Annotated in this window: 50 protein-coding genes and 1 riboswitch (2 of these 51 running past the window's edge); of the genes, 28 read left to right on the forward strand and 22 right to left on the reverse strand. The window is 70.4% G+C overall.

Annotation, left to right across the window (positions count from 1 at the left end; genetic code table 11):
* Together G4D85_RS40970 and G4D85_RS40975 are read right to left on the reverse strand one after the other, a co-directional pair.
* On the reverse strand, window positions 1–110 hold the 5' portion of the coding sequence (locus G4D85_RS40970) for an SLC13 family permease (protein ID WP_164019702.1). It extends 1,306 nt beyond the left edge of the window; 110 of the gene's 1,416 nt are visible here — the first part of the coding sequence; the start codon lies at window positions 108–110; its stop codon lies beyond the left edge, outside the window.
* 47 nt (window positions 111–157) lie between these two features.
* Window positions 158–589: a CBS domain-containing protein gene (locus tag G4D85_RS40975; protein WP_164019703.1), complete on the reverse strand. Its 432-nt coding sequence runs from the start codon at window positions 587–589 to the stop codon at window positions 158–160.
* Window positions 590–815: 226 nt separating this feature from the next.
* Window positions 816–925: riboswitch (TPP riboswitch) on the forward strand.
* 40 nt (window positions 926–965) lie between these two features.
* On the opposite strand from G4D85_RS40975, the gene thiC reads away from it, so the two are divergent.
* Window positions 966–2,840, forward strand: coding sequence for a phosphomethylpyrimidine synthase ThiC (thiC, locus tag G4D85_RS40980; RefSeq protein WP_164019704.1), 1,875 nt, complete (start codon window positions 966–968; stop codon window positions 2,838–2,840).
* A 139-nt stretch (window positions 2,841–2,979) separates the two neighbouring features.
* Window positions 2,980–3,369: a DUF4870 domain-containing protein gene (locus G4D85_RS40985; RefSeq protein WP_164019705.1), complete on the forward strand. Its 390-nt coding sequence runs from the start codon at window positions 2,980–2,982 to the stop codon at window positions 3,367–3,369.
* Window positions 3,370–3,465: 96 nt separating this feature from the next.
* Here G4D85_RS40985 and moaA read toward each other — a convergent pair whose 3' ends face one another.
* The 3 genes from moaA to thiO form a co-directional block, all read right to left on the reverse strand.
* Window positions 3,466–4,485: a GTP 3',8-cyclase MoaA gene (gene moaA / locus G4D85_RS40990; RefSeq protein WP_164019706.1), complete on the reverse strand. Its 1,020-nt coding sequence runs from the start codon at window positions 4,483–4,485 to the stop codon at window positions 3,466–3,468.
* Window positions 4,486–4,564: 79 nt separating this feature from the next.
* Window positions 4,565–5,806 carry an HD domain-containing phosphohydrolase gene (locus tag G4D85_RS40995; RefSeq protein ID WP_164019707.1) on the reverse strand — a complete coding sequence of 414 codons (1,242 nt, stop codon included), beginning with the start codon at window positions 5,804–5,806 and terminating at the stop codon, window positions 4,565–4,567.
* Window positions 5,807–6,103: 297 nt separating this feature from the next.
* Entirely contained in the window at window positions 6,104–7,222 is a 1,119-nt protein-coding gene (thiO, locus tag G4D85_RS41000) for a glycine oxidase ThiO (RefSeq protein ID WP_164019708.1), read from the reverse strand.
* A 331-nt stretch (window positions 7,223–7,553) separates the two neighbouring features.
* On the opposite strand from thiO, the gene hisG reads away from it, so the two are divergent.
* The 10 genes from hisG (at window position 7,554) to G4D85_RS41050 (ending at window position 15,478) form a co-directional block, all read left to right on the forward strand.
* Window positions 7,554–8,414 carry an ATP phosphoribosyltransferase gene (gene hisG / locus G4D85_RS41005; protein ID WP_164019709.1) on the forward strand — a complete coding sequence of 287 codons (861 nt, stop codon included), beginning with the start codon at window positions 7,554–7,556 and terminating at the stop codon, window positions 8,412–8,414.
* Window positions 8,411–9,718 carry a histidinol dehydrogenase gene (gene hisD, locus G4D85_RS41010; protein ID WP_164019710.1) on the forward strand — a complete coding sequence of 436 codons (1,308 nt, stop codon included), beginning with the start codon at window positions 8,411–8,413 and terminating at the stop codon, window positions 9,716–9,718. The genes hisG and hisD overlap by 4 nt, the downstream gene beginning before the upstream one ends.
* Window positions 9,715–10,755, forward strand: coding sequence for a pyridoxal phosphate-dependent aminotransferase (locus tag G4D85_RS41015; RefSeq protein ID WP_164019711.1), 1,041 nt, complete (start codon window positions 9,715–9,717; stop codon window positions 10,753–10,755). The genes hisD and G4D85_RS41015 overlap by 4 nt, the downstream gene beginning before the upstream one ends.
* Window positions 10,752–11,345 carry an imidazole glycerol phosphate synthase subunit HisH gene (gene hisH / locus G4D85_RS41020; RefSeq protein WP_164019712.1) on the forward strand — a complete coding sequence of 198 codons (594 nt, stop codon included), beginning with the start codon at window positions 10,752–10,754 and terminating at the stop codon, window positions 11,343–11,345. Before G4D85_RS41015 ends, hisH begins: the two co-directional genes overlap by 4 nt.
* On the forward strand, window positions 11,342–12,058 hold the full coding sequence (locus G4D85_RS41025) for a 1-(5-phosphoribosyl)-5-[(5-phosphoribosylamino)methylideneamino]imidazole-4-carboxamide isomerase (RefSeq protein WP_164019713.1): 717 nt from the start codon (window positions 11,342–11,344) through the stop codon (window positions 12,056–12,058). The genes hisH and G4D85_RS41025 overlap by 4 nt, the downstream gene beginning before the upstream one ends.
* Entirely contained in the window at window positions 12,055–12,591 is a 537-nt protein-coding gene (locus G4D85_RS41030; protein WP_164019714.1) for an imidazoleglycerol-phosphate dehydratase, read from the forward strand. Before G4D85_RS41025 ends, G4D85_RS41030 begins: the two co-directional genes overlap by 4 nt.
* The gene (gene hisF / locus G4D85_RS41035; RefSeq protein WP_164019715.1) at window positions 12,591–13,352 is read left to right on the forward strand and encodes an imidazole glycerol phosphate synthase subunit HisF; all 762 of its coding nucleotides are present in this window, start codon (window positions 12,591–12,593) and stop codon (window positions 13,350–13,352) included. Before G4D85_RS41030 ends, hisF begins: the two co-directional genes overlap by 1 nt.
* Window positions 13,349–14,131 (forward strand): histidinol-phosphatase, encoded by a 783-nt coding sequence (hisN, locus tag G4D85_RS41040; RefSeq protein WP_164019716.1) that lies wholly within the window; start codon window positions 13,349–13,351, stop codon window positions 14,129–14,131. Before hisF ends, hisN begins: the two co-directional genes overlap by 4 nt.
* The gene (gene hisIE / locus G4D85_RS41045; protein WP_205525923.1) at window positions 14,128–14,745 is read left to right on the forward strand and encodes a bifunctional phosphoribosyl-AMP cyclohydrolase/phosphoribosyl-ATP diphosphatase HisIE; all 618 of its coding nucleotides are present in this window, start codon (window positions 14,128–14,130) and stop codon (window positions 14,743–14,745) included. The genes hisN and hisIE overlap by 4 nt, the downstream gene beginning before the upstream one ends.
* A 283-nt stretch (window positions 14,746–15,028) precedes the next feature.
* A complete protein-coding gene (locus tag G4D85_RS41050) occupies window positions 15,029–15,478 on the forward strand; it encodes a DofB protein (RefSeq protein WP_164019717.1) in 450 nt (149 codons plus the stop codon).
* Between the two features lie 12 nt (window positions 15,479–15,490).
* Here the strand turns inward: G4D85_RS41050 and G4D85_RS41055 are convergent, their stop codons facing one another.
* The gene (locus tag G4D85_RS41055) at window positions 15,491–16,654 is read right to left on the reverse strand and encodes a hypothetical protein (RefSeq protein WP_240359802.1); all 1,164 of its coding nucleotides are present in this window, start codon (window positions 16,652–16,654) and stop codon (window positions 15,491–15,493) included.
* Between the two features lie 80 nt (window positions 16,655–16,734).
* Here G4D85_RS41055 and lpdA point away from each other — a divergent pair, with 80 nt between their 5' ends.
* Window positions 16,735–18,132, forward strand: a complete 1,398-nt coding sequence (gene lpdA, locus G4D85_RS41060) for a dihydrolipoyl dehydrogenase (RefSeq protein ID WP_164019719.1) — start codon at window positions 16,735–16,737, stop codon at window positions 18,130–18,132.
* 38 nt (window positions 18,133–18,170) lie between these two features.
* On the opposite strand, the gene G4D85_RS50025 is transcribed toward lpdA, so the two are convergent.
* A complete protein-coding gene (locus tag G4D85_RS50025; RefSeq protein ID WP_240359803.1) occupies window positions 18,171–18,356 on the reverse strand; it encodes a hypothetical protein in 186 nt (61 codons plus the stop codon).
* Window positions 18,357–18,532: 176 nt separating this feature from the next.
* Between G4D85_RS50025 and lipA the strand changes: the two genes are divergently transcribed.
* From lipA to lipB, 5 genes are read left to right on the forward strand one after another with little or no spacing between them, the layout of a single operon-like run.
* Window positions 18,533–19,462, forward strand: a complete 930-nt coding sequence (gene lipA / locus G4D85_RS41070; RefSeq protein ID WP_164019720.1) for a lipoyl synthase — start codon at window positions 18,533–18,535, stop codon at window positions 19,460–19,462.
* A gap of 47 nt (window positions 19,463–19,509) precedes the next feature.
* A complete protein-coding gene (locus tag G4D85_RS41075; RefSeq protein ID WP_164019721.1) occupies window positions 19,510–20,805 on the forward strand; it encodes a dihydrolipoamide acetyltransferase family protein in 1,296 nt (431 codons plus the stop codon).
* A 33-nt stretch (window positions 20,806–20,838) separates the two neighbouring features.
* Window positions 20,839–21,060, forward strand: coding sequence for a hypothetical protein (locus G4D85_RS41080; protein ID WP_164019722.1), 222 nt, complete (start codon window positions 20,839–20,841; stop codon window positions 21,058–21,060).
* Window positions 21,061–21,071: 11 nt separating this feature from the next.
* Complete coding sequence (locus G4D85_RS41085; protein ID WP_164019723.1) at window positions 21,072–22,736, forward strand: ClpX C4-type zinc finger protein; 1,665 nt, start codon at window positions 21,072–21,074, stop codon at window positions 22,734–22,736.
* Entirely contained in the window at window positions 22,733–23,830 is a 1,098-nt protein-coding gene (lipB, locus tag G4D85_RS41090; RefSeq protein ID WP_164019724.1) for a lipoyl(octanoyl) transferase LipB, read from the forward strand. Before G4D85_RS41085 ends, lipB begins: the two co-directional genes overlap by 4 nt.
* Here the strand turns inward: lipB and G4D85_RS41095 are convergent.
* From G4D85_RS41095 to G4D85_RS41105, 3 genes are all read right to left on the reverse strand, one after another.
* Complete coding sequence (locus G4D85_RS41095) at window positions 23,820–24,731, reverse strand: MBL fold metallo-hydrolase (RefSeq protein WP_205525924.1); 912 nt, start codon at window positions 24,729–24,731, stop codon at window positions 23,820–23,822. The two genes, lipB and G4D85_RS41095, sit on opposite strands and share 11 nt — an antisense overlap.
* Complete coding sequence (gene ribA / locus G4D85_RS41100; RefSeq protein WP_164019725.1) at window positions 24,703–25,377, reverse strand: GTP cyclohydrolase II; 675 nt, start codon at window positions 25,375–25,377, stop codon at window positions 24,703–24,705. The genes G4D85_RS41095 and ribA overlap by 29 nt, the downstream gene beginning before the upstream one ends.
* A gap of 119 nt (window positions 25,378–25,496) precedes the next feature.
* Window positions 25,497–26,729: a molybdopterin molybdotransferase MoeA gene (locus G4D85_RS41105; protein WP_164019726.1), complete on the reverse strand. Its 1,233-nt coding sequence runs from the start codon at window positions 26,727–26,729 to the stop codon at window positions 25,497–25,499.
* A 197-nt stretch (window positions 26,730–26,926) separates the two neighbouring features.
* Between G4D85_RS41105 and G4D85_RS41110 the strand changes: the two genes are divergently transcribed.
* From G4D85_RS41110 to G4D85_RS41120, 3 genes are all read left to right on the forward strand, one after another.
* Complete coding sequence (locus tag G4D85_RS41110; protein ID WP_164019727.1) at window positions 26,927–28,336, forward strand: protease inhibitor I42 family protein; 1,410 nt, start codon at window positions 26,927–26,929, stop codon at window positions 28,334–28,336.
* Window positions 28,337–28,443: 107 nt separating this feature from the next.
* Window positions 28,444–32,157, forward strand: a complete 3,714-nt coding sequence (rnr, locus tag G4D85_RS41115; RefSeq protein ID WP_164019728.1) for a ribonuclease R — start codon at window positions 28,444–28,446, stop codon at window positions 32,155–32,157.
* A 217-nt stretch (window positions 32,158–32,374) separates the two neighbouring features.
* Window positions 32,375–32,593: a DUF3185 family protein gene (locus G4D85_RS41120; RefSeq protein ID WP_205525925.1), complete on the forward strand. Its 219-nt coding sequence runs from the start codon at window positions 32,375–32,377 to the stop codon at window positions 32,591–32,593.
* Between the two features lie 30 nt (window positions 32,594–32,623).
* On the opposite strand, the gene G4D85_RS41125 is transcribed toward G4D85_RS41120, so the two are convergent.
* From G4D85_RS41125 to G4D85_RS41140, 4 genes are all read right to left on the reverse strand, one after another.
* Complete coding sequence (locus G4D85_RS41125) at window positions 32,624–33,367, reverse strand: head GIN domain-containing protein (RefSeq protein WP_164019729.1); 744 nt, start codon at window positions 33,365–33,367, stop codon at window positions 32,624–32,626.
* An 88-nt stretch (window positions 33,368–33,455) separates the two neighbouring features.
* On the reverse strand, window positions 33,456–34,307 hold the full coding sequence (gene fghA / locus G4D85_RS41130; RefSeq protein WP_164019730.1) for an S-formylglutathione hydrolase: 852 nt from the start codon (window positions 34,305–34,307) through the stop codon (window positions 33,456–33,458).
* Complete coding sequence (locus G4D85_RS41135) at window positions 34,304–35,416, reverse strand: S-(hydroxymethyl)glutathione dehydrogenase/class III alcohol dehydrogenase (RefSeq protein WP_164019731.1); 1,113 nt, start codon at window positions 35,414–35,416, stop codon at window positions 34,304–34,306. Before G4D85_RS41135 ends, fghA begins: the two co-directional genes overlap by 4 nt.
* Window positions 35,417–35,583: 167 nt before the next feature.
* On the reverse strand, window positions 35,584–36,378 hold the full coding sequence (locus G4D85_RS41140; RefSeq protein WP_164019732.1) for a tetratricopeptide repeat protein: 795 nt from the start codon (window positions 36,376–36,378) through the stop codon (window positions 35,584–35,586).
* Between the two features lie 294 nt (window positions 36,379–36,672).
* Between G4D85_RS41140 and G4D85_RS41145 the strand changes: the two genes are divergently transcribed.
* A complete protein-coding gene (locus G4D85_RS41145) occupies window positions 36,673–38,238 on the forward strand; it encodes an alkaline phosphatase D family protein (protein ID WP_164019733.1) in 1,566 nt (521 codons plus the stop codon).
* Between the two features lie 150 nt (window positions 38,239–38,388).
* The gene (locus G4D85_RS41150) at window positions 38,389–38,574 is read left to right on the forward strand and encodes a hypothetical protein (protein WP_164019734.1); all 186 of its coding nucleotides are present in this window, start codon (window positions 38,389–38,391) and stop codon (window positions 38,572–38,574) included.
* Window positions 38,575–38,595: 21 nt separating this feature from the next.
* On the opposite strand, the gene G4D85_RS41155 is transcribed toward G4D85_RS41150, so the two are convergent.
* Window positions 38,596–39,819 carry a metallophosphoesterase gene (locus G4D85_RS41155; RefSeq protein ID WP_164019735.1) on the reverse strand — a complete coding sequence of 408 codons (1,224 nt, stop codon included), beginning with the start codon at window positions 39,817–39,819 and terminating at the stop codon, window positions 38,596–38,598.
* Between the two features lie 210 nt (window positions 39,820–40,029).
* Here G4D85_RS41155 and G4D85_RS41160 point away from each other — a divergent pair, with 210 nt between their 5' ends.
* On the forward strand, window positions 40,030–40,800 hold the full coding sequence (locus tag G4D85_RS41160; protein WP_164019736.1) for an SDR family oxidoreductase: 771 nt from the start codon (window positions 40,030–40,032) through the stop codon (window positions 40,798–40,800).
* Between the two features lie 61 nt (window positions 40,801–40,861).
* Here the strand turns inward: G4D85_RS41160 and hflX are convergent, their stop codons facing one another.
* The gene (gene hflX, locus G4D85_RS41165; RefSeq protein ID WP_164019737.1) at window positions 40,862–42,295 is read right to left on the reverse strand and encodes a GTPase HflX; all 1,434 of its coding nucleotides are present in this window, start codon (window positions 42,293–42,295) and stop codon (window positions 40,862–40,864) included.
* 193 nt (window positions 42,296–42,488) lie between these two features.
* On the opposite strand from hflX, the gene G4D85_RS41170 reads away from it, so the two are divergent.
* Entirely contained in the window at window positions 42,489–43,751 is a 1,263-nt protein-coding gene (locus G4D85_RS41170) for a DEAD/DEAH box helicase (RefSeq protein ID WP_164019738.1), read from the forward strand.
* Here the strand turns inward: G4D85_RS41170 and G4D85_RS41175 are convergent, their stop codons facing one another.
* The gene (locus tag G4D85_RS41175; RefSeq protein ID WP_164019739.1) at window positions 43,752–43,958 is read right to left on the reverse strand and encodes a hypothetical protein; all 207 of its coding nucleotides are present in this window, start codon (window positions 43,956–43,958) and stop codon (window positions 43,752–43,754) included.
* Window positions 43,959–44,298: 340 nt separating this feature from the next.
* Between G4D85_RS41175 and G4D85_RS41180 the strand changes: the two genes are divergently transcribed.
* Window positions 44,299–45,630: a peptidoglycan recognition protein family protein gene (locus G4D85_RS41180; RefSeq protein ID WP_164019740.1), complete on the forward strand. Its 1,332-nt coding sequence runs from the start codon at window positions 44,299–44,301 to the stop codon at window positions 45,628–45,630.
* 160 nt (window positions 45,631–45,790) lie between these two features.
* Window positions 45,791–46,450: a VOC family protein gene (locus G4D85_RS41185; protein ID WP_164019741.1), complete on the forward strand. Its 660-nt coding sequence runs from the start codon at window positions 45,791–45,793 to the stop codon at window positions 46,448–46,450.
* 103 nt (window positions 46,451–46,553) lie between these two features.
* Here G4D85_RS41185 and G4D85_RS41190 read toward each other — a convergent pair whose 3' ends face one another.
* The 5 genes from G4D85_RS41190 to G4D85_RS41210 all read right to left on the reverse strand — a co-directional run bounded on the left by G4D85_RS41190 (window position 46,554) and on the right by G4D85_RS41210 (window position 54,511).
* Entirely contained in the window at window positions 46,554–47,954 is a 1,401-nt protein-coding gene (locus tag G4D85_RS41190; protein ID WP_164019742.1) for a family 2B encapsulin nanocompartment shell protein, read from the reverse strand.
* Window positions 47,955–47,987: 33 nt separating this feature from the next.
* The gene (locus tag G4D85_RS41195; RefSeq protein ID WP_164019743.1) at window positions 47,988–49,385 is read right to left on the reverse strand and encodes a family 2B encapsulin nanocompartment shell protein; all 1,398 of its coding nucleotides are present in this window, start codon (window positions 49,383–49,385) and stop codon (window positions 47,988–47,990) included.
* A gap of 52 nt (window positions 49,386–49,437) precedes the next feature.
* Window positions 49,438–51,702, reverse strand: coding sequence for a family 2 encapsulin nanocompartment cargo protein terpene cyclase (locus G4D85_RS41200; RefSeq protein ID WP_164019744.1), 2,265 nt, complete (start codon window positions 51,700–51,702; stop codon window positions 49,438–49,440).
* 181 nt (window positions 51,703–51,883) lie between these two features.
* Window positions 51,884–52,771 (reverse strand): acyl-CoA desaturase, encoded by an 888-nt coding sequence (locus tag G4D85_RS41205; RefSeq protein WP_164019745.1) that lies wholly within the window; start codon window positions 52,769–52,771, stop codon window positions 51,884–51,886.
* 123 nt (window positions 52,772–52,894) lie between these two features.
* Entirely contained in the window at window positions 52,895–54,511 is a 1,617-nt protein-coding gene (locus G4D85_RS41210; RefSeq protein ID WP_164019746.1) for a sensor histidine kinase, read from the reverse strand.
* 154 nt (window positions 54,512–54,665) lie between these two features.
* On the opposite strand from G4D85_RS41210, the gene G4D85_RS41215 reads away from it, so the two are divergent.
* Window positions 54,666–55,505, forward strand: the 5' portion of a protein-coding gene (locus tag G4D85_RS41215) for a cupin domain-containing protein (RefSeq protein ID WP_240359804.1). It continues 138 nt past the right edge of the window; the window shows 840 of its 978 coding nt (coding positions 1–840); its start codon is at window positions 54,666–54,668; its stop codon lies off the right edge, out of view.

Here is a 55,505-nt window from a genome sequence, read left to right on the forward strand (position 1 = left end):
GCGGGGCGCAGCCAGTCACGGCGCGGCGCACTCGCGAGGGCGTCCCCGACGAGCAGCGGAGCGGGAGGCGCCTCGGAGGCCGCGCCCGGCGGGGTGAAGGAGGAGGTCATGGGGCTTCACGCGGGACGCGGACGACGGGGGCGCAGCGGGTCGGGCTTCAGGCGCCGAACTCGGCGGACATCTCGTGCCGGTCGCGCTCCTCGATGAGGTACTGCGCGTACCGCACCAGGTCCGCCTCCGTGACGATGCCCAGCAGGTGGTGGTTGGCGTCCACCACCGGCAGGCAGCCGTACTTGTGCTTGAGCATCAGCGCCACGGCGTCCTTCAGCGGCGTGTCCGCGCGCACCGTGTCCACGTCGCGCGTCATGATGTCCGCGGCCCACAGCGGCTGCGACGCCGGGTCGGTGCTGTGGACGGAGGCCGCCCGGAGCAGGTCCCGGTGGGTGACGAGGCCAACCAGCTTGCCCTGCCGCAGCACGGGCAGGTGCCGGATGCGGTGGAGGCGGAGCAGCTCATCCGCCTTGGCCAGGTTCTGTGTCTCCTTGAGGGTGACCACCTCGCGGGTCATCAGCTCTCCAACAATCTGCATGTGCGGCGCTCCGGGGTTGGGATGTCCTCTGACGGGCCTCTTCCATTGCAGGTCCGGGGCCAGCTCAGGGTCCTCCTCGGAACACGGTGTTGCCCGCTCCCCGCGCGCGCAAGGTTTGCGCGAGCACCCGTGCCCCCGCAGGCTTTTCGCCCCCGCTGTCCGGTGGAGGGCTTTGGGCGGCACTGGCGCCGGGTTGAAGGCCGCCTTGCTGTGCGCTAAGTGCTCACCCTGTCGCTAGGGGTGCCCCTGGAAGGGGCTGAGACGGCCGTGCTGTGCGGCCAACCCTTGGAACCTGAACCGGGTCATTCCGGCGGAGGGAAGCGGCCCGGGGCTCCGCCCCTCGCCCGTCGCCCATCCGCCGCCGAGGAGATGCGAGATGAGCGGAGCGTCCAAGAGCCTGAAGGTCGATGGGAAGGTGTTGGAGGGGATCAGCCGGGGCCCGCTGCCGGCCTCGCGCAAGGTGTACGTGTCCGGCGCGCTGCACCCGGACCTCCGCGTGCCGGTGCGGGAAATCAGCCAGACGCCCACGCGCCATGGCCCCGGGCCGGACGCGAAGGTGACGGAGAACCCGCCCGTCCATGTCTATGACTCCAGCGGGCCCTATACGGACCCCTCGGCCACCATCGACCTGCGCCAGGGCCTGTCCCCGGTGCGCGAGTCCTGGATTCTCGGCCGGGGCGACACGGAGGAGCTGTCCGGCATCTCCTCGGAGTACGGCCGCGCGCGAGAGGCGGACCCGCGGCTGAACGGCCTGCGCTTCGGCCACCGCCGCAAGCCCCGCGTGGCGAAGCAGGGCGCCAACGTCAGCCAATTGCACTACGCCCGGCGCGGCATCATCACCCCGGAGATGGAGTACGTGGCCCTGAGGGAGAACCTCAAGGCCGAGGCCTCGCTCGCGGCCCAGCACCCGGGCCACTCCTGGGGCGCCTCCATTCCGCGCACGATTACGCCCGAGTTCGTGCGGGACGAAATCGCCCGGGGTCGCGCCATCATCCCCGCCAACATCAACCACCCGGAGCTGGAGCCGATGATCATCGGCCGCAACTTCCTGGTGAAGATCAACGCCAACATCGGCAACTCGGCCGTCACCTCCTCCATCGAAGAGGAGGTGGAGAAGATGGTCTGGTCCATCCGCTGGGGCGCGGACACGGTGATGGACCTGTCCACCGGCCGCAACATCCACGAGACGCGCGAGTGGATCCTCCGCAACGCGCCGGTGCCCATCGGCACCGTGCCCATCTACCAGGCCCTGGAGAAGGTGGGCGGCAAGGCGGAGGACCTCACCTGGGAGCTGTTCCGCGACACGCTCATCGAGCAGGCGGAGCAGGGCGTGGACTACTTCACCATCCACGCCGGCGTGCTGCTGCGCTACGTCCCGTGGACCGCGAAGCGCCTCACCGGCATCGTCAGCCGCGGCGGCTCCATCATGGCCAAGTGGTGCCTCACCCACCACCGGGAGAATTTCCTCTACACGCACTTCGAGGAGATCTGCGAAATCATGAAGGCGTACGACGTCAGCTTCAGCCTCGGTGACGGGCTGCGGCCGGGCTCCATCGCCGACGCCAACGACGCGGCCCAGTTCGGCGAGCTGGAGACGCTGGGCGAGCTGACCAAGGTCGCCTGGAAGCACGACGTGCAGACGATGATCGAGGGCCCGGGCCACGTGCCCATGCACCTCATCCAGGAGAACATGACGAAGCAGCTCGCGGTGTGCGGCGAGGCGCCCTTCTACACGCTGGGGCCCCTCACCACGGACATCGCGCCGGGGTACGACCACTTCACCAGCGGCATCGGCGCCGCGATGATCGGCTGGTTCGGCACGGCGATGCTCTGCTACGTGACGCCCAAGGAGCACCTGGGCCTGCCCAACCGCGACGACGTGAAGGAGGGCGTGATTACGTACAAGATCGCCGCCCACGCCGCCGACCTGGCCAAGGGGCATCCGGGCGCCCAGGCGCGGGACAACGCCCTGTCCAAGGCCCGCTTCGAGTTCCGCTGGGAGGACCAGTTCAACCTCTCGCTGGACCCCGAGCGCGCCCGCGCCTTCCACGACGAGACGCTGCCCGCCGAGGGCGCCAAGGTGGCCCACTTCTGCTCCATGTGCGGCCCCCAGTTCTGCTCCATGAAAATCACCCAGGACGTGCGCGACTACGCGGAGAAGCAGGGCGTCTCCGAGGATGTCGCGCTCAAGGCTGGCCTGGAGGAGAAGAGCGAGGAATTCAAGAAGGCCGGCGGCGAGTTGTATCGCTGAGGTGTGCGCCCGAGGACGGAAGGCCGGGACGACCCGTCAGATCACCTGTCCGAGACGTGACAATCGGAGCAGGTGCGTGTCATGGTAGGTGCGCAAGGGCGCGCTTTTCGCGCCCCAAGATATCTGGAGGGGACGTTCAATGGAGACTCCGCCGCGGGAGCAGATGGGCTCGTTCATCAGTGGCACGCCGATGCCGACCCAGGACGAGAAGACGATGGCGCTGCTGGCCCACATGGGCACCATCCTGGCCAACTTCGTAGGTCTGGGCTTCGCCGTGCCCCTGGTGCTGATGCTGACCAAGGGCAAGGAGTCCTCCTTCGTTCGCGCCCACGCCGTGGAGTCGCTGAACTTCCAGATCACCGTGTTCATCGTCGCGGTCATCTGCGCCATCACCATCTGCATCGGCATTGGCGCCATCCTGCTGCCCGTCGTCGGCATCGCCGCGCTGGTCTTCTCCATCATCGCCGGCCTGAAGGCGAACGAGGGCCAGCTCTACAAGTACCCGGTCAACATCCGGCTGGTGAAGTAGGTCGCACGGCACCGGCCCTCCTCACGAGGGCCCGGGCTCACGGGCGGGCACTGCGCGAAGGCGCGGGCCCGCCCGTCGTGTTTCCAGGGAACGGCTTCAGCCGCCGATGCCCATCATGGGCAGCAGCGTGGCGCCGTTGCCGGGCTCGGTGAAGCGGTGCCCGTCGGGCTTGTCGCCCAGGGCGCGGCGGACGGCCACGGCCAGCTCCATGTCGGTGGCACCTCCCCGGATGAGCTGATGCAGCGGCGCCTGTGCGCGCCCTCCCAGGCAGCTGCGCAGGTCGCCATTCGACGCCACGCGCACCCGGTTGCACCCGCCACAGAAGTTCTGCGTGAGCGGGGAGATGAAGCCCACGCGCCCGGCGGACGTGCGCCAGTAGCGCGCGGGGCCGGAGGTGGCGGAGGACGCGGCGTCGCCGGTCTCCTCGGGCTCGGGCTCCAGCGGCAGGCCCGCGGCCTGGAGGCGCTCGACGAGCTCCGCGGTGGGCACCGGCTTGCCCTGACCGAAGGGCATCAGCTCGATGAAGCGCGGGGTGATGCCGCGCGCGTGCGCGTACGCCACCAGCGCCGCGGCCTCGCCGTCATTCACGTCGCGCATCACCACGACATTGAGCTTCAGCGAGGCGTAGCCCGCCGCCGCCGCCGCGTCGATGCCGCGCAGCACCGCGTCGAAGTCACCCTGCTTGGAGATGCGTCGGAACGTCTCCGGGGAGAGCGTGTCCAGGCTCAGGTTGAGCTGGCTGACGCCGGCCTCTCGCAGCGGCACGGCCAGGGTGGCCAGGTGGCTCGCGTTGGTGGTGATGGCCAGGTGCTGGATGCCGGGCAGCGCGGAGATGCGCCGGGCAATCTCCAGGATGTCCGGGCGGATGAGCGGCTCGCCCCCGGTGAGGCGCACGCGGCGGATGCCCATGCTCGCGAAGACGGAGGTGATGCGCTCCAGCTCCTGGGCGGTGAGCAGGTCCTTCTTCCCCCCCCAGGAGGCGGGCGAGCAGTAGGCGCAGCGGAAGTTGCACCGGTCCGTCACGCTCAGCCGCAGGTACGTCATGCGCCGCCCCTGCGCGTCCAGCAGGGGCGGGGCGAGCGGATCCGGCGCGGGCAGTGGGAGGGCGGTCGTCACGGCAGGCCTGTCCTCATAACAGCCACTCCGGGGCCGGTCATCACTCTCCCAAGCCCCCCCGCGCGGAGACTTCCTCGACTCAACCTTCGGTGCCGGTGGCCGAGCGCTTGACGGGGTCCTTCACCTCGGGGCTCTCAGGCGCGGCGGAGGCGCGGCTGGGCGTCGGGGCGTCGGAGTCATCGTCCAGGTCGGTGAGCCGGGCCAGCTCGGCCTCGGCCTCGGTGGCCTCCAATTCCGCCTGGGGGAGCTGGAGCTTCTTCAGCTTCATCTCCTCCTTGATGCGGATGAGGCCCTCTTCACCGATGTCCAGGAACGCGCGCACCACTTCCGGGTCGAACTGCGTGTTGGCGCAGCGGCGGATCTCCTGGATGGCGTTGGCGAACGAGGTGCCCTTGCGGTACGGCCGGTCGCTCGTCATCGCGTCCAGCGTGTCCGCCACGGCGAAGATGCGCGCGCCGATGTGGATCTCGTGCCGCTGGAGGTTGCGCGGGTAGCCGGCGCCGTCCCAGCGCTCCTGGTGCGAGAGGACGATGGAGGCGGGCGTGTCCAGGAAGGGGATGGCCTGGATCATCTGGAAGCCGATCTCCGGATGCTTCCGCATCTCCATCCACTCGTCCGGCGTCAGCTTGCCGGGCTTGAGGAGCACCGCGTCCGGCACGCCAATCTTGCCGATGTCGTGCAGGAGCGCGCCGCGGCCAATCTCCTCCAGCTCCTTGCTCTGGATGCCCATGCGTGTGGCGATGGCGGACGTGTAGCTGACCACTCGCTGCGAGTGGTCGCTCGTCTCGTGCTCGCGCGCGTCCAGGGCAGCCACCAGCGCCAGCAGCGTGTTCTGGTAGGTGTTGGCGATGTCGCGCAGGGCGAGGCGCAGCTCCGCCGTCCTGTCGCGCACCTTGCGCTCCAGCTTCTTCTGGTAGCGCTTGCGGGCCATCTCGATGCGGCGCTTGGCCAGCGCGCGCTCGATGGCACGGATGAGGTCCGTCAGCTTGGGTGGCTTGAGGAGGTAGTCCACCGCGCCACGGCGCAGGCAGTCCACGGCGGACTCGGTGTCGCCGTAGCCGGTGAGCATGATGACGGAGGTGTCCGGGAGCCGCTCGCGCAGGTTCTCCAGGAGCCACAGGCCGTCCTTGCCCGGCATCTTCATGTCGCTGATGACGAGCGGAGTGTCCTCCTCGCCGGCGATATCCAGCGCCATCTCGGCACCACTCGCGACGACGCAGTTGTAGCCCTCCTCCCGAAGGAGGACGGAGATGACGTCTCGTACGGAGTCGTCATCATCGACGATGAGGATTCTGGGTGGGGCAGGGGGGATGGCTTCCACGGCGGTCGATTCTAGAGGTTTCCGGGTTTCAATGGCGAACGAGTACTGGAAATTACCACCCTTCCCGGGTTGACGGTTGATCCGCCAGTGGACAGGGAGGGCAGCCGACCGCTGCCGGAGGGTGGGGCAGCCAGGCACGCCCCACGCCTTGTTTCCCTCGGAAAACCACCTGGAGCGGCTGCCCGGCTGCCTGGGGTGGGGGCGATCCAGCCAGCCCTGGGAGGGTGTGTCCGCCCTCCGACCTCGGGGGTTGCCCTTACGGCCCCCGGGCCCTGTTGACCGGGGCGGTTTTTCGGGTCAGCCGTGGGCCCGGGCCTGGGGCCGGTCATACCGGAAGGGGGTGAGGTCCATGGTGGGCTTCTCGCCGAGCACCGCCTGCGCGACGAGCTTCGCGGTGATGGGGGCCAGGAGGATGCCGTTGCGGAAGTGACCGGTGGCGAGGAACAGGCCGGGCACGGGGCCCTCTCCGATGAAGGGGTTGCTGTCCTCCGTCCAGGGCCGGAAGCCCGCCCACGAGTCCGTCACCGGCGCGGACGCCAGCTCCGGGCACAGCTCCAGCGCCATGTCGAGGATGCGGGCCAGCCCCGCCGCCGTCACCTGCTTGTCGAAGCCGACCAGCTCCATGGTGCTGCCGGCGATGATGCGCCCGTCCGCGCGCGGCACGAGGTAGCCCTTCTCCGAGGTGACGACGCGCTCCAGCACCGGCAGCCGCGTCTGCAGCTGCACCATCTGCCCGCGCGCCGGCCGCACCGCCTTCGGCTCCACACCGGCGCCCTGCACCAGCGCGGACCATGAGCCCGCGGCCAGCACCACCGCGTCCGCGCGCAGCACCTCGCCGTCCAGGTCCACGCCCACCGCGCGGCCCTGCTCGTGCACCACGCCGCGCACGTAGCCGCTGCGGAACTCCGCGCCCACGCGGGCCGCGGCCATGGACAGCGCGCGCACCAGCAGCCGGTTGTCCACCTGGTGGTCGTCCGGGAAGTGCGCGGCGCCGAGCGCCTTCGGCGACAGTCGGGGCTCCAGCACCCGGGCCGCCGCGCCGTCCAGCAACTCCGCGCGCAGGCCCATGCCGCGCTGCCACAGCACGGTGGCTTCCAGGTGGTGCACGTCGTCTTCGTTGAAGGCCACGCGGAGCAGGCCGCACGGCCGGTAGGCCACGTCCACGCCGGTCAGCTCGCGCAGCTCGGAGGCGAAGGCGGGGTAGAGGCCCCGGCTGCGCAGGCACAGCTCCAGGAAGGGGCCCGGTCCGTCCGACTCCCACTGGGGGGCGAGGATGCCCGCGGCGGCGCTGGAGGCCTCCGCCCCGGGAATGGAGCGCTCGAGCACGGTGACGCGCACGCCCGCCTGCCGCAGCCGCAGGGCGATGCCGCACCCCATGATGCCCCCGCCCACGATGATGACGTCCGACAGTCGCATAGCGCCTGCTTCCTGCTCGCCCACACCGGGGTTTGCAAGCGTCCATTGAACCCCTGCCCCGCGGGCCCGGTTGACGGCGGGGGGCGTTCTGGTTACTGATGGAGCCGTGCTCCCTGCGTTCGTTCATCACCACCATGCGCATCATCGGCTCGGCCCGGACGGGTTCGATCGCCATGCGCATGCCTGGGTGAACCGCTAGAGCGCACCCACCCGGCACCTGCCGCGCAGCGACGAAGGCCCGTCCTCCCCAGGACGGGCCTTTTTTCGTTTCCGCGCACCCCTTTTCCCGCAGCCCTCCGCAGTTCCCCCGCAGCTCTCTAAAGGCCCACCCATGCTGCTGAAGATTGCCCTTCCCAACAAAGGTCGTCTCTCCGAAGAGGTGCGCGAGCTGTTCAACGACGCGGGGCTGGAAGTGAAGGCCCGGGGCGAGCGGGCCCTCACCGCGTCACTGGGCGGCGAGTTCGAGGCCATCTTCGTCCGCGCGCAGGACATCCCCGAGTTCGTCGCCGACGGCGCGGCGCACGCGGGCGTCACCGGGTGGGATTTGGTGAACGAGGCCGGGCGCGAGCTGGACCTCCTGATGGACCTCGAGTTCGGGAAGTGTCGGCTGGTGGTGGCCGCCCGCGAGGAGAGCGGCCTCGCCTCGGTGGACGACGTGAGGGACGGGAGCCGCGTGGCTTCATGCTTCCCGAAGCTCACGAAGGGGTACTTCGAGAAGCGCGGGCAGCGGGTGACGGTGGTGCCGGTGTCGGGCGCGGCGGAGATTGCCCCGCACCTGGGCATCGCGGACATCGTCGTGGACCTGACCTCCACCGGCTCCACGCTGAAGATGAACGGCCTGCGGGAAGTCGCCACGGTGCTGGAGTCCAGCGCGCGGCTGGTGTCCTGCAAGGGCAACGCCCCGGAGGCGCAGCGGAAGCTGGAGGAATTGAAGCTGGCGCTGGGCTCGGTGCTGGCGGCCCGGGGCAAGCGCTACCTCATGGCCAACGTGCCGAGGACGGCGCTCCAGCAGGTGCGCGAGGTGCTGCCGGGCCTTAACGGGCCCACCGTGGTGGACGTGCTGAATGGCGGCAACTTCGTGGCGGTGCACGCGGTGGTGCCCTCGAAGACCATCTACCGCACCGTCAACGCGCTCAAGGCCCTGGGCTGCGAGGGCATCCTCGTCACCCGCATCGAGAGGTTGATGGCATGATTGCCTCCTCTTCCATCCTCAGGTACCGCGGCCCGCTGTCCGCCCTGTCCTCGGAGGACCGCCGCCGGTTGTTGAATCGGGTGGGCGGCTCGGATGCGCGCGTGGCCTCCCGCGTGAGTGAGCTCATTGCCCGGGTGCGCGACGACGGCGACCGGGCGCTGTTCGACCTGGCGCGCCAGTTTGACCGTGTGGAGTTGACGGCGCTGGAGGTGCCGCGCGAGCGCTGCGAGGCGGCGCTGGCCTCGCTGGACTCGACGGTGCGCGAGGCCCTGGCGCGCGCGGCGCGCAACATCGCCCGGGCGCACGCGGCGCAGAAGCCGAGCACGGTGGAGGTGGAGACGGAGCCCGGCGTGCTGGTGGGGCGACGGCCGGATCCGCTGGGGCGCGTGGGGGTGTACGCACCGGGAGGCCGGGCGGTGTACCCCAGCAGCGTGCTGATGGGCGTGGTGCCGGCGAAGGTGGCGGGCGTGGGCGAGGTCATCGTCTGCTCTCCACCGGGCCCGGACGGGCTGCCCCACGCCAGTGTCATGGCCGCGGCGGCGCTGGCGGGCGCGGACCGCGTCTTCTCGCTGGGCGGCGCGGGCGCGGTGGCGGCCATGGCGTACGGCACGGAGACGGTGCCCCGCGTGGACCGCATCGTCGGGCCGGGCAACGCGTACGTGGCCGAGGCGAAGCTCCAGGTGGTGGGCACGGTGGCGATTGAAGCGCCCGCCGGCCCCAGCGAAATCCTGGTGATTGCCGACGGCACGGCGAGCCCGGACGCGGTGGCGCGGGAGATGCTGGCCCAGGCCGAGCATGACCCGGAGGCCGCGTGCGTGACGCTCGCGGTGGGCGAGGTGCTGGCGGACGCCATCGCCCGCTCGGTGGAGCGGCTGGCGCAGGGGGCGAAGCGGTGGGAAATCGTCACCTCGGCGCTGGGCTCTCGCGGCGCGGTGCTGAGCGTGGCGTCGCTGGACGAGGCGTGGCCCTTCGCGGCGGACTTCGCGCCGGAGCACCTGCTGCTCGCCACCACCTCGCCTCGCGAGGACCTGGCGCGGGTGCGCAACGCGGGCACCGTGTTCCTGGGTGAGCGCTCCTCGGTGGCCTACGGCGACTACATGACGGGCTCCAACCACGTCCTGCCCACGGCGGGCCTGGCGCGGGCGTACTCGGGGCTCAACCTGTTGGACTTCTACCGGTGGACCACCTACCAGCGGGTGGAGGGACAGGCGGCAGCGAACCTGGCCGAGGACGTGGGCGTCCTCGCGGACAACGAGGGCCTCTTCGCTCACGCCGACGCGGCCCGGGCCTGGAGGCGCGTGTGATTCCCACCCGGACCTCCTACCGCGACATCCCTCTCTACTCGCCGGCGAAGAAGCCGTGCCGGGTGGACCTGAGCGACAACACCAACCTCTTCGGCACCCCGCCCGCCGCGCAGCGCGTGCTGCGCGAGGCGGGCCTCCGCGCCGTGACGGGCTATCCCGCGGGCTACTCGCCGGAACTACGCCGCGCGGTGGCCGCGTACGTCGGCGTGGGGCCGGAGGCGGTGACGACGGGCTGCGGCTCGGACGGCATCATCGACAGCGCCATCCGCGCCTTCCTGGAGCCGGGCGAGGTGCTCGCCTTCCAGGACCCCACCTTCGTCATGGTGCCGCTGTACTCGAAGATGAACGCGGTGAAGCCCGCGCCGGTGCCGCTGCGGCCGGACTTCGACGTCGACGCGGACGCGCTGCTGGCCACGGGGGCGAAGGTCATCTACCTGTGCTCGCCCAACAACCCCACCGGCACGGCGCTGTCTCGCGCGGCGGTGGAGCGCGTGGTGGAGCGGGCGCCCGGCCTCGTCATCATCGACGAGGCCTATGCCGAGTTTGCCTCCGGGCCGGGCTTCCTGGACCTCGCGCGCACGCGGCCCAACGTGCTGGTGACGCGCACCTTCTCCAAGGCGTATGGCCTGGCGGGCATGCGGGTGGGCTGGGCCGTGGGCGCCCCGGCGCTGGTGGCCGAGGTGGAGAAGGCGCGGGGCCCGTACATGCTCACCGCCCTGTCGGAGGCCATGGCCACCGCGGTGCTCACCGAGGACGGCGACTGGGTGAAGGCCCGGGTGGCGGAGGCGGTGGCCAACCGTGAGCGGCTGCGCGGCGAATTGGTGGAGCTGGGGCTGCGTCCGCTGCCCTCTGAGGCCAACTTCCTGATGGTGCCCCTTCCGGGCGCGCCGAAGGTGGCGGAGCGGATGCGGGAGCGGGACGTGAATGTGCGGGCCTTCCAGGGGCTGACCGGGGTGGGGGACGCGCTCCGGATTGGCAGTGGCCCCTGGCCCCTCTTGGAGACGGCGCTGGCGGCGCTGCGGGAGTCACTGCGATGAGAGTCACCCTGTTCGACTACGGAGCGGGCAACCTGCACTCGCTGGCCAAGGCGCTGGCCACGGTGGAGGGCGCGGAGGTGCGCGTGCAGGAGGACCCGGTGCGCGCGCTGGACACGGACGTGCTGGTGCTGCCGGGCGTGGGGGCCTTTGGCGCGTCGGCGGCGCGGCTGGAGCCGGGGCGTCAGGCCATGCGCGACGCGCTGGAGGCGGGCCTGCCGTGCCTGGGCATCTGCCTGGGCATGCAGCTGCTCTTCGACACCAGCGAGGAGGGCGGAGGCGCCGGCCTGGGCTACTTCTCCGGGAAGGTGACGCGGCTGGCCTCGCGGCGGGTGCCGGAGATTGGCTGGAACACCGTGGAGGACGACCGCACGCTGGCGGGCGCGAAGCTGGACACCGTGTACTACGCGCACAGCTTCGTCTGCCGCGCGACGGACCCGTCAGTCGTCACGGGGTGGACGACGCACGAGGAGGACCGCTTCCCCGCGGCGGTGCGCCGGGGGAAGGTGGTGGGCGTGCAGTTCCACCCGGAGAAGTCCTCCGTGTCGGGCGTGGCCTTCGTGCAGGCCTTTCTCAAGGAGGTGGCGCCGTGATTGCCATTCCAGCCATCGACCTGCGCGAGGGCGCGTGCGTGCAATTGGTGGGCGGCTCGTACGACGCGGAGAAGGTCCGGGTGAATGATCCGCTGGACGCGCTGAGGCAGTGGCGCGGCCATGGCTTCCGCACCTTCCACGTGGTGGACCTGGACGCCGCGCTGGGCAAGGGCTCCAACGCGGACAGCATCTTCCGGCTGACCTCGTACGAGCGCGGCCTCACCTTCACGGTGGGCGGCGGTGTGCGCGACTCGGACCGGGTGGAGGCCGTGCTGGAGGGCGGCGCATCCTCCGTGGTGGTGGGCACGCGGGCGATTGAAGACACGGCGTGGCTGTCGGAGGTGTCGGGCCGCTTCCCGGGCCGCGTGGTGGTGGCGGCGGACGTGAAGGGCCGCGAGGTGGTGACGCGCGGCTGGACGGCGGGCAGCGCGCGGGACATCCGCGACGTGCTCGCCGCGCTGGAGCCGCTGCCGCTGGCGGGGCTGCTGGTGACGGCGGTGCACAAGGAGGGGCAGCTGTCGGGCGTGGACCTGCCGCTGATGCAGGAGGTGGCGAGCACCAGCCGCCACCGGCTCTACGCGTCGGGCGGGGTGACGACGCTGGAGGACCTGAGGGCGCTGGCGGCGGCGGGCGCCTACGGGGCGGTCATCGGCATGGCGCTGTACACGGGCAGGCTGGACGCGCGCGCGGTCGCGCAGGAGTTCGCGGGATGACCACCGTCACTCGGGAGACGAAGGAGACGAAGATTCACGTGGAGCTGACGCCCGGCAAGGGCGTCACCCAGGTGGACACGGGCCTGAAGTTCTTCGACCACATGCTGGCCACCTTCGCGCGCTACGCGGGCCTCGACTTGAAGCTGCACGCGCGGGGCGACCTCACCCACCACCTCATGGAGGACGTGGCGATTACGCTGGGCACGGCGGTGCAGCAGGTGATTCCCGCCACGGCGGCGCGCTTCGCGGAGCGCACCATTCCCATGGACGACGCGCTGGTGCAGGCGTGCCTGGATGCGGGCGGCCGCTTCTACTACCAGGGCCCGCTGAAGAACCGGCTCTACGAGCACTGGATGCGCTCGTTCAGCGAGCACGCGAAGGTGACGCTGCACCTGCGGGTGCTGCGCGGCAAGGACAGCCACCACGCGACGGAGGCCGCGTTCAAGGCGCTGGGGCTGGCGCTGCGCGACGCCATGGTGGACTCGGGCACGGTGTTCAGCATGAAGGGCTCCGTCGCCCTGGAGGTGAAGTGATGCTCACCCGGCGACTCATCGTCTGCCTGGACGTGAAGGGCGGGCGCGTGGTGAAGGGCGTCCAGTTCGAGGGCCTGCGCGACGTGGGAGACCCGGTGGAGCTGGCCCGGCGCTACGAGCAGGAGGGCGCGGACGAGGTGACCTTCCTGGACATCTCCGCCAGCGCCGAGGAGCGCGGCACCCTGTGGGATTTGGTGCAGCGCACCGCGGAACGACTGTTCATTCCGCTCACCGTGGGCGGCGGGGTGCGCACGGTGGACGACGTGGGCCGGGCCCTGCGCGCGGGCGCGGACAAGGTGAGCATCAACTCGGCGGCGGTGGCCAACCCGGCGCTGCTGACGGCGTGCGCGGAGCGCTTCGGCGCCCAGTGCGTGGTGGCCAGCATCGACGCCAAGAGGGAGGACGGGCGCTGGCGCGTCTACACCCATGGTGGCCGCAAGCCCACGGACCTGGACGCGGTGGCCTGGGCCCGTGACTGCGTGGCGCGTGGGGCGGGGGAGGTGCTGCTCACCAGCATCGACCGGGACGGGGCGCGCAGCGGCTATGACCTCGAGCTGACGCGGACGGTGTCCGAAGCCGTGGATGTGCCCGTCATCGCCTCGGGTGGGGCGGGCAGCGCGGACCACGTGCGGGACGCGCTCACGCGGGGCGGTGCGGATGCGGCGCTGGTGGCCGGCATCCTCCACGACGGCGTCACCACGGTGGGCGCCATCAAGTCGCTGCTCCGCGAGGGCGGCCTCCACATCCGGAGCGGGACATGAACGACAGACAGGGACTGATGCAGGCGGCGGCCGAGGTGGCACGGAAGGCCGGGGACGTGGCGCTTGGCTTCTTCCGGGGCGGCATCGCGGTGGACACCAAGTCCGACGGCACGCCGGTGACGGTGGCCGACCGCACGGCGGAGCAGGCGGCGCGCGACTGGCTGGAGGCCCGCTTCCCCGAGGACGGCATCCTCGGCGAGGAGTTCGGCGAGACGCGGCCGGGCGCCGAGCGCCGGTGGATTCTGGACCCCATCGACGGGACGAAGACGTTCATCCGCGGCGTGCCGTTGTGGGGCACGCTGGTGGCGCTGGCGAAGGGTGAGCGCATCCTCGTGGGCGCCGCCTACTTCCCGGCCGTCGGGGAAATGCTGGTGGCGGCGCCGGGGCAGGGCTGCTTCTGGAATGACAAGCCGACGCGCGTCTCCACGCAGTCGGAGCTGTCGAAGGCAGTGCTGCTGTCCACCGACGAGCGGTTCCTGCTGCACCCGGAGCGGGGCGAGGCCTGGCGCGGGCTGGCGAAGGAAGCGGCCATGGACCGCACCTGGGGTGATTGCTACGGCTACCTGCTGGTGGCCACCGGGCGCGCGGAGGTGATGGTGGACGAGGTGCTGTCGCCCTGGGACGCGGCGGCGCTGCAGCCCATCATCGAGGAGGCCGGCGGCGTGTTCACCGACTGGAAGGGCAGGGCCACCTCCTTCGGCGGCGACTGCATCGCCACCAACGGAGCGCTGTCGCGGGTGGTGCGCGGGCGGCTCGGCTTGAAGGAGGGCCTGCGATGACGGCGGTGACGCTGGACGTGGACCGGCTGGACTTCACCAAGGGCGGCGGCCTGGTGACGGTGGTGACGCAGGACGCGGGCACCGGGGACGTGCTGATGGTGGCGCACGCGGACCGCGAGGCGCTCGAACGCACGCTGTCCACCGGGGAGATGCACTACCGCTCCCGGACGCGGGGCCTCTGGCACAAGGGCGGCACCAGCGGGAACGTGCAGCGCGTGGTGTCGCTCAGCGCGGACTGCGACGGGGACGCGGTGCTGGCGCGGGTGGAGAAGGCGGGCCCCGCCTGCCACACCGGCGAGGAGACCTGCTTCGGCCCTGGCCGCTGGGACGCGCTGGCCGCGCTGGATGCCACCATTGCCCGGCGCGCCACGCAGGCGCCCCCTCAGGGGGAGAAGCCGAGCTACACGCGCCGGCTGCTGGACGACCGCAACCTGCGCCTGAAGAAGGTGGGCGAGGAGGGCGCGGAGCTGGTGACGGCGTGCGCGGATGCAGACCGGGAGCGCGCCGTGGAGGAAGCGGCGGACGTGCTCTACCACGTGCTCGTCGCCGTGAAGCCGCTGGGCCTCACCCTGGAGGACGTGAAGGCCGTCCTCGCCCGCCGCGCCTCGCGCTGAACTTTCTTCGCGCCCCGAGCGCATCCGTTCCTGCCGCTGGGGTCGGGACTTTCCAGCCTTCCTGAGACATGGCGGTGTTTCAGGGGCAGTGTCACCCCCGACCCGGACGGTTTTGTCCGCCAGGACTGCAGCGTGACAGCGTGGCTGCCACTCAGTGGATCAGGGTGAGTGCTCACTCTCTTCAATGATGGGAGTGTTCCTGCTACACATTCGGGCGCACGGCGCAGTGGAGAACGCCGGCCGGGCGCTTGCACACCAAACCGTCCGCCTCACCGGAGGCATCGTGAACGGCCCCACCTACAAGGCTGAAGTCATCGACCGCGTCATCTTCTCCCGCTGGGAGAATCCTCCGACGAAGGAGGACGTCTCGACGATCCTTGCGCAGATGCAGGAGTCCGCGAAGCGGCTCAACTCGAACCTCATCTACGTCGCTTCGGTCAGCCCCAAGTCGAAGGTGCCCGACGCGCAGGAGCGCGCCATCCTCAACCAGTTCCTGCTGGAGGCCCGCCGCACCTGCGTGGATCAGATGTGGCTCATCTATGAGGGCACGGACCTGCAGCACAACCTCCAGCGCGTCATCATCTCCGGCGTGCTGATCCTCACGCGCACCTTCGACAACTACCTGTCGGTGGCGAAGTCGAGCGACGCCATCGTCCAGGACGTCAGCGGAGTGCTGAAGAAGGACGCCGCGCCCATCTTCGCGATGGCCAAGGAGAAGGGTCTCCTCGGCTGAGCCTCCCGGCGCCTACCTCGCGCCGGTGATCTCCAGCTCCTTCAGCTCCACGTCCGAGCGCTCCGGGAAGACGCTCACCGCGTCCACGTCGACGAGCGGCACGGTGGGCGTGCAGAGCTCCCACTGCCCCGTGCCGCGGAAGCGGCACAGGGTGGGGTTCACGAAGGAGAAGCCGCCTTCCGGGTCCTTGAGCCCCACGCCCTGGGGTGTGCGGACGATGGCCCTCAGCTCGCCGGGCCCGGTGGCGCGGATTCGGATGGACGCGAGGTGCTTCAGGTTGGGCGCATAGCCCGCCCGCAGGGCTCCGTCCGCCGCCCACCGCTTGTCGGGGGCGGCGTTGCTCACGGGGACGCCCGTATTCACATCCCCGTCGAAGGCGTGCCTCCGGGGCTCGGCCCCCGTCACCTGATCCGGCTCCACGGGCGCTGTCTCCACGTTGGAGGCGGTGACCAGCGCCACCAGCTTCGGGGCTGCCTGGAGGCCCTGCTGCGCGGCGGCGGCCCGCAGCACCGCGTCCGGCAGGTGGTCCGCCTTCGCACACAGCGGCGCCAGCTCCGCCAGCAGCGCTCCCACCGCGGGACTCACCGGCGTGCCGGACTGGGCGGCCGGCGCGAGCCCCAGCCGGACGAGCGAGTCGCAGGCGGCCTCCGTGCCCTGCTTCCCGGCGTGCTCCAGCGCCCAACGCAGCTCCGCCAGGGCCGCCGCGTCCGGCACTCCGCCGACGGCCGCTGCCAGGAAGGCCTGGCCCACGCTCTGGGCGCAGGTGTTGGCGGCGGGCGGGCAGCGCTCGCACAGTGAGGCGAGCAGTCCACGAAGCGGGGCGGCCTCACCAGCGGCGAGGGGGGCCCGCACGGAGAGCGCGGCACCCAGCTCACAGGCGCGGCTCGGAGGCTGGGGGCAGGCCTCCAGCTTCTGGCGGGCGTCGGCCTGGACGCGGGCGTCCTGGGGCGCCCGGAGGGCGTCGTTGAGGGCGCGCTCCACGGGACGGCACTCGGGGGAGGGCACCAGGGGGGAGGCCGGGGTGGCGGACGGGGCCTTGCCAGCCGCGTCATTCCGGGCGCGCTCCTCCGACTGTGCTCCGGGCGACGCATCTCGGTGTGTCACCCAATAGAGACGGGCGAAGGCGGCCAGCGCCACCAGCATCAGCAGCAGGGTTCGGAGTGGGAAACGGCGCACGAGCAAACTCCTTGATTCCAACCGGGACCGGGGGTTATCAGCCCCCCCGGGTTCCATCCGCAATAGTTACGGAGGCGTGCGTGGCTGAGACGTTCGACGTGGTGATCATCGGTTCGGGCCCTGGCGGCTACGTGGGAGCCATTCGCGCGGGTCAGCTCGGGCTGAAGACGGCCATCATCGAGAGGGACAAGCGGCTGGGCGGCACCTGCCTCCACCGGGGCTGCATCCCCACCAAGTCCCTCCTGTGGACCGCGGAGCTCTTCCACCACGTGAAGGAGGCGGCCGACTTCGGCATCGACGTGTCCAGCCCGACCATCAACTGGGCGAACGCGATGAAGCACAAGAACAAGGTCGTCACCAAGGGCGCGGGTGGCATCGACTTCTTGATGAAGAAGAACAAGGTGACCGTGGTCAAGGGCCATGGCCGCATCGCGGGGAAGGGGAAGGTGGAAGTCACGGCCGAGGACGGCTCCAAGCAGATCCTGGAGGCGAAGAACATCATCATCGCCACCGGCTCGGTGCCCAAGTCCCTTCCCAACGTTCCCGTGGACCACAAGCGGGTGATGAACAGCGACTCCATCCTGGAGATCGACCGCATCCCCAAGAGCATCATCGTCCTGGGCGCCGGCGCGGTGGGCTGCGAGTTCGCCTCCGTCTTCAACCACGTGGGCAGCAAGACCTCGATTGTCGAGTACCTGCCCGCGCTGCTGCCGATTGAGGATGCGGACATCTCCAAGGAGCTGGAGAAGCTCTTCAAGCGCCGCGGCATCGACGTGCACACGGGCTCCGCGGTGGAGAAGGTGGAGCACACGGCGGACGGCGTTCGCGTCACCATGAAGGTGGGCAGCGAGACGAAGACGCTGGAGGCGGAGATCCTCCTGTCGGCGGTGGGCCGCGCGCCCGTCACCGAGGACTGCGGCCTGGACAAGACGAGCATCAAGCCCGAGCGCGGCTTCATCAAGGTCGACTCGATGATGCGCACCACGGAGGCCAACGTGTACGCGGTGGGCGATGTCATCCCCACGCCGATGCTCGCCCACATGGCCAGCGCCGAGTGCGTGGTGGCGGTGGAGCACATCGCCGGGAAGAACCCGCAGCCCATCAACTACGACCTCACGCCCTCCGCCACGTACTGCTACCCCGAGGTCGCCTCGGTGGGCCTGACGGAGAAGAAGGCCAAGGAGCGTGGCTACGACGTGAAGTTCACCATCGCCCCCTTCGGCGCGGTGACGAAGGCGTCCATCTCCAACGAGGCCATCGGGATGATCAAGATCATCTCCGACAAGAAGTACGACGAGGTGCTGGGCGTGCACCTCATCGGCCCGCACGCCACCGAGCTGCTGGCCGAGGCGTGCGTCGCGCTGAAGCTGGAGATCACCACCGAGGAGCTGGCGGGCACCATCCACGCGCACCCCACGCTCTCGGAGATCATGCACGAGGGCGCCGAGGCCACGCTGGGCCACCCGCGCCACTTCTAGTCGCGCGTCGTCGCTCCGGGCCCACCACGGTGGGCCCTTCAGGCCGTCCCGGGCTCCACGCCCGTGGGCGGCCTGTCCATTACCGGGGGCACGTGCACCGGCGTATGCATGAAGACCTGTGCGTACCGTGGGAGCCAGCGGCTGGCTGGCAGCCCGGCGGGGTAGAGCAGCCCCTTCCAGTGCTTGTAGACGTACCCGCTGGTCCCCAGGTGGATGGCGGCCATTCCTTCAGCCTGGGCATCCGGGCGTGGCGGTGCTGCCTCCTCCGGGGCAGCCTGCCCGCCGCCAGGGCATTAGTAGGGACACGACAACAGGGAAGCGGCTGGCGGGGGCTGACGCCTCGCGTTAGAGGCTTCCCGCTTGAACGTCTTTCGCCCAACCCATAGAAGGCCCGCGATCCATGGCGACTCCCGACCGGTTTCCTCTCCCCCAGGTGACTGAGACCACCCGCAAGCCGGAGTGGCTGAAGGTGCGTCTCCCGCACGGTGAAGGGTACGAGCGGGTCAAAGCCATCGTGAAGCGGACGAAGCTGGCCACGGTGTGCGAGGAGGCCCGCTGCCCGAACATCGCCGAGTGCTGGGGCGGCGGCACGGCCACCGTCATGCTCATGGGCGAGGTGTGCACGCGCGCCTGCCGCTTCTGCCACGTGAAGGTGGGGGCGCCCCCGCCGTTGGATCCGATGGAGCCCATCCACCTGGCCCAGGCCGTGAAGGAGATGAACCTGGAGTACATCGTCGTCACGTCGGTGAATCGTGACGACCGGCCGGACGGTGGCGCCAGCCACTTCGCGTCCGCCATCCGCGAGCTGCGCAAGGAGAGCCCGAAGACCATCGTCGAGGTGCTCATCCCCGACTTCAAGGGCGTGGAGAAGGACCTGACCACGGTGGCAGAGGCGAAGCCGCACGTGGTGGCGCACAACGTGGAGACGGTGGAGCGGCTCACCCCCACCGTGCGCGACAGGCGCGCCACCTATCGCCAGTCCCTGCGCGTGCTGGAATATCTCAAGCACCGTCCCGAGGGCCTCTACACCAAGACCTCCGTCATGGTGGGCCTGGGCGAGACGGACGCGGAGCTGGAGCAGACCTTCAAGGACCTGCGCAACGTGGGCGTGGACGTGCTGACGCTGGGCCAGTACCTCCAGCCGTCGCAGTACCACCTGCGCGTGGAGCGCTTCGTCACGCCCGCGCAGTTCGAGGCGTACAAGTCGCTGGCCGAGTCCTTCGGCTTCCTCTACGTGGCCTCCGGTCCGCTCGTGCGCAGCAGCTACCGCGCGGCCGAGTTCTTCATGAAGGGCCTGATGGAGCGCGAGCGCCTCGAGCGCCTCGGCTGAGCCGGGCTTGACGCACACCCCATCCCTCGCGGAAAGACGACGACCCCATGGCGATCTTCGAATTCAAGCTCCCCGACCTCGGTGAAGGCGTGATGGAAGGCGAGCTGGTGAAGTGGCACGTGAAGGAAGGCGACCCCGTCAAGGAAGACCAGGTCCTCGCCGAGGTGATGACGGACAAGGCCACCGTCACCGTCCCCACCCCCAAGGCGGGCCGCGTCGTGAAGGTGCACGGCAAGGAAGGGGACATGGCGAAGGTGCACCAGCTCCTCGTCACCCTGGAGATCGAGGGCGCGGCGCCGGTGCAGGCGGGTGGCCACGGCGCTCCAGCTCCGGCCGCGGCTCCCTCGGCTCCGGCAGCGGGCGCGGCGGCTCCTTCAGCGGCTCCGATGTCGGCGGCGAGCCATGGCGAGGCCCCGGCGGCTTCGGCCACCAAGGTGCTGGCCACCCCGGTGACGCGTCGCATGGCGCGCGAGCATGGGCTGGACCTGGCGACCATCGCCGGCTCGGGCCCGCAGGGGCGGGTGACGAAGGCGGACGTGAAGGCGGCGCTGGAGGGTGGCACCCAGAAGAACGTGGTCTCGCCCGCCAGCGCTCAGCAGGCCCGGCCCGCCGCGCCCCCGGTGTCGGCCGGTCGCGCGGACGAGCGCGTTCCCCTGCGCGGCCTGCGCAAGAAGATCGCCGAGAAGATGGTGCGGTCGAAGTTCACGATGCCGCACTTCGCCTTCGTGGAAGAGGTGGACGCCACGGACCTGGTGGCCCTGCGCGCGCGGCTCAACAAGCAGCTCGCGGCGGCCGGTGACAACACCAAGCTCAACTACCTGCCGTTCATCATCAAGGCGACGATTGCCGCGCTGAAGAAGTTCCCGCACCTCAACGCCAACTTCGACGAGGCCACGCAGGAACTGGTGGTGCGCGGCGAGTACAACATCGGCATGGCGGCGGCGACGCCGGACGGCCTCACCGTGGCGGTAATCAAGGACGCGGACCGGCTGACGCTGGCCCAGCTGGCGCAGGAGACGGCCCGCCTGGGCGTCGCCGCGCGCGAGCGGAAGCTGAAGATGGAGGAGCTGACGGGCGGCACCTTCACGATTACGTCGCTGGGCCAGAGCGGCGGCCTGTTCGCCACGCCCATCATCAACCACCCCGAGGTGGGCATCATGGGCGTGCACAAGCTGAAGCAGCGCCCGGCGGTGAAGGACGGCCAGGTCGTCGTGCGCGACATGATGAACCTGTCGCTGTCGTGCGACCACCGCGTCATCGACGGCTCGGTGGCGGCGGACTTCGTGTACGAGGTCATCAAGTACCTGGAGAAGCCGGACCTGCTGTTCCTTGCCATGGCGTGAGGTGAGCGCCAGTCGCTGCGCGAGAGGGCGGCCGTGCTGCTGCGCGGCTTCCCCCGGGTGACGTACCTGGCGCAGTGCTTCGGCAACTCGGAGGAGGTGGCCGCCGCCCTCCGGGAGGCGGAGTCGCTGCCCCTGGTTCCACCGGAGTCGCTGCTCGCGGGGGTGTATGCACGGCTGCCCTGGCACCTGGCCGGGCAGCGCTCGAAGCCGCGGGCCATCCAGGAGGGCCGCGCGGCGGTACCCGGAGACGATTAGGCTCCCTGCGTATGGCCGACAACCCTCGCGAGCTCATCCGTGCCGCCCAGTCCGCTGAGATGCAGGGGGACGTGGACCGCGCGGTGGAGTGTCTCAAGAAGGCGGCGGAGGTGTACCGGCAGGCCGGTAACGCGCCGCGCGCGCTTCAGCTCCTACGCCACGCGCGCAGGCTGGACGGCAGCCGGGTGGACATCGCGGAGGAGGTGAACCGGCTGGAGTGGATGCCGGAGACGCTGCTCGCGCGCCCGGGACTCGAGGATGACGAGGACTCACGGCTGGCCTCGGAGCTGGAGCGCTCCCTGGAGGGCGAGCCGCTTCCGGAGCTGGTCCGCAGGCAGCGGCTCATCGAGGACGCCCTGCGCGAGGCTGGCATGCACGCGGAAGGGGAGGCGCCTCGCGACGGGAAGGCGTGGGTCATCGAGACCGAGGCCGCGGAGGATCTGCAGCGGCTGGAGGCGCAGCTCGCGCGCGTGGCGGCGTCCGTGGACGCGGCCGACATTGCCAGGGCGGGTGGGGCAGGGGGCTCGCCGGTCGAGGCCGTGAAGGCTGCGGCTATCGACGTGGCGGCGGCGGGTGGGGCAGGGGCTTCTCCGGCGGAGGCCGTGCAAGGTGCGGGCGATGTGGCGGCAACGGGCTGGCCTGCTCAGGCGACGCAGCTTTTTCGGGACGGCGATGCGCCCTTGTCCGGCACGGGCTTGGACGAAGCACAGGCCCGCTCCGTCTCGGACCCACTGCCCGCGGACGCAGGCCCGGAGGCAGCCCCCCGGCGTCGGCGCGAGAAGCGCCTCATCGAGCGGGGGCCCACGCGCGCCGACGCGGCGCTGGATGCGTGGTGCTCCTTCTGCTGTCGACCCCGCTCCGAGGTCGGAGACCTGGTCGCGGGCCCCACGGGCTCATTCATCTGCGCGGGCTGCCTGTCCGAATCCGTATCGCTGCTCGGAGACGTCACGCCCGCTCCACCTCCCGTGCGCTCGCGTCCGGTGGAGCCTCCGGGCGCCTTCATGGAGCTGGTGGGGCAGGCGGAGGCCCAGGCCCTGCTGGAGCGCGCTCTCCAGACGGGCGCGCGGTGTGTCCTCGCCGTCGGCCCCGAGGGCAGTGGCAAGAGCGTCTGGTTCCAGCAACTCCAGCGTCAGCGTCGCGGAGTGTTCGTGCACCTCGCCGAGCTGGAGCAGGGCCCGGTGCCCCAGCCACTCCTCGTGGAGGACGTGGACCGCATGGACGCCGCGTCGCAAGCGACGCTCGCCGACTTCCTGTCCCGTCGGCTCTCCCAGACCGTGGTGCTGAGCGCGCGCGGCCTCTGCCCGGACGCGCGCGGCCCCGTGCTGCGCAATGACTCGGGCGTCCTGCCCGTGCCCACCACGGCCGCGCTGGGCCTCTCCGTGCGCGGGGCCGTGCCCGTGAGCCTCCTGGAGCACGTGCAGGTGCTGCTGCCGCTGCACGCGCCCACGCAGGCCGAGTTCGTCGAAATCGCCCGGAGGCGCCTGTCCCTGCGCGAGCCGGCCGTCTCTCTCTCCGAGGACGTGCTCGGCGCCTTCGCCGCCGAAGCCGTGCGCTCGCCCCGCGCCGGCCATGAGCTGCACGCGCTCCTCAACCGGGTGCCCGCGGGAACCTGGGGCCTGGAGGACTCGACCCGGCCGGCGCCGCCACGCAAGGGCCGGCGGAAGGGGGGCACGTGAACGCCATCACCGTCTACCGGCTCGGCCGGGTGGAGTACGAGGACGGCCTGAACCTGATGCGCCTCTTCGGTGAGTCGCGTCGCCAGGGCCTGTCCGGAGACGTGCTGCTCCTGCTGGAGCACCCGCCCGTCCTAACCCTGGGCCGCGCCGCGAAGCGAGAGAACATCGTCGCCAGCGACGAGCGCCTCGCCGCCGAGGGCGCCGAAGTCTTCGAGACCAACCGTGGCGGAGATGTCACCTACCACGGGCCCGGGCAGCTCGTGGGCTACCCCATCTTCCTCCTCCCTCCCGAGCGCCACGACGTGCGCCGCTACGTGCGCGACGTGGAGCGCTCCGTCATGCAGGTGCTCGCCCGGTGGGGCATCACCGCCGGCCCCATCCCCAAGTGGCCCGGCGTGTGGATTGGCGAGGAGGGCTCTCCGGACGCGCGGAAGGTTGCCGCCATCGGCGTGCACATCTCCCGCTGGCTGACGACGCACGGCTTCGCGCTCAACGTGAACACGCGCCTGGAGCACTTCCAGCTCATCGTCCCCTGCGGCATCCGCGAGGCCGGCGTCACCTCCATGCAGCGCGAGCTGGGCCAGCCCATCCCCATGCCGGAGGTGGAGGACGCCATCGCCAGCAGCTTCTGCACCGTCTTCGACAGCGAGCGCGTGGACGCGCCTCCGCCCATGCGGACGGTGAGCGTCGCCGTGGTGCGAGGCCATGGCCCGGAGGCCCGGGTGCTGCTCGTGCGCCGCAAGCCGGAGCGCGGTGGCTTCTGGCAGGTCCTCACCGGCCGCCTGGAGCCCGGCGAGTCCCCCGCCCAGGCCGCCGCGCGCGAGCTGGAGGAGGAGACGGGGCTGTGCCTGCCGCCGGTGGACCTGGACTACCGCCACGCCTTCGCCCTGGGCGAGCTGCTGCCTCCGAAGCTGGTGGAGGAGCACGGCTTCGCAGTCCACTGCGCCCCGGACGCCGAGGTGCGCCTGGGCCCCGAGCACGACGCCTTCGAGTGGGTGGACGTGCCCACCGCCCTGGAGCGCCTGCCCTTCCGGGGCCTGCGCGAGACGGTGAAGCGCGCCGTGGCCGAGCGGGCGACTTCGACTACAGCTTGATGACCATCGACTCCTTGGCGGCAATCGCCTCGGGGCGGTGCTTGCGCACCTGGCGCAGCAGCTTGTCCATCGCGGCGTCGTCGCGCCCCGGGTCATGGTGGAAGAGCACCAGCGTCTTCACCTCGGACGCATCCGCCGCGCGCACCGCGGCCTCCCACGTGGAGTGGCCCCAGCCCGTGCGGGCAGGACCGCTGCGGCCGAGGTACTCGTCCTCCGTGTACATCGAGTCGTAGATGAGCAGGTCCGCGCCGCGCGCGAACTCGAAGAGGCCCGAGTCCAGCGAGCTGCCGTGCTCCACGTCCGTGGCGTACACCACCGAGCGGCCCCCGCAGTCCACGCGGTAGCCCAGGTTGCCGCCCGGGTGGTTCAGCTCCAGCATGCTCACCCGTGCCGGACCCACTTCCAGCGTGTCGCTGGCCGACAAGTCGCGGTACGTCAGCTGTGCGCGGAACACGCCCTCCGCCGTCACCGGGAAGTAGGGCTGCACCATCTGCCCGCCCAGAATCTGCTTCACCGTCTGCCCGTTGCGGGGCGAGCCGTACAGCGTGAAGGCGTTGCTCGGCACGAAGATGGGGCCGAAGAAGGGCAGGCCCTGCAGGTGGTCGTAGTGGTAGTGCGAGATGAAGATGGAGCCGCGCACCGGCTTCGTCGTGGCCAGCAGCGCGTCGCCCAGGGCCCGCGCTCCGGAGCCCAGGTCGAAGATGAGCAGCTCGTCCCCGCAGCGGACCTCCACGCACGGCGTGTTCCCGCCGTAGCGCTTCGTCTGCGGACCGGGAGTGGGGATGGAACCACGCACGCCCCAGAAGCGCACCTCGAAGGGCACGCGGCTCTGGCTGCGCGCAGCGGCCTTGCGCCGCCGCGCGGGCGGCTTCTCAGCCGGCCTTGGCTTCCGTGTCGTCATCCTCGGCGAAGAGCTCAATCAGGTGCCCCGTACGCTCGCGCTTCGTCCTCAAATAGTCGACGTTATGCGGATTGTGCGTGGTCCGGGAAGGGATTCGACGCCGGACAGGCACGCCCTCTTCGACCATGCCCGCGATCTTGAGCGGGTTGTTGGTGATCAGGTCCACGGAGCGTACGTCCAGGCTGCGCACCATCTCTGCTGCGATGTCGTACGTGCGCAGGTCGTCCGCGAAGCCCAGCTGCCTGTTGGCCTCGTAGGTATCCAGGCCCTTGGCCTGTAGCGCGTACGCCTTGATCTTGTTCCCCAGCCCGATGCCCCGCCCCTCCTGGCGCAGGTACAGCACGACCCCCAGGCCCCCCTGGGTGATGAAGTCCAGGGAGCGGTCCAGCTGCTGGCGGCAGTCGCACTTCAGGCTGCCGAAGACCTCGCTCGTCAGGCACTCGGAGTGGATGCGCACCGGCACCCCCTCCATGCCCTGCACGTCGCCCACCACCAGTGCCACGTGCTCGCGCCCGTTGCGCTTGTCCCGGAAGACGATGGTCCGCAGCGTCCCGCGCTCCGTGGGCACGTCCGCCTCCGCGAACCGCTCCAGGTGCTGCGTGTGCTTTCGGGTCGGAAGGACCTGGGGTGAGCGAGTATCCGACATGTCGAGGCGTCTCCGGTGCAGGGCTCCCTCTTTGGAGGCCCCACGGTTGCAAGTCAAGGCAGGCTCAAAGCTTTTGCACACCGTCAGCAATAAAGATGCGCGGGCCGGCCGTGCGTTACTCAGGCCACCCAGGAAAGCGGAAGCAATTCTATGGGGTCCCCATGAGACAAACTGTTGGCTTCCCGGGGGAAGTGCAGCAGGTGGGTGGCCGTCGCCGCCGACCGCAGAACACCCGAGGTCTGCGTGGCGAGGGGACGCGCCCACAGCCCGCCCTCTCTCCAGGCGGCCGTGACGCGGACGAAGTGGGCCAGCCCGGCGGGTTTTGACAGGCGGCCGTCCAGGCGCCCGGTGACCCGGCCGGGCTCCACGTCCGTGTGCCCGAGCAGCCGGCGCAGGGCCGGCCGGACGAACAGCTCGAAGGTGACCAGGGAGGACGTGGGGTTGCCGGGCAACCCGAAGAAGAGGGTGCGCCCGCGCCGGCCCACCACCAGCGGCTTGCCGGGCTTGATGGCCACGCGCCAGAAGTGCTGCTCCACGCCCAGGGCCGCCAGCACCTCCTTCGTGTAGTCGCGCTCGCCCACGGACACGCCCGCGCTGGTGAGCACCACGTCGAAGCCGTCCAGCCGGGACAGGGCCGTCTCCACCGAGTCGCGCGTGTCGCGGGCGATGCCCAGCAGCGAGGGCACTCCGCCCGCGCGCCGCACCGCCATCGCCAGTGACGGGGCGTTGGTGTCGACGATGCGGCCCTGGGGCGGCTCGTCCGCGCGGCACAACTCGTCGCCGGTGGAGAGGATGGCCACCCGGGGGGCGCGGGGCACGGGCGCGGACAGCTGGCCCTGGGCCCAGAGCAGCCCCAGCTCGGGGATGCCCAGCGGCGTGCCCCGGGGCAGCAGCACCTGGCCCTCCCTCGCGTCCTCGCCCCGTGGACGGACGAAGTGGCCCGGCCCCACGGCCTCCAGGATGTCCACCTGATCAGCGCCCCCGTCGGGCACCGGGCGCGTGCGCTCCCGCATCACCACCGCGTCGGCGCCCGGGGGCAGGGGGGCTCCCGTCATGATTCGCGCGCACGTCCCGGGCTGCACGTCCCGCTTCGGCGTGGCCCCGGCGTAGACCGTCTCGCCCACCACCAGCCGCACCGGCGGCGGTCCCGCCAGGTCCGCGCTGCGCACCGCGTAGCCGTCCATGGCCGAGTTGTCCCAGGGGGGCAGGGTGCGCTGCGCCGTGACGTCGTCGGCCAGGGTGCGGCCCAGGGCCTCTTCCAGGGGCACCCACTCGGCGGGCAGGGGAGTGGCCAGGGCCAGGATCTGGGCGCGGGCCTCCTCGACCGGCAGCAATGTGGCGGCGTCGTTCATGGCTGGCTTATAGCCGTGCGGCGGGCACCTGGCTCGACCCCGTGAAGCAACGAAAGTCCGTGAGAAAATCAAGTGTTAGTTTGACAGCCCAGCTGATCATCGTTACAAGCAGACGTGATCGCGAGGCTTGCCTGCCCCCTCGGGGCGGCCCGCCAACCCGTTGAAAGGACACGGGAACTCTCAAGGAGACTGCGTCGATGGCCAAGCCCAAGTCCGGGGCCAAGAAGACGACTCCCGCTGGCAAGGCTGGCGCAAAGCCCGCTGCGAAGAAGGACAACACCGCCCGGCTGGATCTGATCAAAAACGCCTCAAAACGGGTGGCAAAGGCGGCGACGAAATTGGTGAAGGCGGCGTCGGAAGTGGCGAAGGGTGCCAAGGCGGCGAAGAAGGCCGCGCCGGAGAAGGCAGCGGAGAAGGCTCCCGCGGCCGAGAAGACCCCGGCGGCGAAGGCCCCCGCCGCGAAGAAGGCCGCGGCGGAGAAAGCCGCGCCGGAGAAGGCCGCGAAGGCCGCACCCGCTGGCAAGGCGGCTCCGGCCGCGAAGGCCGCGGGCGGGAAGGCGGGCTCCAAGACGGGTGGCGCGGGCGCGGGGACTTCCGTCCCGGCGGCCGACAGGCCCCGTCCACGAGCCACCAAGCTGCCGCCCCCGGGCGAGCCGCTCACCAAGCGTGAGATGGAGCAGCTGCTCACCGCCGGCGAGGGCCGCGGCGTCATGGGCGAGGGCAGCCTCAAGGGCCGGCTCGTCGTGACGAACGACATGCCGCACCTCGTGGTGGTGGGCCGCGACAAGCGCGAGCTGACCTTCCTCCTCCAGGGACCGGATCAGGAAGTCCTCCCGGCCTACGTGGACCACAAGGTCTCCGTCAGCGGGATGATCCGCAAGACGACCAACCACGGCGGCGTGGTGGACGTGCGCAAGTACTCGGCGAAGAAGCCGGAGGCCGAAGTCGAAGCGCCGCCTCCCGCGGACACGGAGCCGCGGCTGCGCTACCTGTCGCCTGGCGAAATCACCATGGTGACGGCGGCCGGCATGGGCGCGGGCGTCAAGGGCTTCGCCACCGTGCGCGGCAACCTCGAGATGACGGGCGAGGACTTCGTCCTCGTGGTGTCCAACGGCGGCACCCGCCAGCAGGTCTCCTTCCTCATCGAGGGCAAGGCGGCCAACAAGGCCCTGCGCAAGCACGTGGGCCACACCCTGCAGCTCCAGGGCGTGGTGGACAAGACGTCCGGCTGGGGCGGGAGGCTGGTCGCGGAGACCGTCGAGCCGCGTCCGCCCGAGGCCCGCGCCGTGTCGCGCGACGAGATGGAGCTGGTCCACATCGAGGGCGAGGTGCCCACGTCCGTGGACGTGAAGCTCAACCACGGCCTCACCGTGCGGCTGCCGGAGCAGCCCGGCTTCACCTGGGCCATCGAGCCCACGGTGGCCAAGCGCGTGGGTCTGCGCGAGGCCAACTTCGAGCCGGGCGCCAGCGGCGGACCGGCCACCCGCGAGTTCTTCTTCACGCCCAGGAACCCGGGCACCTTCGAGGTGGAGTTCTTCCTGGCCAAGGCACTCTCCCCTGGCCTGGTGGACCGCTCCTTCAAGATCAACGTCACGGTCAAGCCCTGAGGGACGCCGCCCGGAGCAGGCTCCGGGAGGCGGCCGGTCGCCGGGGGGTTCCCGTCTGGGCGCTCCGGGCTTACCCGTTCCCGTAGCGGCCGAGCCGCGACCCCACCGTGAGCCTCTCTCCAGACCAACTCAGGCAGATCCTCGCAGACGCTGACCACCCGCTGGGCATCAAGGAGCTCCTGCGGCTCGCCGGCCTGCACCCCGGACAGCAGACCGAGCTCAAGCGCGCGTTGCGCGAGCTCGTCCGCAAGGGGGCCGTGCAGAAGGAGGGCAAGCGCTTCCTTCCCATGGAAGCCCCGGCTCCCGCACGGCGCGACGAAGCCGAGGCGGCCTCCGTCCCGCCCCCCTGGAGCCGTCCGGCTCCCGGTGGTGGCGCTCGGACCGAACCCCGGGGGCGGGGCACGTACCAGTCGCTCCAGGGCAGTGAGCACGGCGGCCGGGGTGCGCGTGGCGCCCAGCAGGGCGCGGGCTTCCGTGGCCGGGGCTCCGAGGAGCGGCCCGGCCGGGACTTCGGCAAGCCGCAGGACCGCCAGGGGCGCGGGCGCGACCGCAAGGGCTTCGGCTCGGAGTCGGCGCAAGGCGGCGGGTTCCGCCGGGGCGGCGGGCCGGAGCGCTTTGGTTCCACCGGGCGCCGTGGCGGCTTCGACGGCGGCGCGCTCCCTCCGGTGGAGGGCATCCTCCACGTGCACCGTGACGGCTTCGGCTTCGTGCACCCGGTGACGGGCGAGGGGGAGAACATCTTCCTGCCTCCGGGCGAGGCGCAGCGGGCGCTCGACAATGACCGGGTGGTGGTGGAGGTCTCCGGACGCCCCGGGCGCTACGAGGGCCGGCTGATGCGCGTGGTGGACCGCCGGCGCGAGCTGGCGGTGGGCACGTACATGCAGCAGGGCCGGTACGGCGTGGTGTACCCCACCGACTCGAGTCTGCCCGGCTCCATCACCGTCCCCCTCACCCAGATGGCGCAGGACGGCGACCTGGTGAGGGTGCGGCTCGGCGTGGGCGCGGAGCTGCTGGATCCGGACCGGGGGCTGTTTGGCGAGGTGGCCGGCTCGCTCGGCAAGCCCGGAGAGCCGAGCGCCGAGGTGCTGGGCACCGCCTTCTCGCAGGGCTTCTCCGACGAGTTCCCGCCGGAGGCCATGGACGAGGCGGACCGCTACGCGGTGAAGGTGACGGAAGAGGAGGCGCGCGGCGAGGAGCGGAAGGACCTGCGCTCGATGCCGCTCATCACCATCGACGGCGAGGACGCTCGCGACTTCGACGACGCCGTCTACACGGAGCCGCATGGGGACGGGTGGCGGCTGGTGGTGGCCATCGCCGACGTGTCCCACTACGTGCGCCCGGGCAGCGCCCTCAACGCGGAGGCCCTGCGGCGCGCCACGTCCGTGTACCTGCCGGACCGCGTGCTGCCCATGCTTCCGGAGCGGCTGAGCAACGGCATCTGCTCCCTGAAGCCGGACGAGGACCGGCTGTGCATGGTGGCGGACCTGACGTTCGACCGCCGGGGCCAGCGGCTCTCGTACGAGATGTACCCGGCGGTGATGCGCAGCGCCGCGCGGTGCACGTACAACGAGGTGCAGGACGTCCTGGACGGCAAGGACGTGCCGCACCGCAACGCCTTCAAGCCGCAGTTCGAGCAGCTGATGGCGCTGGCGCGCACTCTGACGAAGATGCGCAAGGAGCGCGGCGCCATCGACTTCGACCTGCCCGAGCACAAGGTGGTGCTGGGCAAGGACGGCCTGCCTGAGCGCATGGACAAGCGCGAGCGCAGGGACAGCCATCGCCTGATTGAAGAGTGCATGCTCGCCGCCAACGAGGCGGTGGCGAAGTTCTTCCAGGACGAGGGCCTGCCCACGGTGTACCGGTTCCACGGTGAGCCGGACCCGGAGAAGCTGGCCACCTTCGCCGCGCTGGCGGCGGCGTATGGCTTCAAGCTGCGCTTCGAGGACGGGGTGCCGTCGAAGGAGCTGGATGCCTTCATCAGCCAGCTCGCGGGCCACCCGGAGCAGCGGGCGCTGAACCAGCTGCTGCTGCGCTCGATGATGCAGGCCGTCTACACGGCGTCGCGGGTGGGGCACTACGGCCTGGCGGCGGAGCACTACCTGCACTTCACCTCGCCGATTCGCCGCTACCCGGACCTGCTGGTGCACCGGCTGCTGAAGGCGCACTGGGCGCGCAAGGGGCGCAAGCCCTCGGAGTCCATGCTGGAGCGCGAGGAGGCCCAGCTGGAAGACATGGCCGTGCAGTGCTCCGAGCGTGAGCGCGCGGCCATGCAGGTGGAGCGCGAGGTGGTGTCCTTCTACGCGTGCCTGCTGATGAAGGACCGGGTGGGGGAGGAGTTCGCCGCCACGGTGGCCGCCATCACCGACTTCGGCTTCTTCATCGAGCTGGACGAGGAGCACGTCGAAGGCCTGGTGAAGGCGGAGACGCTGGGGCCGGGCGCGAAGCTGGACAAGCTGACGCACGCGCTGGTGTACGCCGGTGGGCGCCGCGTGCGCGTAGGACAGAAGCTGCGCGTGCGGCTGTCGTCGGTGAATGTGACGGCGCGGAAGATGGACTTCGAGGCGCTCCAGTTCGACGGTGAGGCGATGCTCGCCCGCGCCGAGCCGGGGGCTCCGCGCCGCCGCCGCGAGTGGGAAGCGGAGCCGCCGCGAGGCCATGGCCGTGAGCGGGCGGGACGTCCCGGCCGTCGCGAGCGCGAGTCCGCCGCCGGAGCAGTGCAGCGAGGACCGCGCGAGGAGCCCGCTGGCGGTGGACCGCGTGGACGCTTCGTGCGCGAGGGCCGGCGCGAAGAGGCCGCACCGGCGCGAGCAGGTGCCTCCAGGTTCCAGCGCCCGTGGCGCGGGGAGCCCGAGACGCAGCGTCCCACCGAGGCTCCAGGAGCGTCGAAGGGGCCGAAGCGGAGGATGTTCATCCAGCCCCAGTCCCCCGCGCTCCCCGCGACGGAGGCCGAGGCGCTTCCTCGGACGTCGCAGGGGCCCGGGCAGGAGGGCGCACCGGAGGCGCGCGAGCTGCCGACGTCGCCACCGTGGGCGGCTCCCGTCGAGGCGCCCGTGTCCGCTGGGGACGAGGGTTCCCGTTCGCCGCACCCGGGGTTCGACCGCATCCGCGCGCTGGCCTCCCAGCGCGGCCGGGGTGGGGCGGAGGTCCGTGGCGCGACCCATCCCAAGCATGAGGCGAAGCGGCATGGCGCGGACCGGCAGGCCGGACCGGGCCCCCGTTTCCCAGCCCCAAAGCCGAGGCCCGAGACACGGGAACCGGCCGAGGAGGCCACCGGGCCGCGCTTCGAGGCCCCTGAAGCGGCCCGTACCCCTGTGTCCGGGGCGGGCCCGGGCGTCTCCGCGAAGCCCTCGACTGAGGCCCCACCGTCTGCGTCCACCCGGCCCGCGCCCGAGGCGAGGCCGGCTGTTGCCGCGAGCCCGGCGGCCGAGTCGAAGCCGGCTGTTGTCGCGAGCCCCGCGGCCGAGTCGAGGCCTACCGCGCAGGCGACGCCCGAGCGCGTAAGCGAGGCGGCGGAGCAGGTGCCCACCATCCGCGAGGAGCGGGAGGCCGCGTCCAAGCGAGGCCCGAAGCGGAAGGCGGTCACGAAGAAGGTGGCGGCCACGAAGAAGGCAGCGGCCACGAAGAAGGTGGCGGTCGCGAAGAAGGCAGCGGCACCGCGCAAGAAGGCCACCACCAAGGCCACGAAGAAGACCCAGAAGGTCAAGGCGGCGAAGCCGGTGAAGGCCAAGGCCAAGACGCCCGCGAAGGCCGCGAAGCCGGCGAAGCCCCGCGCCACCGGCGGCAAGGCGCGGAGCAAGACGCCGACGCGTCGGAAGCGCTGATTCCAGCGCGGCTCCGACGCAGAGACAGCACCGGGCGCCTGTTCCTCTATGCAGGCGAGGAATGGGCGCCCGCCTTGTTCTCCAGTACGGCTCCGACTCGCTCCGAGTGTCGGACGCCTGTGTCTCTTCGCCGAAGAGGAATGGGCGCCCGCCTCATTCCCGCCGCCGAGGACCTGCGTGGAGCGGCTATGCTCCACGCGCACCTCAAGGAGGCACCGTGGGACTCGTCCGGCTCGTGGGAGTGATGCTCGCTGTCGCGGGAGGCGTGTTGCTGTGGACCGGGCTGCGCGCGCGGGATTCGCTCGCGGAGCGGGCCACCGAGGTCTTCACCGGCCGCAACACCGAGCAGACCACGCTGTACCTCGCGGGCGGAGGCGCGGCCCTCGCGGGCGGCATCCTGCTGGTGCTCTTCGGCGGCGGCCGGCGGCGGCGCTAGCCCCGCGCCCACCACCGTCACCCGCGGCGCCTACTCGAGCGTGAGCGTGGAGCCCCCGCTCAGCTGTCGCGAGCGCACGGTGGGCTGGCCGATGATGCGCACGTTGCCTCCACCCGAGGACGTCACCTCCAGGGTGTCCGAGACGCGCATGACGACCTCGCCCCCGCCGCTGGTGGTCAGCGTGGCCTCGCGCGCGGAGAGCTCACGGGCGCGCAGCACGCTCCCGCCTGACGTGTCGCCCGTCACGCGGGTGGCCGCGCCTTCCAACGTGGCCTCCACGCCACCGCTCAGGTCCAAGTCGAGCCGCGCGGTGTCGAGGCCGCTCACCCGCAGCCTTCCTCCACCGCTGGCGCTCACCCTGAAGGACTCCGAGTCGAGCGTCCCGCCCACGTCCACCGTGCTTCCCCCGGAGCGCACCACCGACTCCAGGCGCGGCACCGTCAGCTCGGCGCGCAGCGGGTGGCGCGAGTCCCACTCCCCCACGTCCTCCTCGGGCAGGGACACGCGGAGCCGGTCTCCACCGGAGTGCTCCGTCCGCACCAGGGCCACCAGGTTGTCATCTCCGACGACGCGCACCTGCGTCGGCTGTCCCGGCTCCACCCGCACCCGGACCTCGAGGCCATCGCTGACCTCGAGCTTCACGAAGTCGGCTGTCGGCCGCTCCTCCTCGATGAAGCGCCCGCTGCCCTCCACGTAGGGCCCGCGTACACAGCCGGACAGGACTGCCGCCAGCAGTGCGAAGCCCACCCACAGTCCCTGGTTCCTGATGCGCATGTTCCCACTCCCGAGAAGGTCGCCGTCGAGGCCGGCGTCGGGAGAGGGAACACCGCCCCGGCGCGGAACTGTCACCGTGGCCCGTGAGCTACGCGTTCAGCGCCGCCGCATGGTGGCGGAGGTGGTTCTCCATGAACGTGGAGACGAAGTAGTAGCCGTGGTCGTACCCCTCGTGGATGCGCAGCTCCAGGGGCTGGCCCACGGCCTCACAGGCCTCGCGCAGCAGCTCCGGCTTGAGCTGCTCCTGGAGGAACTTGTCGCTCGTCCCCTGGTCCACGAGCAGCTTCGGCAGGCGCGTCTTCGAGGCCCGCAGCAGCTCCGTGGCGTCGTACTCACGCCACGCCGCGGTGTCCTCGCCCAGGTAGCCGCGGAACGCCTTCTGTCCCCACGGCACGCGCATGGGCGCGGCGATGGGCGCGAAGGCGGACACGGAGCGGTAGCGTCCCGGCTGGCGCAGCGCGCACACCAGCGCGCCATGCCCTCCCATGGAGTGCCCGAAGATGCCCTCTCGGTCCGCGCGGGCGGGGAAGTGCGCGGCGATGAGCGCTGGCAGCTCCTTCGTGACGTACGTGCCCATGCGGTAGCGCGCGGACCACGGCGCCTGCGTGGCATCCAGGTAGAAGCCCGCGCCCACGCCGAAGTCCCACGAGGCGTCCTCACCCGGGTAGCCCGCGCCGCGAGGGCTGGTGTCCGGGGCCACCAGCATCACCCCCAGCTCCGCCGCCATGCGCTGCGCGCCGCCCTTGATGAGGAACGTGTCCTCCGTGCAGGTGAGGCCCGCCAGGTAGTAGAGCACCGGCACCTTCCGCTCCCGCGCCTGGGGCGGGACGAAGATGCCGAAGCGCATGTCACCCCCACACGCCTCGGACGCGTGGCGGTAGAAGCCGACGGTGCCGTCGAAGCAGCGGTGCTCGGACAGGCGGGTGGGGGCCGCCGTCATGAGTACTTCACCACGCTGCGGATGGACTCGCCCCGGTGCATCAGGTCGAAGCCCTTGTTGATGTCCTCCAGCGCCAGCGTGTGGGTGATGAGGTCGTCGACGTTGATCTTCCCGTCCATGTACCAGTCGACAATCTTCGGCACGTCCGTGCGGCCGCGCGCGCCGCCGAAGGCGCTGCCCTTCCACACGCGTCCGGTGACGAGCTGGAACGGCCGCGTCTTGATTTCCTGCCCCGCGCCGGCCACGCCGATGATGATGCTCTCGCCCCAGCCCCGGTGGCAGCACTCCAGCGCCTGCCGCATCGTGTTCACGTTGCCGATGCACTCGAAGCTGTAGTCCGCGCCGCCGCCCGTGAGGTTGACGAGGTACGGCACCAGGTCGCCCTCCACCTCCTTCGGATTCACGAAGTGGGTGAGGCCGAACTTCTCCGCCATGGCCTTGCGCGCGGGGTTGATGTCCACGCCGACAATCTGGTCCGCGCCCACCATGCGCGCCGCCTGCACCACGTTGAGGCCGATGCCGCCCAGGCCGAACACCACCACCTTGCTGCCTGCCTCCACCTTCGCGGTGTAGACCACCGCGCCGATGCCCGTCGTCACGCCGCAGCCGATGTAGCAGACCTTGTCGAACGGGGCGTCCTCGCGAATCTTCGCCACCGCAATCTCGGGCAGCACCGTGTACTGCGCGAAGGTGGACGTGCCCATGTAGTGGTGCACGGGCTCGCGGCCCAGGCGGAAGCGGCTGGTGCCGTCCGGCATCAGCCCCCGGCCCTGCGTGGCGCGGATGGCCGTGCACAGGTTCGTCTTGCGCGACAGGCACGACTTACACTGGCGGCACTCCGGCGTGTACAGCGGGATGACGTGGTCACCCTTCTTCACCGACGTCACGCCGGGGCCCACGTCCACGATGATGCCCGCGCCCTCGTGGCCGAGGATGGCGGGGAACAGCCCCTCCGGGTCGCTCCCCGACAGGGTGAACTCATCCGTGTGGCAGATGCCGGTGGCCTTCAGCTCGACGAGCACCTCGCCCGCCTTCGGCCCTTCGAGGTGCACCGTCTCGATGCTCAGGGGCTTGCCCGCCTCGAGCGCCACCGCTGCGCGGATGTCCATACGCCGTTCTCCCTGCCTGGTTGTTGAGGCTCAAAGCGTAGAGCCAGGCCGGCGGTGGAGGGCAGGAAGATTTCTGCAAGGCTCGATGAGTGGACATTCGAAAAGTGAAGGGCCCGGCACCGGCTCGCGGTCCCAGGCCCTCGGGTGTTGCTGCCGTGACGTGACGGCTACGGCTTGTTGGACGCCTGCGGAGCGGCCTTGGCGGCCTTCTGGGCCTCGCTGAACTTCTTGGTCAGCTCCCCGAACTGCGCCTGGTAGTCGTCCATGCGCTTCTGGTGCTCCTCGGCGCGGGCGTTGGCCTCGGCGACGACGACCTTGTCCTTGGCGTTCTCCGCGGCCTCGGACAGCGCCATCTCCTTCTGCTGCCGCTCGTACTCCATGAGGCGGGCCATGACGACGCGCTTGTTGAGGTACGTGTTGGCGGAGTTGGCGTTGATGGCCAGCACCTGGTCGTAATAGCCGAGCGACTTCTCCAGGTCCGCCTTCAGGATGGGCGCCGCCATGGAGCGGGCGCCGCCGCGCTGCGCGTAGATCTCCGCGATCCACCCGAGAGAGGTCTCGTCCTTCGGCTCGATCTTCAGCGCCTCGTTGAAGTACTTCTCGGCGTCATCGGTGGTGCCGGCCTGCATGTGCATGCTGGCGAGCGTCCGGAGGACCTCGGCCTTCTCCGCCGGAGTGGTCTTCATCTCCATGATCTTCATCACGGACTGGGAGGCCTCGGCCATCTGACCGACCTGCATGTGGGCGAAGGCCTTCTTCTCCCAGACCTTCTCCTGCTTGGGGTCGGCCTCGAGGGAAAGGGCGTACGCGGCGGCCGCCTCCTTCCACTCCTTCTTGCTCATGTGGTCGCTACCCTTGATGCGGTGCGTCTTGGCGGCCTCCGCCTTCTCGTCGGTACAGCCGACGGTGCCACCCAGGGCCAGAACTCCGAGGACCAGACCGACCTTTCCCAGACGCTTCATGTGTGTGTGCCTTTCGAGCGAGGCCCGATTGAGAGTTTCCAGCGGACCCGCCCTCACGGGTCCTGATGGGGGTGGGAGCATACCCGAAGTCGCTCGTTTGCCGCCGCTCGTACGGGGCTGCCTGCCTCCCTGGTCACCGGGCTTTGCTCTGGGTGTGACTTTCCGGAGCGCTCCCCACGGCCGGAGCCGGGGCGCCCGGGGGCACGACGGGTGGCGCCCGGCTGAGGATGAAGTCCTGAGGGCCCGAGGGAGGGCGCTGCTAACCTGCGGGCCTCGCGCTTGGAGGCCCCCGCAATGCCTGTCCTTCCCCGCCGCACCGTGCTCCAGGGACTCGTGCTCGCGGCCACGGGCTGTGCCACGTCGTCCCCGACGCCCTCCACGGCGAGCCGCACACCGGCGCCGCGTCCCGGGCCCGGCCTGCCGCTGGGCGCCCAGCTCGGGGATTCACGCGCCGGGGCCGTGACGGTATGGGGGAAGGCGGACCGGGCCGGGCGGCTGGTGGTGGAGTGGAGCGAGGACCCTCGACTCGTGAAGGGCGTGCGCCGCGTCGAAGGTGCGGCGCTGACGGAGGCCTCCGACTTCACCGGCGTGGTGGACCTCACGGGGCTGCCGCCCGGGCGCGAGGTCCACGTGCGGGTCATCGCGGAGGACGGTGGCCGCGCGGGCGAGGCGTGGCAGGGGCGCTTCCTCTCCGCCCCGGACGGCGCTCGCGACATCCACTTCACGTGGAGCGCGGACGTGTGCGGGCAGGGCTGGGGCATCAACTCCGAGTGGGGCGGCTACCGGGGCTATGGCGCCATGCGCGCGCTGCACCCCGACTTCTTCCTGCACGTGGGCGACGCCATCTACGCGGACAACCCGCTCCTCCCGGAGGTGACGCTCCCGGACGGCCGCGTGTGGCGCAACCGCGTCACCCCCGCGAAGTCCAAGGTGGCCGAGACGCTGGAGGAGCTGCGAGGCAACTTCGCCTACAACTTCCTGGACGAGCACTTGCGCGCCTTCGCCCGCGAGGTGCCCATCGCCTACCAGTGGGACGACCACGAGGTGCGCAACAACTGGTACCCGGGGCGCAGCCTCGCGGATGACCCGCGCTACACGCAGGTGTCGGACGCGGGCGTGCTGGGCACGCGGGCGCGGCAGGCCTTCTTCGAGTACTCCCCGGTGGGCGGGGCGGCGCGCGCGGAGGGGCGCATCCACCGGCAGCTCGCCTACGGGCCGCACCTGGACGTGTTCATCCCGGACGTGCGCGCCTTCCGGGGGCCCAACACCGTCAATCGCCAGGAGCGCCCCGGGCCGGAGACGACCTTCCTGGGCCGAGCGCAGCTGGACGGGCTGAAGTCGGCGCTGGCCGCGTCCACCGCCACGTGGAAGGTGATTGCCACCAGCATGCCGCTGGGGCTCATCATCCCGGACGGGCAGCACGCGGACGGCTACCACATGGAGGCGTGGGCCAACGGCCCGGGAGCCCCGCTGGGACGCGAGCTGGAGCTGGCCGAGCTGCTGTCGTTCCTCAAGGCCCGCCAGGTGCGCAACGTGCTCTTCCTCACCGCGGACGTGCACTACCCGGCCGCGCACCACTACCACCCGGACCGCGCGCGCTTCCGCGACTTCGACCCGTTCTGGGAGTTCGTCGCCGGGCCGCTGCACGCGGGCACCTTCGGGCCCAGCCCGCTGGACGACACCTTCGGCCCCGAGGTCCGCTGGCACCGCCCCGCCACGGTGATGAACGCGGCGCCCTGGGAGGGGCAGCAGTACTTCGGGAGCGTGCGCATCCTCGGGAAGAGCGGGGCGCTCACCGTGGCCCTGCACGACCTCACGGGCGCCGTCCTTCACCAGGTGGAACTGGAGCCCCGGTCATGATGGTGCCTGCGCTATTGGCCGCGGCCCTGGCGGTAGTCGGCGGATCCCCACCTCGACGAAGGGCAGCGGCACGAGGAGCGGCTCGGCACGGCGGACTATCACGTCTGGTGGTGTGGGCCGTGTGAGCGAGGCACGGTGGTGCGCCATGCGATGCTCGCCACCACGCGCCGCGTGAACTGCGAGAAGTGCGGGAACCACACGGTCAATGAAGTCGCGAAGACGCTCACCCCCGCCACGCACGGCCAGGGCGGCGAGTTCCTCGTCCAGCTCTCCTGCGAGGGCTGCGGCCACCGGCAGCGGTTCTGGCGCTACACGCCCCGCCTGTCCCTGAAGTGAACGAAGGGCGCGCCGCTTTGCCTACGCCGTCAGCACGAGCTTGACGATCTCCGGAGGGCTGCCGACGCGCATGGGTGGTCCCCAGAAGCCGCAGCCCCGGCTGACGTAGATGTGCGAGTCGCCGTGCTGGTAGAGCCCGGCGGAGTGCTCCCATGCCAGCCCGATGAAGAACGTCATCGGCACGAGCTGCCCGCCATGCGTGTGGCCGGAGACCTGGAGGTCCATGCCGCGCTCGGCGGCGACGGTGAAGTTCGCGGGCTGGTGCGCGAGCAGCACCGCGGCGCGGTCCGGATCCCGCCCCTGGAGCGCCAGGTCCAGGTCATAGCCCTTCTTGTTCCGACGCCGGCCGCCGCTCCAGTCGTCCACGCCCACCAGGTCCAGTGAGGCGCCCGCGTCGCCGATGCGCACGTGGCGGTTGCGCAGCACCTGGATGTCGAGCGACTGGAGGAACGCCGTCCACTCGTCGTCGCCGGAGTAGTAGTCGTGGTTGCCGGTGACGAAGTAGCTGCCGTAGCGCGACTTCAACCCGGCGAGCGCGGACACGGCCCCGCCCAGCGAGTGCACGTCCCCGTCCACCAGGTCGCCGGTAATCGCGAAGAGGTCGGGGCGGAGCGCGTTGGCCTGCTGGACGAGCGCGTCCATGTACCGGCGCTGGATGAAGTGGCCCACGTGGATGTCGGTGAGCTGGACGATGGTGAGCCCATCCAGCGCCTTGGGCAGCTTCGGAATCTTCACCGCCAGCTCGGTCACCAGGGGCGGGGAGAAGGCCCGCCAGCTTCCGTACGCGGCCAGGCCGCCACCCGCGACGAACGCGCCTCCCGCCATCGTCCGCGCGAGGAAGAGGCGCCGGTCTTCGCTGACGACGGGGGAGGGGGCCAGCTCCGGGCGCGCTGTCACAGGGGCCGCCATGGGTGGTGCGGCCTTCCGGGGAAGGACGCGCCGGGCCACGGCGGCGAGGCCCCGGCCAACGTCCAGCACGACGAGCGCGATGACGAGGCAGAGCGCCACGCCCATCCACGTGTACGTCGCCATGGTGACGATTCCCGCGAGCTGCTCTGGCAGGGCGTCCAGGACCGTGCGCCGGGCCATCAGCACGAGCGTCATGAGGCCGAGCACGACCAGCGCCAGGAACCTCGACAGGCGGCCGTGCAGGAGCTGCCGCACCAGGCGCCGGTACAGATACAGGTGACCCAGCACGGCGCCGAGCCCGATGAGCATCGAGAAGGAGAAGATCCGGAACGGCATTCGGCGCAACCCACGGGTGGGAACGGGAGGGAAGGGTACCACGGGCGGACGGCCCCGGACGGATGCCCCCCGGTGCCGCCGGCCCTGGGAGTGGGTAACGGACAGACGCCCTGTCCGCATGCTCGCGGGTGGCGCGGATGTTCCGTGTCGTGCCGGCTCGCGCGGGTACATTCCGGCCGTCAGGCCCGGCTGGGCCCATCAGGAGCGTTCATGGACAAGGTCATCGTCATCACGGGAGCAAGCGCGGGCATCGGCGCGGAGCTGGCGCGCCAGGCGGCGGAGAAGGGGGCGAAGCTGGTGCTGGCCGCGCGCCGGAAGCCGGAGCTGGAGGCCGTCGCCGCGCGGTGCGGGGGCGAGGCCCTCGCCGTGGTCACCGATGCCACCCGGCGCGAGGACATGGAGCGACTGCGTGACGCGGCGCTGGCGCGCTTTGGCCGCATCGACGTCTGGGTGAACAACGCGGGACGTGGCATCACCCGCTCGGTGCTGGAACTGACCGACGAGGACATGGACTCCATGTGGCGCGACAACGTGAAGAGCGCGCTCTACGGAATGCAGGCGGTGCTGCCCCACTTCCAGTCGCGCAACGCGGGGCAGCTCGTCAACGTCTCCAGCGGGCTGGCACGGCTGCCGCTCGCGTCCTTCCGCTCGGCCTACAGCGCGGCGAAGCACGCCCTCAACGGGCTCAGCGCCTGCCTGCGGATGGAGCTGAGGCAGACGCACCCGGGCATCATGGTGACGGTGGTGATGCCGGGCATCGTCGCCACGGAGTTCGGCACCAACGCGCTGGGCGGCGGCCCGGACTCGCGCGTGCTCCCAGGGGCCCAGAGCGTCGAGGACGCCACGAAGGCCATCGTCGACGTCATCGAGCACCCCCGCCCGGAGGTCTATACGCAGCCGGCCATGCAGGCCGAGGTCGAGCGCTACTACCGCGACGTCGAAGCCTTCGAGCGGGAGGCCGCCGCGCGCTTCCGGCGCTGAGGCGACTGCTCTCGAGTGATGTGAGCGCGCTCCGCCTTGGAGGGCGGAGCCGTGGCTCCCGTCACGCCTGGAACGCCTGCGTGAGCTTCGAGATTGCCGCTGGGAGGCCCCGGACGCGGAGTCTGCTCCCGCTCTCGTCGTACTCCTGGGTGAGCACGGTGGTGTGCTCGTACACCTCGCCGATGCGCCCCTGGCTGGCGTACGGAATCACCAGGTCGGCCTCGACCATCGACGCCTCGAAGAAGCGGATGATGGTCTGCCGCAGCGCCGCCACGTCTTCCGGCTGGTGGGCCGAGAGCAGGATTGCGTCCGGGTGCCGGGCCAGTAGCGCCTCTCTCGCCGCCGCGTCCAGCCGGTCCACCTTGTTCAACAGCAGCTTGCTCGGGACGGAATTCGCACCAATCTCCCGGAGCACCGTCCGGGTGACCTCGAGCTGCGCATCCCAGGTCGGGTCGGACGCATCCACCACGTAGAGCAGCAGCGAAGCCTCCAGCGCCTCGTCCAGGGTAGAGCGGAACGAGGCCACGAGGTCGTGCGGCAGCTTCTGGATGAAGCCCACGGTGTCCGAGACGAGCACGCGCGGCTTGGTCTCCGGGTGCAGTGCTCGCACCGTGGTGTCGAGCGTGGCGAAGAGCTGGTCGGCGACCAGCACCTCGCTGCCGGTGAGCGCGCGCATCAGCGAGGACTTGCCCGCGTTGGTGTAGCCGACCAGCGCCACCCGCAGCTGGTCCCTGCGCGCATATCGGCGGTGGTCCTGATCCCGCTCGATGGCGGCGAGCCCCTCGCGCAGCTCCGCGAGCCGGTCTCGAATCTTGCGCCGGTCCAGCTCCACGGCGGAGTCACCGGCGCCACGGCCCTGCTGGCGCTCCCGGCCTCCCGTGGACTCGCGCAGCCGGGGGGCGAGGTAGTTGAGTCGGGCAATCTCGACCTGCATGCGCGCCTCGTGGCTCCTCGCGTGCCGGTGGAAGATGTCGACGATGACGCCGGTGCGGTCCATCACCTCCGCCCCGGTGGCCTTCTCCAGGTTGCGGAGCTGGCTCGGCGAGAGCTCGTGGTCGACGACCACCACCGTGGGACGCTGTGCGGCTGCCGCTTCGTCGGGGGCTGCCGCGTCCTCGGCGGGCTCGGTCTCTTCGTCCTCCGCGTCGGACGCCTCCAGCTCGGGCTCCTCGGCGCCAGGCGCTTCGGCGCTGGCCTCCTCCTCCTCGGCCTCCCAACGCTCGCGGGCCTTGGTGGTGCGGTCGCGCGCTCCCGACTTGATCACGCCGGGGCCCCCGGTGAGGGCGGCCAGCTCCTTGAGCTTTCCCGTGCCGAGCACCGTTCCAGAGGCCAGGCTCGAGCGGCGCTGGGACACCGTCGCCACGGTGTCGTACCCCAGCGTGTGCACCAGCCGCTTGAGCTCCGCGAAGTCCGCGGCGTGCTCCGTATCCGAGACGCTGGGGAACTGGACGCCGACGAGGACGGCGCGGGGGCGGATGGGGTCGTTCTTCGACATGCGGACGCTCGTAACACGTCGAGGCCCTGGAAGCCGGTTCCAGTTCACTCCAGCGGGGGCCACTCACGGGGCCGGACAGTGCTCTCGCCCGAGCCGGGGTGGGCCGGCCAGGGCAGGGGACGCTGTGCCTCCTCGCCCCCTTCGTGCCCTTATCGGACCGGAGGGGCGGGACGGTGGGATAGGGTGCCCGCCCATGACCTTTGCCTCCCTCGGGCTCTCGGAGCCGCTCGTCCGCGCCATGACCGACCTCGGCTGCGTCGAGCCGACGCCGGTGCAGCAGGCCACCATCCCCGCGGTGCTGCGGGGAGGGGACGTGTGGGCCTCGGCGCCGACGGGCTCAGGGAAGACCGCGGCGTTCCTCCTGCCAGTCCTGGAGGCGCTTGGCGCGAGTCCAGGCGGCTCACCCCGGCGGACGCGGGTCCTGCTGGTAGTTCCCACGCGCGAGCTCGCCGCCCAGGTGGCCCAGGCCATCGAGCAGTACGGCCGTCATCTCCCCCGGCGGCTGAAGACCTGCCTCGCCGTCGGCGGCGTCTCGGCGAACCCGCAGATGATGGCGCTCCGTGGAGGCGCGGACCTGGTCGTGGCCACGCCAGGTCGCGCGCTGGACCTCGTGGACCAGAACGCGCTCCGGCTCTCCACGGTGGAGACGTTGGTGCTCGACGAGGCCGACCAGTTGTTGTCGCTGGGCTTCGCAGATGAGCTCACGCGCCTGCTCGCGCTGCTCCCCGCGCGGCGCCAGAACCTGCTCTTCTCCGCCACCTTTCCTCCCGGGGTGCGGGCGCTCGCCGGGCAACTGCTGCACGAGCCCACGCGGGTCGACATCGGAGCGGCGGCGATGCCCGCCCCGGACCTCATCGTCCAGCGTGCCATTGAAGTCGACGCCGGGAAGCGCACGATGCTGCTGCGCCACCTCATCGAGACGCATGCGTGGTCCCACGTCCTCACGTTCGTGGCCAGCCGGTACGGCGCGGACCACGTCGCGCTGAAGCTGAACCGCGCCGGCCTCACCGCGGCGGCCCTGCACGGCGAGCTCAGCCAGGGGGCCCGCACGCAGGCGCTCGCGGACTTCAAGGCGAAGCGCGTGAAGGTCCTCGTCGCCACGGACGTCGCCGCACGCGGCCTCGACATCGTGCAATTGCCCGCCGTCGTGAACTACGACCTGCCGCGCTCGCCCGTGGACTACCTGCACCGGATTGGCCGCACGGGCCGCGCGGGTGAGCCGGGCATGGCCATCAGCTTCATCAGCGCGGACACCCAGGCCCACTTCCGACTCATCGAACGACGCCACGGCCTCAGCCTCACGCGCGAGCGGCTCGCGGGGTTCGAGCCGGTCGACGTGCCTACGCCGCCCCTGGACGTGAATGGCGGCGTGAAGGGAAAGCGGAAGAGCAAGAAGGACAAGCTCCGCGAGGCCGCGGCTGCGGCCTCCGCGAAGGGCCCGACGACTCGGAGATAGCTAGATGCAGGCGCACCTGCCCTTGTAGCAGACGCCATCAGCGCCGCACTGGCTGTCATATCGACAGAAGTTGTTCGAGTTGCAGTCGAGGGCGTTGGTGGTGGACTCGGGCGTGTCTACCTGCGCGGGCTGCTCCTCGATGGGGCCACCACAGCCGGTCATCAGCATCGCGGCCACGACCAGCACTCCTGACATCATCTTCTTCATGGGAGTTCCTCCTACCAACGCACGGGATGAAGGCTCCCAGGGACTCCTGGGAGCGGGCCTTCGGCTCGCAGTAGAACCCAAGGCCCGTCACCGTGGATAGATGCAGCTCCACCGTGCGTCAGAACCCGTGCTCTCAGGGTCGGACCCACCCCAGCCAGGGAGGGTTCGAAGGCAGACGGAGCCCTCAATAATTGCCTTGAAATATTCCGCAATGACAGTCTTGTCGAGCGGGGAAAGCCAATATAACGGGTATTCCTGGGTGTGATGCGTGTATCCTCAGCCTCGCTCTGGTCGCGCCCGGGAGCCGGGGCGGCGGAGTCGGACCTTCTTGGAGGATGGCATGCACAGTCACAAATCCGCGCTGTTCGGTCGTCGTGGTTTCCTGGTGGGCTCGGGCGCGCTGGGCGCGATGCTGCTGACCGGAACTGCCGTCGCCCAGGCACGGCTGGAGGCCGCGGCCGCGGGCATCCGGGCTCACGACTGGCACTCGCTGCCCCGCAACGACGGGAGCACGGCTCCCGCCGGGCCGGAAGAGCTGGGAGGAGACTTCCAGCTTGCTCGCGGCGTGGACGGCTCGTTCGAGCCGGGTCGGACCTTCGAGTCCCAGGTCTTCCAGTCCGATGGCTGGTTCAACATGGTGGGCATGCACTGGGTGGCGGACGTGCCCGAGGGCACCTCGCTCGAGGTGCAGGTGCGCAGCAGCGTGGACGGCGCGCGGTGGAGTCCGTGGACTCCCGTGGGCCATGTGATGGAGGCCCGGGGCGACGAGGAACTGCCGGGTGGAGCGGAGACCTTCACCGACGCGGTGGAACTCGGCCGTGCCCGCGCGATGCAGTACCGCCTGGTGCTGGAGACGCAAAATCCGGCGCTCTCCCCGGTGGTGCGTCGGGTGACGGCCACGCAGCTCGACGCGCTCGATGCGCCGGGCCTGGAGGACCTGAGCTCGCGGGGGCGCGCCATTCCGTTCCGCGTGGGCAACGGCGGCCCGCCTACCGCGCGCCTCATCCTGCGCCACGGGCCCAACGGGTGGGGAGCGACGGACTTCGAGCCCGGCTCGCCGCTGTATTGGGAGCCCTATGCCGGCGTGTATCCGACCGAGTTCGTCACCATCCACCACACCGCGTGGGCCAACAACCCGGAGAACCCCGTCGCGACGATGCGGGCCGTCTGGTACTACCACGCCATCACCCTGGGCTGGGGCGACATCGGGTACCACTTCCTGGTGGACCAGTACGGCAACGTCTACCAGGGCCGTGACGGCGGCCACGCCACCGAGGGCGGCCACGTCTCCCGGTACAACCACCACAACATCGGCATCTGCCTGATGGGGCAGTTCCATCCGGGCGCTCCGGATGTCCCGCCCGGCGGCGAGCCCACCGCCGAGGCACTGGACAGCGCCATGCGCATGGCCGCGCTGGAAGTGGCGTACTGGGGGCTCAATCCCCTGGAGTCGGCCGCGTACCCGAAGCCGGATGGCTCGTGCCGTCCGCAGCTCATCAACCCGCGCATCTGCGGGCATCGGGATTGGGGCCGAGGGGCGAGCTGCGTGCGGACCCTGTGCCCCGGCATCAACGTCCACAAGCACCTGCCCGCCATCCGTCAGCAGGTCGCGGCGCTGCTCCCGGACATCCGTGACTTCCACCTGATGCGCATCCTCGAACGCGACGCCTGAGTTCAACTTTCGCGGTTTTCAGAGGGGGCGAGCTCAGGGCTCGCTCCATTGCGACCCCACTCGCGCCGGCTGCGCACTAGCCGTTTCCTCCCGCAGGCCCAACGTTCTACCTGGGGCGACACACCCCACCTCCCCCCGGCAGTCACCCCAGGAGGCAGCCATGAGTGCCACCACCGTCGGTAGTTCCAGCGAGCCCCGCACCGCGAGCGTCGGGAGCGTCGACCTGAAGCTCGAGGCGGTCGTCATTCCGGTCTCGGACCTGGACCGCGCGAAGCAGTTCTATACGGGGCTCGGATGGCGGCTCGACGCGGACTTCAGCAAGGGCAATTCTCGCGTGCTCCAGTTCACCCCTCCGGGCTCCCCTGCTTCGTTCCAGTTCGGCACGCTCCCCACGCCGGCCGCGCCCGGCTCGGCCCAGAACCTCCTGGTCGTCTCCGACATCGAGGCTGCGCGCAACGAGCTGGTGGGGCGCGGCGTCCAGGTGAGCGAGGTGTTCCACTTCTCCGAAGGCCCGGGGCCTTTCGGCGACAAGGTCCGTGGCGCCGCGCCCGACCACCAGAGCTACGGCTCGTACGCATCGTTCAGCGACCCGGACGGCAACACCTGGCTCATGCAGGAAGTCACCGCCCGGTTCCCCGGGCGGGTGGACCGCTCCCAGATGTCGTTCAGCTCCGCAGGGGACCTGGCGAGCGCGCTCCGGCGTGCATCGGCCGCCCACGGCGAGCACGAGAAGCGCATCGGCAAGGCCGACGAGGACTGGCCGGACTGGTACGCGCGGTACATGACGGCGGAGGAGTCCGGAGAGGAACTGCCGTCGTGAGCGGCGACGACGTGCTCGTCACGTACAGCGAGAACAACAACAAGCGATGACGAACGGGCCCGGCGTGGGACACCGGGCCCGCGGTCCTGTCACAGCGGCTACCTCAGCCGCCGAGCGCCACGTTCTCCAGCACGCCCAGCGCGTCGGGGACGTGCACGGCGGCGGAGTAGTAGGTGCTCACCAGGTACTGGGTGATGGCCTGGTCGGTGATGGCCATGCGCTTCACCGTGAGGCTCGGCTCCACCTCGTCGGGGATACCGGCGTTGTGCAGGCCGACGACGCCCTGGTCGTCCTGCCCGGTGCGCATCGCGATGATGGCGGTGGTGTTCTCCCGGCTGATGGGGAGCTTGTCGCACGGGAGGATGGGCACCCCGCGCCACGCCTGCATCTTGTGCCCCTGCACCTCCACCACCGTCGGGTAGAGGCCGCGCTTGTTGCACTCCCGGCCAAACGCCGCGATGGCGCGAGGGTGGGCCAGGAAGTAGCGCGTCTTGCGGCGGCGCGTCACCAGCTCGTCCATGTCGTCCGGCGTCGGTGGGCCGGAGCGGGTGTTGATGCGCTGCTTGAGGTCGGCGTTGTGCAGCAGGCCGAACTCCGGGTTGTTGATGAGCTCGTACTCCTTGCGCTCCTTCAGCGCCTCGAGGGTCAGCCGCAGCTGCTCCTGCGTCTGGCTCATCGGGTCATTGAAGATGTCGGAGACGCGGGTGTGCACGCGCAGGATGGTCTGCGCCACGCTCAGCTCGTACTCGCGCGGCTTCAGCTCGTAGTCCACGAAGCCACCGGCGATGACCGGCTCGCCGTGGTGGCCCGCCGTCAGGGGGATGGTCGCCTGGCCTGCCTTGTCCTGGGGCTTCTTCAGATTTGCCCGGTAGCGCTCCACGTGCGCCTTCAGCGTCGGGGACTGGAGGATGCGGGCCTCGAACGCCGCCTGCGGCAGCGCCATCACCGTGCAGGACGTGACGGCCTTGACGGTGAAGGACCACACGTCGTTCGACTCCACCACCGCCTGGTCGCCGAAGTGGTCGCCGTCCGCCAGCGTGTCCAGCACCACGGGGTCGCCGTACTTGCCCGCGGTCAGCTTCTGCGCCTTGCCGTGCGCGAGGAGGAATACGTGCTCGGCGGGCTGGCCCGCCTCCACGATGGTGTCCCCCGGCTTGAAGTGCTGCTGGGTGAAGAGGCTGGCCAGGGTGCGGATGAGCAGGTCATCCACGTCCTCGAAGCCCCGCAGCAGCGGCAGCTTGAGCAGCTCCTGGGGGATGACCTCCACCTTGACGCCGATGTTGCTGAAGTTCAGGCGGTCGTCGCCCGCGGTGTACGTCAGCCGGCGGTTGACGCGGTACGTGCCGCCCGACACCTGCACCCAGGGCAGCACCCGCAGGAGCCACCGGGGCGAGATGCCCTGCATCATCGGCTGCGTCTTGGTGGTCGTCGCGAGCTGGCGGGCCCCGGCCGTGCTCAGGCTGGTGCCCTCGTGCGCGGCCATGTCCTTGTCTGGATTCGTCATGAAAGCGTCTTCCAGTTCCGTGAGGACGTGGGACTACGAGCGGCCCAGCTCCACGCTCTCCAGGATGCCGAGCGCGTCCGGCGTGAGGACCGCCGCGGAGAAGTACGCGGTGACCAGGTAGCTCATGATGGCCTTCTCGTTGATGCCCATGAACCGGGCGTTGAGGCTGGGCTCGATTTCATCCGGGATGCCCGCCTGGTGCAGGCCGACCACGCCCTGGTTCTTCTCCCCCACGCGCATCAGCATGATGGAGGTGGTGCGCGACTCGCTGATGGGCAGCTTGTTGCAGGTGAACATGGGGATGCCGCGCCACGCGGGCAGCATGTTCCCGTTCACCTCGATGCTGGTGGGGTAGATGCCGCGCTTGTTGCACTCCTGGCCGAACGCGGCGATGGCGCGCGGGTGGGCCAGGAAGAACGACGGCTCCTTCCAGACCGTGGCCAGCAGCTCGTCCATGTCGTCCGGGGTCGGCGCGCCGGAGCGGGTGTGGATGCGCTGCTTGAGGTCGGCGTTGTGCAGCAGGCCGAACTCGCGGTTGTTGATGAGCTCGTGCTCCTTGCGCTCCTTCAGCGCCTCGACGGTCAGCCGCAGCTGCTGCTGGGTCTGGTTCATCGGGTCGTTGAAGAGGTCCGCGACGCGCGTGTGGATCTGCAGGACGGTCTGCGCGACGGACAGCTCGAACTCGCGGGGGTGCGTCTCGTAGTCCACGTAGGTGCCGGGCAGCACGGGCTCGCCGTGGTGGCCCGCGGCCAGCTCGATGGCCTTCTGGCCGGAGGTGTCCTGCTTCTTCCTGGAGCGGGCCTTGAAGTCCTCGAGGTGCTTCTGGAGCGACGGCACCTGCGCCACCACCGCCTCGAAGGCGGACTGCTGGAGGATGAGCGCGATGACGGGCGTCACGGCCTTCGCGGTGAACTGCCAGTAGTCCTGCGACTCCAGCAGCGCCTGGTAGCTGTAGTGGTCGCCGTCCGCCAGCGTCTCCAGCACCAGCGGCTCACCGTACTTGCCGGTGCCGATGCGGTTCACCTTGCCGTGGGCGATGAGGACGATGGAGTCCGCCTCCTTGCCGGCCTCGGTGATGACCTCCCCGGCCTTGTACTCCTTCTGCACGAAGCGGTTGGCCAGCGCGGTCAGCGCCTCCACGTCCTCGTAGCCGCGCAGCAGGGGCAGCTCGCCCAGCTCCTGCGGGATGACCTGCACCTTGGCGCCGGTGCTGGTGAAGGTGACGCGGCCGTCGCCCACCGCGTACGTCATGCGGCGGTTGACGCGGTACGTGCCGCCGGACACCTGCACCCACGGCAGCAGCTTGAGCAGCCACCGCGAGGAGATGCCCTGCATCTGCGGCTCGGACTTGGTCGTCGTCGCCAGCTGGCGGGCCGCCAGGGTTCCAAGGCTCAGGTTGTTGTCGTCGTGCTTCTTCGGGTCGTTCGACATGGGTCACCCTTCAGGTTTGGGAATCAGGAAGTCTGCGCGCTGCTGTTGGAACTCAGGACCTGCCGCCGCGGAACAGCTCGGCGACGCGCGTCGCGGACATGCCCAGGCCGGAGAGGTTGCCGGTCTTGAGCTTGGGCGTCGCCGCGTCGATGAGCTCGAACTCCTTGTAGCGGTCCACCGCCGCGTGCCACCGGGGGATGCCCGCCATCCACTGCTGGAGCTGCTCCACGTACTTGTTCAGCTTCTCTTGCGCCTTCGCATCCAGGTCGAAGGTGCGGATGACCACCGGCAGCTCGGTGGCCACCAGGTGCTCGAACTGCTTCATGCGCGCGGTCATCAAGTCGTTGACCACGAGCACCGCCGCGTCCTTGTCCAGGTCCAGGAACTTCTGGACCACGAGCACGCAGTTGTTGAGCTCGCCCTCGAACTCAATCTCCTTCTGGTAGGAGAAGATGTCGTTGACGAAGCAGGCGTAGTCCGCCGCGGAGTTCTCCAGCCCGCGCAGCGTGCGGGTGTTGAAGACGTCCTCCGGCACGGCATCCCCCTTGGAGAGCCGCGACAGGCTCATGGTGAGGTCGGAGCCGAACGTCTTGCGGCGCATCTCCACGTAGTCCACGGGGTCCGGCACGCGGTTGAGAATCTGGTTGTTCAACTCCCAGACCCAGCTCTCCGTCATGTCCTGGATGGCCTTGCGGAACAGCGTGCGGCCGCGCGGGGTGAGCGGGCCGGCCGTGCGCTTCCACAGGTCCGCCAGGCCCGCCTCCACCGGGTTGGTGGGCACCGCGGGGTTGGGCGCCGCCACGTCGTCCGGCATGAACTGCGTGAGGCGGGCGTTGAACACCTTCGCGCCCGGCATGTCACGCGTGTGCGCGTAGAGGGCGGGGAAGTAGTCGTCCGCGTAGGTGCCCCACACCAGCCAGCACGACGTGAGGTCCAGCTGCTCCGGCGTCGCATCCGGGTGGATGAGCGCGCCGCAGAGGGCCACGTCCGCCACGTCGAACTTGTGGTCGTCCCAGATGTAGAGCCCCACGCCGGGCAGCGAGTCCAGCATGCCCATGCGGCGCGCCCAGTCCTTGGAGTTCCTGCGCGCGCGCTCCAGGTGGGGGCTGAGGTACGTGCTGTACGGCATGTAGAACTCCGGCAGCTTCACCGGGCCCACGTGCTGGCGGGGGACGTGGCTGAAGGACTTCGCGCGGGGCCCCAGGCCCAGCGCGCCGCCCGTCAGCGGCAGGCGCAGGGCGGAGGTGCCCAGGCCGGCAGGCAGCGGGAGGGAGAACTCCGCGCGGCGCTCCGTGTTCTTGTTCATGTAGCGGTTGGAGCGCATGTGCCACTCGTGACCGCCGGACTGCCAGTCCTGGAGGCCGCGCAGGTACGTGAGCACCTGGCCCTGCTCCACCGGGTTGAGGCCGTACTCCGCGAAGAGCCAGGGCAGCTCCGTGGCGGCGGTGGTCTCGAACTGCTGGAGCCGGGACGTCAGCAAGTCGTTGACTAGGTCGGCCGCGCGCTGGGTGTCGCAGTCGAGGAACTTCTCCACCACCAGCACGCCGTTGGAGAGCTCACCCTCCTCCAGGATTTCGCGCTCGTAGGAGAACAGGTCATTGCGCAGGTGGACCGCGTCGGAGAACGTGTCCTTGAAGACGCGCAGGGGCCGGCTCTTCACGACGCGGGCGGGAATCTCCGCGGCGACGGCGTGCTCCACCAGGTCCGAGGACCAGGGCGCGCCACCGACCTTGCGGCGCATCTCGATGTACTCGATGGGGTTGGAGATGCGCGCTTCGCTGATGTTGACGATTTCCCACATCGACTCGTCGAGCAGGTGCTTCGTGTTCTCGAAGAAGCGCCGGCGCCAGTCCATGGACATGGTGGGCACGGTGCGCTTCCACAAATCCCACAGCCCGCGCTCCACCGCGTTGGTGGGCTCCGGCGGCGTCTGGGACATGTCCAGCGGCATGAACAGCGGCAGCCGGTCCAGGTAGGCCTGGCCGCCCACGATGTCGCGCGGATACTTGTAGACCTCCAGGAAGTGGTCGTCGAAGTAGAAGACCCAGACGTACCAGTCCGTGATGAGGTCCAGCTCCGGGCCCGGCGCCTCCGGGTGCGTGTAGGCGCAGAGCAGCGCGAAGTCCATGCCGTCGAAGCGGCGCTCGGACCAGATTTCGCGGTCCGTCCCGTCACGCGGCGGGCCCAGGATGCCCATCTCGTACGACCACGCCTTGGTGTGGGCGCGGGCTGCCTCGAGGTTCGGATTCAGGCGTGCCGGCCAGGGAACGTAGAACTCCGGGAGCTGGAATGGTTGCTTCTGCCGCGCCTTGGACATGCGTGCCCCTCGTCGAATCCACGGGGGCTTCTACTGTCATCCAATTACCAACTCCACGTCTGACGGGATGCGCCTGAGAAACTGCATAATCCGGTCAATAAGGGTTGGCAGTGAGGGGGAGGTGGCACCCACGGCCCGTTCGACGGGGCTGTAGAAAAGCGGCCCCACAGGGTCAACCCGCTCACGGATGCGAGCGGCCCGAGTTCCTCAGTCTCGCAGAACTCACGAGAAGTCCGTGGGAGGCGGGCACCGTCGCCGCGGCGGGATGCGGAGTGGCCAGTCCCAGCTTGAACAGCAGCCGCAGCGCCAGACCGCCCACGTCGAGCTGCCACGGCCCGCGCCCGAGCATCGGCGAGCGCGGGTTGGCGTGGTGGTTGTTGTGCCAGCCCTCGCCCAGCGCCCACAGCCCCACCCACCACACGTTGCGGCTCTCATCGGGCGAGTCGTACGCGCGGAACCCGAGCCTGCCCGCGTGGCACACCGAGTTCACCGCGTACTGGGCGTGCATCCAGAGCTTGAGCGGCAGGTACAGCACGCACGGCGCCGCCTGCCAGCCCCACACCGCGACGATGAGCGCCAGGAGGAGCGCGTGCGGAACGTACCGGTACCGCAGGAGCCAGAGGTAGTAGCGGTCCTGGGCGAGGTCGCGGCAGTAGGTCTTGTAGGCCTCCCGGTCCGTCGACAGGTCATCCACCACCCAACCGAGGTAGCTGTACCAGAAGCCCCTCCGCGGAGTATGCGGGTCCCGCTCCTTGTCGGCGTGCCCGTGGTGGATGCGGTGGTTCGCCACCCACTCGAGCGGGCTGCTCTGCAGGGACAGCATGGCGGCCGTGACCAGCGCGTACTCCAGCCAGCGGGGGCAATCGAAGGAGCGATGGGTCAGCTTCCGATGGAGACCCAGGGTCGTCCCCAGCCCGACCAGCAGGAAGACGCCGAAGCCCGCGAGCACCTGGTCCAGGCGCCACGGGAGCACGAACGCCGCGAGCGCCAGCCCGTGGTAGACCCCCAGGGTCAGCCCGACGAGCGGGTTCATCCGAACAGGTCTCGCGGCCAGGCTGGACGTCTGCATGATGCCTCCACCGTCGGGCGCGGGGCGCCCCACGCGAGACCGGGGACCTTACAGCGCCTGACCCAGCTACGGGTAGCGCGTGCGTAACAGCAGTGCGCATGGGAGGAACCGGGGCCCTGTTGCTCAGTGCCTCGGCAGCTCCACGGTGAAGGTGGAGCCCTCGTTCGGGCGGCTCCGCACGCTCACGCAGCCCTGCATCGCCTCCACCAGCTGGCGGGTGAGCCACAGCCCCAGGCCGAGCCCGCCGTAGTGGCGCCCCGAGGCCGCGCGCTCGAAGCGCCCGAAGATGCGCTCCTGCGCCTCCTCCGCGATGCCGATGCCCTCGTCGCGCACCTGCAGCCGCGCCACCGCCGGCGTGCCCACCACTCGCACCTCCACGGGGCGGTCGCGCCCGTAGCGCAGCGCATTGGTGACCAGGTTCGTCAGCACCTGCTCGAGGCGCAGCCGGTCCCAGAGGCCCACCACCGGCAGTGGGGCGTACAGCCGCAGGCGCGCGGCTCCTTCCGCTGTCTCCGAGAGCCGCTCCACCAGGTCCTCCGCGAGCTGGCGCAGGTCCACCTCCTCGGGCTGCAGCTCCAGCTTCCCGCTCGTCAGCCGCGACACATCCAGCAGCCCGTTCACCAGCGCCTCGAGCCGGACCACCTGGCGCTTGAGGCTCTCCACCTTCTTCATCATCCGCGCTTCGGGTACGCGCAGCTCGGGCGGGGCCTGAAAGGCGCGCAGCAGGCTGGTCGCCTGCAGCGAGAGCGTGGTCAGGGGGGTGCGCAGCTCGTGGCTCGCGATGGAGAGGAACTCGTCGCGCGTCTTCACCGCCTCCTGCAGCGCCTGCTCCGTGCGACGCTGCTCGGTGATGTCGCGGGTGATGAGCACCGCGCCGGCGAGCCGGCCGTCCGGATGGTGCAGCGGGGTGGCGGTGCCGTTGAGCAGGCGGATGCTGCCGTCGCGGCGGCGCACCGCCCATTCGCTGTCGCGCACCTGCTCGCCAGCGAGCGCGCGAGCGAGCGGGGCGTCCCCGGTGGGCATCGGGTCACCCGAGGCCGTGGCGAAGCCCAGCACTTCCGGCCAGCGGGTGTGGAAGAGGGTGCTGCGCGACACGCCGTGCTGGCGCTCGGCCTCCGGGTTGAAGAGCTGCAGGACACCGTGCTCGTCCGCCACGATGAAGCCGTCGCTGCTCTGCGCCACCAGCAGCCGGGTGAGCTCCTCCTGCACCTGCTCCGAGTCGGCCCGTACCAGCTCGCGGCGTGCGAGCTCCGCCGCGCTCCGCTTGAGCTCCATCTGCGCGGACACCTGGCGCGCGAGCGCGCGCAGCGCCTCGCGCTGGCCCGGGGTGAGTGCGCGCGGGACGTAGTCCAGCACGCACAGCGTGCCCACTACCGTGCCCTCCCGGCTGCGAAGGGGGAAGCCCGCGTAGAAGCGGACGAAGGGTGGGTGCACCACGTAGCGGTTGTGCGCGAAGCGCGCGTCCAGGAGGGCGTCCGGGACGGTGACCTCCGCGTCGTTCGCCAGCACGTAGGTGCAGAAGGAGTCGGCCCGCTCCACGCTGAGCAGGTCCACGCCCACGCGCCCCTTGAACCACTCCCGGTTCTCCTCCATCACCGAGACGATGCCGATGGGCATGTTGCACAGCTGCGCGGCGAGCGCGGCGGCGTCCTCGAACGCCTGCTCCGGTCCGTGGCCGAGCCTCGCGAAGCTGCGCAGCACGCGTAGCCGCTCCTGCTCATTCTCGGGGACCGGGTACATGGGCCCTCCCTGAGGCCGGCGTCAGGAGAAAGGTGGGGATGGCCCGCGAGCACGGAAGGACCCCGCACAGCGGGCGCTCCGAGCACTACTACCCGATAGTCAGGCAGGCCGGACGAGCGCCTGCCGTCTGTCCGCACGCGCCAGGCAGCAGGCGATGCGGCTGCGCGGGGAGACGGTGGTGGCGAGCGCCGGGCGCCTCCTGGCCGTGGGCGCGGGGGAGATGCACTGCGGCGCCGCGGCAGACCTGCGGGCGGGCTGGAGCTACCGCATCCTCTACGTGGCCCCGGCGCCGCTCGCCGAGGCGGGGACGCGCGGGGCGGGGCGGCCGCGCGCGCTGACTCCGCTCAGGTGCGGACCGCCACCACCTCTGTGCATGAACACCGCGGGAAGGCCGTGGGTTCCGGAATCAGGTGATCGCCCGATGCGGTATATGTCCCGCATGAACACGACGGTGGTGTCCCTCGACGAGATCAAGAAGCGTTTCGAAGCGGCGAATGAAGCGCAGATGTTCGGTTGGTTCACCGATCAGCTCGGTTACATTCAGGAACGCGCCGAGAAGAAGCAGAAGCCCACCGAGCTTCACCTCGCGAAAGGTCCGATTCACCTCGACACGCTCAAGCCGAACTCGCCGTGGATTCTGGTCATCGACGGAGATCTCGACGTCAGCGGCGACATCGATCTCTCGACCCAGCCGTACGACATGAGCCTCTTCGTCGTCTTCGGCAACGTGCGCGCCAGGAACTTCCGCTACAGCGGGAGCGCGTGCTGCTTCGTGTCGAAGTCACTCGAGCTCAGCGGCGGTTGCTTCGGAGATCACGGCGACGAATCGGCGGAGCTGCACTGCGCGAAGCTCACCGCTCGAGTGCTCGTGCTCGACGGACACACCGGCGTGAACGCCGCCGAGCTCGACACGGTCGTGTTCGCGAGCGAAGGCTGGGGGCTGCCGCGCCACTTCACGAACAACGACAACGCCGCCGACTTCTTCGTGGTCGAC

This window comes from Pyxidicoccus trucidator, assembly GCF_010894435.1.
Lineage (GTDB): Bacteria > Myxococcota > Myxococcia > Myxococcales > Myxococcaceae > Myxococcus > Myxococcus trucidator.

Excerpts from the sequence above, each read along its gene's own strand:
- G4D85_RS41145 (WP_164019733.1), top strand. The coding sequence starts at position 36,673 with ATGCCTGTCCTTCCCCGCCGCACCGTGCTCCAGGGACTCGTGCTCGCG.
- G4D85_RS41160 (WP_164019736.1), top strand. The coding sequence starts at position 40,030 with ATGGACAAGGTCATCGTCATCACGGGAGCAAGCGCGGGCATCGGCGCG.
- thiO (WP_164019708.1), bottom strand. The coding sequence starts at position 7,222 with ATGCGACTGTCGGACGTCATCATCGTGGGCGGGGGCATCATGGGGTGC.
- G4D85_RS41150 (WP_164019734.1), top strand. The coding sequence starts at position 38,389 with ATGCTCGCCACCACGCGCCGCGTGAACTGCGAGAAGTGCGGGAACCAC.
- thiC (WP_164019704.1), top strand. The coding sequence starts at position 966 with ATGAGCGGAGCGTCCAAGAGCCTGAAGGTCGATGGGAAGGTGTTGGAG.
- G4D85_RS41075 (WP_164019721.1), top strand. The coding sequence starts at position 19,510 with ATGGCGATCTTCGAATTCAAGCTCCCCGACCTCGGTGAAGGCGTGATG.
- fghA (WP_164019730.1), bottom strand. The coding sequence starts at position 34,307 with ATGACGGCGGCCCCCACCCGCCTGTCCGAGCACCGCTGCTTCGACGGC.
- hisF (WP_164019715.1), top strand. The coding sequence starts at position 12,591 with ATGCTCACCCGGCGACTCATCGTCTGCCTGGACGTGAAGGGCGGGCGC.
- hisH (WP_164019712.1), top strand. The coding sequence starts at position 10,752 with ATGAGAGTCACCCTGTTCGACTACGGAGCGGGCAACCTGCACTCGCTG.
- G4D85_RS41210 (WP_164019746.1), bottom strand. The coding sequence starts at position 54,511 with ATGTACCCGGTCCCCGAGAATGAGCAGGAGCGGCTACGCGTGCTGCGC.
- G4D85_RS41170 (WP_164019738.1), top strand. The coding sequence starts at position 42,489 with ATGACCTTTGCCTCCCTCGGGCTCTCGGAGCCGCTCGTCCGCGCCATG.
- hisIE (WP_205525923.1), top strand. The coding sequence starts at position 14,128 with ATGACGGCGGTGACGCTGGACGTGGACCGGCTGGACTTCACCAAGGGC.
- G4D85_RS41030 (WP_164019714.1), top strand. The coding sequence starts at position 12,055 with ATGACCACCGTCACTCGGGAGACGAAGGAGACGAAGATTCACGTGGAG.
- G4D85_RS50025 (WP_240359803.1), bottom strand. The coding sequence starts at position 18,356 with ATGGCCGCCATCCACCTGGGGACCAGCGGGTACGTCTACAAGCACTGG.
- G4D85_RS41085 (WP_164019723.1), top strand. The coding sequence starts at position 21,072 with ATGGCCGACAACCCTCGCGAGCTCATCCGTGCCGCCCAGTCCGCTGAG.
- G4D85_RS41185 (WP_164019741.1), top strand. The coding sequence starts at position 45,791 with ATGAGTGCCACCACCGTCGGTAGTTCCAGCGAGCCCCGCACCGCGAGC.
- G4D85_RS41125 (WP_164019729.1), bottom strand. The coding sequence starts at position 33,367 with ATGCGCATCAGGAACCAGGGACTGTGGGTGGGCTTCGCACTGCTGGCG.
- G4D85_RS41140 (WP_164019732.1), bottom strand. The coding sequence starts at position 36,378 with ATGAAGCGTCTGGGAAAGGTCGGTCTGGTCCTCGGAGTTCTGGCCCTG.
- G4D85_RS41175 (WP_164019739.1), bottom strand. The coding sequence starts at position 43,958 with ATGAAGAAGATGATGTCAGGAGTGCTGGTCGTGGCCGCGATGCTGATG.
- G4D85_RS40985 (WP_164019705.1), top strand. The coding sequence starts at position 2,980 with ATGGAGACTCCGCCGCGGGAGCAGATGGGCTCGTTCATCAGTGGCACG.
- G4D85_RS41200 (WP_164019744.1), bottom strand. The coding sequence starts at position 51,702 with ATGTCCAAGGCGCGGCAGAAGCAACCATTCCAGCTCCCGGAGTTCTAC.
- G4D85_RS41180 (WP_164019740.1), top strand. The coding sequence starts at position 44,299 with ATGCACAGTCACAAATCCGCGCTGTTCGGTCGTCGTGGTTTCCTGGTG.
- ribA (WP_164019725.1), bottom strand. The coding sequence starts at position 25,377 with ATGTCGGATACTCGCTCACCCCAGGTCCTTCCGACCCGAAAGCACACG.
- G4D85_RS41155 (WP_164019735.1), bottom strand. The coding sequence starts at position 39,819 with ATGCCGTTCCGGATCTTCTCCTTCTCGATGCTCATCGGGCTCGGCGCC.
- hisD (WP_164019710.1), top strand. The coding sequence starts at position 8,411 with ATGATTGCCTCCTCTTCCATCCTCAGGTACCGCGGCCCGCTGTCCGCC.
- G4D85_RS41095 (WP_205525924.1), bottom strand. The coding sequence starts at position 24,731 with ATGACGACACGGAAGCCAAGGCCGGCTGAGAAGCCGCCCGCGCGGCGG.
- G4D85_RS41205 (WP_164019745.1), bottom strand. The coding sequence starts at position 52,771 with ATGCAGACGTCCAGCCTGGCCGCGAGACCTGTTCGGATGAACCCGCTC.
- G4D85_RS40975 (WP_164019703.1), bottom strand. The coding sequence starts at position 589 with ATGCAGATTGTTGGAGAGCTGATGACCCGCGAGGTGGTCACCCTCAAG.
- lipA (WP_164019720.1), top strand. The coding sequence starts at position 18,533 with ATGGCGACTCCCGACCGGTTTCCTCTCCCCCAGGTGACTGAGACCACC.
- G4D85_RS41190 (WP_164019742.1), bottom strand. The coding sequence starts at position 47,954 with ATGACGAATCCAGACAAGGACATGGCCGCGCACGAGGGCACCAGCCTG.
- G4D85_RS41110 (WP_164019727.1), top strand. The coding sequence starts at position 26,927 with ATGGCCAAGCCCAAGTCCGGGGCCAAGAAGACGACTCCCGCTGGCAAG.
- G4D85_RS41195 (WP_164019743.1), bottom strand. The coding sequence starts at position 49,385 with ATGTCGAACGACCCGAAGAAGCACGACGACAACAACCTGAGCCTTGGA.
- G4D85_RS41105 (WP_164019726.1), bottom strand. The coding sequence starts at position 26,729 with ATGAACGACGCCGCCACATTGCTGCCGGTCGAGGAGGCCCGCGCCCAG.
- hflX (WP_164019737.1), bottom strand. The coding sequence starts at position 42,295 with ATGTCGAAGAACGACCCCATCCGCCCCCGCGCCGTCCTCGTCGGCGTC.
- hisN (WP_164019716.1), top strand. The coding sequence starts at position 13,349 with ATGAACGACAGACAGGGACTGATGCAGGCGGCGGCCGAGGTGGCACGG.
- G4D85_RS41135 (WP_164019731.1), bottom strand. The coding sequence starts at position 35,416 with ATGGACATCCGCGCAGCGGTGGCGCTCGAGGCGGGCAAGCCCCTGAGC.
- hisG (WP_164019709.1), top strand. The coding sequence starts at position 7,554 with ATGCTGCTGAAGATTGCCCTTCCCAACAAAGGTCGTCTCTCCGAAGAG.